This is a genomic window from Microlunatus spumicola (genome assembly GCF_039536445.1).
GTDB lineage: Bacteria > Actinomycetota > Actinomycetes > Propionibacteriales > Propionibacteriaceae > Microlunatus > Microlunatus spumicola.
The window spans coordinates 687,627-745,297 of record NZ_BAAAYR010000001.1; the positions used below are offsets into that span (position 1 = coordinate 687,627).

Genomic DNA, 57,671 nt, shown 5'->3' on the forward strand with positions numbered 1-57,671 from the left:
GCAGCCCCTGCCTGACCCGGCTCTGCCCCACCGGCTCTGCCCGACCAGCCCAGCCCTCGGAGGACGTCCATGACCAGCACCGCGCTCCGCCCCGGCACCGCCGACGCCACCACGGCCCGCTTCCGGGTCCCGTGGTGGACCCGCGGCGACCTCAACGCCTTCTTCGGCCTGGCGTTCAACATCCTCGTCAACGTCCTCACGCTGACCTCGCTGCTGATCTTCGTCGTGCACCTGCCCGCCGACCGGGTGCTCGGAACCGTGCTGCCCGCGCTGGGGATCGCGCTCATCGCGGGGAACGCCTACTACACGTTCCTCGCCCGGCGCCTCGGCCGACGGGAGCGGCGCACCGACGTGACCGCGCTCCCGTACGGGCCGAGCGTCCCGCACATGTTCATCGTCGTGTTCGTGATCATGCTGCCGATCTACCTGTCGACGAACGACCCGGTGCGGGCCTGGGAGGCCGGGCTGGCGTGGGCGTTCATCATCGGTGTGATCGTGCTGATCGGGGCCTTCGTCGGACCGTTCATCCGCCGGATCACGCCGCGCGCCGCCCTGCTGGGCACGCTGGCCGGCATCTCGCTGAGCTTCATCTCGATGCGGCCCGCCGGACAGATCTGGGAGGCGGCCTGGATCGGGCTGCCGGTGCTCGGGATCATCCTCGTGGGCTTCTTCACGGACCTGAAGCTCCCGGGCGGCGTGCCGATCGGGCTGGCCGCGCTGCTGGTCGGTACGGCGATCGGCTGGGTCGGTGGCTACCTGTCGGTGCCCGACGTGGTCGCGTCGGCGAAGGACGTGGCGTTCGCGGTGCCCAGCCTGAACCTCGGGATGCTCGCCGACGGCCTGCGGGGCATGGCCCCGCTGCTCGCCACCGCGGTGCCGCTCGGCGTCTACAACTTCCTCGAGGCGATGAGCAACGTGGAGAGCGCGGCGGCGGCCGGCGACAGCTACAACCTGCGGAGCGTGCTGCTCGCGGACGGCACCGGCGCGATCGTCGGCGCGGCCCTCGGCTCCCCCTTCCCGCCGGCGGTCTACATCGGCCACCCGGGCTGGAAGGAGGCCGGCGGCCGGTCGAGCTACTCGCTGGCCAGCGGGGCGTTCATCGCCCTGCTGTGCTTCCTCGGGCTCTTCGGGCTGCTCTCCACGGTGCTCCCGCTGCCCGCCATCGTGCCGATCCTGCTCTACATCGGGCTGCTCATCGGGGCGCAGGCCTTCCGGTCGACGCCACGGCTGCACGCCGCGGCGATCATCGCCGCGATCATCCCGAACCTCGCCTCCTGGGGCGCCGGGCTGATCGACAACGCCCTGGCCGCCGCCGGCACCACCGCCGCGCAGGTGGGCGACGAGGCTCTGGGCAACGCGGGGCTGGTCTACCACGGCCTGCACGTCCTGGGTCAGGGCGCGACGCTCGCCGGCATCGTCTTCGGCACGATCGTGGTCTTCGTCCTCGAGAAGCAGCTGCTCCGGGCGGCCGTCGCGGCCCTGGTCGGGTCGGCCCTCTCCTGGGTCGGGCTGCTGCACGCCGACCAGGTCGGCTGGGGCGCCGCCCCGGGCGTCGCCCTCGGCTACCTCCTGCTCGCCGTCACCCTGGCGGGCATCGGGCAGCTGCAGCGCCGGCTCCCGGAACCGGACGTGGCCCCGAACGACGTGCCGGCCACCGACGCGTTCGCCACGACGGAGGCCTGAGCCGGATGCCGCCGCCGCCCGAGCCCGGAGCCGCTCCGTACGCCGACCTCGTCGTCGTCGGTGCTCACCTCAGCGGCCAGCCGCTGAACGGCGAGCTGCTCGGGCGCGGAGCGACGCTCGTCGGGCCGGTGTCGACCGCGGCGGCCTACCGCCTGTGGGCCCTCGACACCGTGCCCCCCAAGCCCGGGCTGCTGCGCGTCAGGACCGGCGGTGCCCCGGTGCGGGGGGAGCACTGGCGGCTGCCGGTCGCGGCGCTCGGGACGCTCGTCGCCGGGCTCCCCGGACCGATGACCATCGGTGCGGTGGAGCTCGACGACGGGCGGACGCTGCCCGGCTTCCTGGTCGAGGCCAGCGCGGTCCACGAGGTCCGCGACATCACCGCGTACGGCGGCTGGGTCGCCTACCTCGACGACCGGGAGGTCCCCCGGCCGAGCCGCTCCTCGATGCGCGCCAGCCGGGCGGCGACCGCGGCCTCGTTGCCGTGGTCGGTCGGGACGTAGTAGGCGGCACCGACCAGCTCGTCGGGCAGGTACTGCTGCGCCGCGATGCCGTGCGGCTCGTCGTGCGCGTAGCGGTAGCCCTGGCCGTGCCCGTACGTCTTGGCCCCGGCGTAGTGGGCGTCGCGCAGGTGCGGCGGGACGAGCCCGACCCGGCCCGCGGCGACGTCGGCCGACGCCGCGCCGATCGCGGTGGTGACGGCGTTGGACTTGGGCGCGAGGGCCAGCGCGATGGTGGCGTGGGCGAGAGTCAGGCGCCCCTCGGGCATGCCGATCATGGCCACCGCCTCCGCGGCGGCCACGGCCGTCGTGAGGGCCGTGGGGTCGGCGAGCCCGATGTCCTCGCTGGCCAGGATGATCAGGCGCCGGGCGATGAACCGCGGGTCCTCCCCCGCGCCCATCATCCGGGCCAGGTAGTGCAGCGATGCCTGGACGTCCGAGCCGCGCACCGACTTGATGAAGGCGCTGATGACGTCGTAGTGCTGGTCGCCGTCGCGGTCGTAGCGGATGGCGGCCCGGTCCACGGCCCGCTCCACCACGTCGGTCGTCACCCGCGTCTGCCCGAGGGCGAGCGCACCCGCGGCCGACTCCTCGAGGTAGGTGAGCGCCCGGCGGGCGTCGCCGCCGGCGAGCCGCAGCAGGGTGTCGCGCGCGTCGTCGTCGAGCGTGCAGGCCCCGGCCAGCCCGCGCTCGTCGACGAGCGCCCGGTCGAGCAGGAGCGCCACGTCGGCGTCGGTGAGCGGCCGCAGCGTCAGCAGCAGGGAGCGGGACAGCAGCGGTGAGATCACCGAGAAGCTCGGGTTCTCGGTGGTCGCGGCCACGAGGGTGACGAGGCGGTTCTCGACGGCGGGGAGCAGCACGTCCTGCTGGGTCTTGCTGAAGCGGTGGACCTCGTCGACGAACAGGACGGTCCGCTGCCCGCGGGCCAGCTCGCGCCGGGCCTGGTCGAGGACGGCGCGCACCTCCTTGACGCCGGCCGTGACGGCCGAGACCTCGACGAACCGCGCCCCGCTCTGCCGGGAGACGACGGACGCGATGGTGGTCTTGCCGGTCCCCGGCGGGCCCCACAGGAACACCGACATCGGCTCGCCCGCGGCCAGGCGCCGCAGCGGGGAGCCCGGCGCGAGCAGGTGCGGCTGCCCGACGATCTCGTCGAGCGACCGGGGCCGCATCCGGACCGCGAGCGGCAGGCCGGGACGGTCGGCGTCGGAGAGGCTGCCGCCCGACGACAGGGCCACGCCGGGCCCGCCGTCACCCGCTGGTCCGGCCGGTCCGCCACCGAAGAGGTCCTCGCTCACGGGGGCCAGCGTACGGAGCGGCGGGCACCGTTCCGAACCGTGCGGACGGCTTTCGTACACCTTCCGGAACTGTTCGGTGCGGCTTTGGCGACTGTCGTTATCGTCCCGTGATCGTATGAGGTTGATCACGCGAAGATCACGTCCGTAACGCCCTCTCAGGCCTGAAATGGCGGTCTTAGTAATGCTGGGAGCGTTCCAACGGTATTTCTCCTAGTTGCGTCAGAAAGTTCTTTACGTTTCTCTCACTCGGGACCGATCGATGCTTCGACCTCCCGAGGTCGGGGCGCAACCCCCACAGGAGATCGCGATGTCTACCCCCCACACCGCCCCGAACCCCACCAGCACCACCCGACCACCGGCGTCCCGCACGCTGCGCTGGGTGAGCCGGACGACCCTCGGCCTGGCCACCCTGGCCGCCACCGCGCTGGTCCCGGTCGCCCCCGCGTCGGCCGCCGTCGCCACCCCCGGCGTGCACGAGAACGGCACGTCCGCGCTCACGCTCTCCGGCGGCTGGCGCACCACGAAGACGACCACCGCGAGCGGTGGCACCTTCTCGACCCTCGTCGGCAAGAACGGCTTCGCGTCGATGACCTTCAAGGCCACCGGCGTCTCGTGGGTCTCGCGGCCCGGCCCGTACAACGGCCTGGCCAAGGTCTACCTCGACGGCAGGCTCGTCAAGACGGTCGACCTCTACAAGAGCAAGACCCAGTTCAAGAAGACCGTCTGGTCCGTCAAGGGCCTGAGCGACTCGACGCACACCCTGAAGGTCGTGCGGACCGGCAAGAAGAACAGCGCCGCGGACGGGGCCAACCTCGTCGTCGACGCCTTCCGGGTCCTCGACGTCAGCGCGCCCTCCGCCCCGACGGGCGTCGCGGCCGCCAAGAACCGCACCGGCTACACCCTGTCGTGGAACCGCCCGAGCGCGTCCGACCTGCTCGGTTACCGCGTCTACCGCAAGAAGGGCACCGGCGCCACGACGCAGGTCGCCTGGCTGCCCGCCGGCACCACGAAGTTCGCCGACGTCGGCCTCGCGAACAGCACCCGGTACGTCTACTGGGTCCGGGCCATGGACAAGGCCGGGAACGTCTCCGGCAACTCCTCCACGGTCACGGCCACCACCGGTGCGGCGACGTCGTACAACGACGTGCGCATCGACGCCTGCCCGAGCGCGACCACCACGGTCTCCACCTGGAAGCAGCTGCAGTCGGCGATCACGAACGCCCCCGCGGGCCGCGTCGTGAAGATGAACCCCGGCACCTACTCGGTCCCGTGGGGCATGGCCGTCAAGGCCAACGGCACGGCGAGCAACCCGGTCTGGATCTGCGGACCGCGCAACGCGGTGCTGAGCGGGCCGGGCGTGACCGGGAACGGCGGGTTCCGCGTCGACGGCTCCAGCTACCTCCGCATCTCGGGCATGACCGTGCGCAACAGCCAGAAGGGCATCTCGGTCATGAACAGCAACCACGTCGCGGTGTCCGACGTGCTCGTCGAGCACATCGGCGAGGAGGCCGTCCACCTCAAGAACAACACCACCGACAGCGTCGTGGTCGGCAACACGATCCGCGACACGGGCCTGATGACCCCGACCTACGGCGAGGGCGTCTACGTCGGCACCGCCAAGGGCAACTGGTGCAAGTACAACGACTGCGCCCCGGACGCCAGCAACCGCAACGCGGTCATCGCGAACCACATCAGCCGGACCTCGTCCGAGCCGATCGACCTCAAGGAGGGCGCGGTCGACGGGACCGTGTGGGGCAACACGCTCGACGGCGGCTCGATGAAGATCGGCGAGACCCTCATCAGCGTCCAGACGAACAACTGGGTCGTGGCCCACAACACGGGCTCGAACGTCAAGCAGGACGGCGTCCAGGTCTGGCAGGCGTACGAGGTCTGGGGTCGTAACAACACGATCTTCGCCAACGACTTCACCAGCGGGGTCCCGGGCTACGGCGTCCGGCTCGCCTACGTGAACATCGGCAACGTCGTCGGCTGCGACACCTGGGTGTCCTCCAGCGCGGACGGCATCAGCAACAAGGCCTGCCAGAAGTAGGTCAGCCCCACCCGGCACGACAGCAGGGCCCGCGCCGGACGGCGCGGGCCCTGCTCGCGTCCACGTGCGGCCGGGTCCGTCAGCGGTGCCGGCTCGGACCCAGGACCCGGTCGGCGTACGGGACCGTCTCCCAGGCCTGCCGCTCGTCGCTCCAGCCGAGCGGCAGGCCGCAGGCGTCGGTCGGGATGGCCGGGACGAGGTAGCGCCCGGACGCGTCGAGGAGGAACAGCCACGGGCGGCCGATGCCGATCGCCGGGCACGGGTCGTCGGTGGGCTCCTCGCTCGGCCGCGCGAGGTAGGTCAGCAGCGGTCCGACCGCGGTCGACGTGCGCTCCAGCTCCGTCAGGACCTGACCGTCCTGGGCGTCCGGGCGCTCCTCCCGGGAGCACAGCACGGCGCTGCGGGCCACGAACCCCTCCGGCACGGAGCCGACGACGGCCCCCGGCGGGCCCGAGAAGTCGTCGCCGACGAACGCCCCGGCCGCGACGCACCCCGGCCACGCGTCGCGCACGGGGGCGGGAGGTGGCGGAGGGAGCGTCCCGGGGGCGCACGCCACCACCAGGGCGAGGACGAGCGGCGCGGCCGCAGCCGTGCACGCCCGCCCCGCCCGGGTCACCTCAGCCCGCGGGCTGCTCGGCGGGCCCGTCGCCCTTGTCCGACGTGCCGGTCTTCTCGGTCTTCTCGCTCTTGACGACCGGCTTGGCGTCGACCCCGGCCTCGCGGCGCTGCGCCGGGGTGATCGGCGCCGGCGCCTCGGTCAGCGGGTCGAACCCGCCGCCGCTCTTCGGGAAGGCGATGACCTCGCGGATCGACTCCTCGCCGCTGAGCAGCATGCAGATCCGGTCCCAGCCGAAGGCGATGCCGCCGTGCGGCGGGGGTCCGTAGTCGAAGGCGTCGAGCAGGAAGCCGAACTTGGTCCGGGCCTCCTCCTGGGTCAGCCCCATCACGGAGAAGACCCGCTCCTGGATGTCGCGGCGGTGGATACGGATCGACCCGCCGCCGATCTCGTTGCCGTTGCACACGACGTCGTAGGCGTACGCCAGGGCGGAGCCGGGGTCGGTGTCGAAGGTGTCGAAGAACTCGGGCTTCGGCGACGTGAACGCGTGGTGGACCGCGGTCCAGGCCCCCGTGCCGACGGCGACGTCCCCGGCGGCGACGGCCTTGTCCGCCGGCTCGAAGAGCGGCGCGTCGACGACCCAGCAGAACGCCCACTCGTCCTTGGCGGCCTCGAGCAGACCCGTGCGCCGGGCGATCTCGAGCCGGGTCGCGCCGAGCAGGGCCTGCGCCTGGGAGCGCGCGCCGGCCGCGAAGAAGACGCAGTCCCCCGGCGCCGCACCGACGGCGGCGACGAGGCCGTCGCGCTCGGTCTCGGACAGGTTCTTGGCCACGGGCCCGCCGAGCGTCCCGTCCTCGGCCACGGTCACGTACGCCAGCCCGCGGTGCCCGCGCTGCTTGGCGAACTCCTGCCAGGCGTCGAAGGTGCGCCGCGGCTGGCTGCCGCCGCCGGGCATGACGACCGCGCCGACGTAGTCGGCCTGGAACACGCGGAACGGGGTCTCCGCGAAGTAGGACGTGAGCTCGACCAGCTCGCCACCGAAGCGCAGGTCGGGCTTGTCGCTGCCGTAGCGGTCCATCGCCTCGGCGTAGGTGAGCCGGAGGAAGGGCGTCGGCACCTCGACGCCGATCAGGGCCCAGATGTTGCTGATCAGCGCCTCGGTCAGCGCGATGATGTCGTCCTGGTCGACGAAGCTCATCTCGACGTCGAGCTGGGTGAACTCCGGCTGCCGGTCGGCGCGGAAGTCCTCGTCGCGGTAGCAGCGGGCGATCTGGAAGTAGCGCTCCATGCCCGAGACCATGAGCAGCTGCTTGAAGAGCTGCGGGCTCTGCGGGAGGGCGTACCAGGAGCCGGGTCGCAGCCGCGCGGGCACGAGGAAGTCGCGCGCACCCTCCGGCGTGGACCGGGTGAGGGTCGGGGTCTCGATCTCGACGAAGTCGCGGTCGAGCAGGGTCTCGCGCGCCACGCGGTTGACCTGGCTGCGCAGCCGCAGGGCCGCGCCCGGGCCGGAGCGGCGCAGGTCCAGGTAGCGGTAGCGGAGGCGGGTCTCCTCGCCGACGTTCACCCGGTCGTCGATCGGGAAGGGCAGCGGCGCGGCGGTGCTCAGCACCTCCAGCCCGGTCGCGACGACCTCGATCTCCCCGCTCGGCAGGTCGGGGTTGGCGTTGCCCGCCGGACGCGGCGAGACCTCGCCGCGCACGGTCACGCAGTACTCGTTGCGCAGGTCGTGGGCGTCGGAGGAGGCGAGCAGCTCGTCGCGGACGACCACCTGGGCGATGCCGGTGGAGTCGCGCAGGTCGAGGAAGGCGACCCCGCCGTGGTCGCGGCGGCGGGCCACCCAGCCCGCCAGGGTCACGGTCGTGCCGGCGTCCGCTGCGCGGAGCGTGCCGGCACCGTGGGTGCGCATCACGGGAGGTCGAGCCTTTCGGTGGGGAGTCAGGGTCGCTCCGAGGAGCGACCACTCATCCTACGGTCGGCCCCGCGGGGCGCTCGCGCGCTTCCCGACGGGGCGGCGCCGGGCCGGGATCGAGCAGACGGACCTCGGACCTCGGTCGCGCCCGGCCCTACTCGACGGGTCGGCGCCGCTGCGCCTTGACCTGCGCCCGGACGGCCTTGGCCCCCAGCCGGCGTTCGACGGAGCCGCGGGTGCGCCGGGTCGGCCGGCGAGGTCGGGGCGGCGGGGCGAGCGCGGCGCGGAGCTGGGCGGCGAGCCGCGTCCGGGCCTCCTCCCGGTTCCGCAGCTGCGCCCGGTGCTCGGAGGCGACGACGACGACCGCGCCGTTCACGAGGACGGGTGCGAGGCGCTGGCGGAGGCGGTCGCGGAGGGGTTCGGGCAGGGCGGCGACGGCGGTCGAGGCGTCCGGGTCCCAGGTCAGCTCGACGCGGCTGTCCGCGGTGTTGACGCCCTGCCCGCCGGGCCCGGACGAGCGGGAGAAGCGCCACCCGAGCTCCTCCGGACCGATCACCAGCGCGTCGTCGACCCGCAGCGGGCCGTACGCGGAACGGTCGTCGGTCATGGCCCCAGTATCAGTTCGACGCCCGGGTCTCCGGGGCGTGTCCCCCGTGCGGACGACCTGAGAAGTTTTTGGGTCTGAACCCTTGCTGAACGTGGACTGAGACGCTTCACTATGCAACGCCCCGCCCCCGTCCGGCACCCTCGTGCCGCGGCGTGCAGGGCGGCAGACATGGGGGTCGGCATGAGCAGGGCTTGGGGGGCGACGGTCGCGGCCGTCGCGGCAGGACTGGTGTGGGCGGCGGTGCCGGGGGCGGCACACGCGGCGGAGCAGACGATCGTCCCGACGAGGGACTTCGTCCCGGCGTTGAGCGACACACGTGCGACGGGCCACTACGAGGTCGTGGGGAGCGGCCTGCACATCTACACGCAGGGAGCCACGAGCACGGACAAGGTGGCGGAGTACGTGGCGGCGGGGGTCCCGCTCGCCGGGGTGGACGAGCCTTCCCTGGACTACGCGAACAGCGGTGGCGGCGTGCCGGGCTTCCAGCTCGTCATGGACTGGGACGGCAACGGGTCCGCCGACGGCATCCTCGTCGGCGAGACCCTCTACGGGAACGACTGGTGGGCATCCGACAAGTCGGCGCAGTTCGTCAAGGACGGCGCTCCGTCCCACGACGCCGGCTCCGGCAGCCCGAACCACGGGACGCTCAACGGCTGGCGGACGAGCTTCCCGCAGGCCCAGGTGCAGGCCTTCGGCTTCTCGCTCGGCTCGGGGGTCAAGGGCGACGGCGTGCTGAACGCCATCACCTTCAACGGCGACCGCTACACGTTCAGCGCCACGGCGCCGGACACGACCGGTCCGAGCGTCACCTGCGACGTCGCGGCTCCCGGCCCGACGTTCGCGTACGGGGACGCCGCGCAGGTCTTCGCCGTGGTCGCCGACACGGGGTCCGGTCCGACCGCCGTGACGGTGTCCGCCGCCGCCGACACCACCTTGGTCGGAACGAAGACCGTAGCCGTCACGGGGAGCGACGTCGCCGGGAACACAACGACGACGGCCTGCCCGTACACCGTGGTCGCCGGGGCTCCCGCCTCGGTGACCGTCGTCTCCGGCAGCGGTCAGTCCGCCCCGGTCGGCACCGCCTTCGCGCAGCCCGTCCGGGTGAAGGTCACCGACGCCGGCGGCAACCCGGTCGCCTCGGTCCCGGTCGCCTTCACGGCCCCGGCGTCCGGCGCGACCGGCACGTTCGTGAGCGGCTCGGTCACCACCGACGACACCGGCGTCGCCGCCGTCACCGTCACCGCGACCGGCAGCACGGGCACCTGGAAGGGTTCCGCGACGGTCGCGGGCGCCCCCTCGGCCTCGTTCACGCTCACCAACACGGCGGCCCCGGCCAAGCGGGCCGACCTCAAGGTCACGCTCGCCGGGCCGGCCTCGCTCGCCAAGGGGCAGACGGGGACGTACGTCCTGACCGTGAAGAACCAGGGTCCGGACGCCGCGGTCGACGTGCTGTCGTCGGTGGCGCTCCCTTGCGGGGTCACCGTGACCTCGACGGGGGGCGGCAAGCAGGTGGGCGACCTCGTGGTCTGGCCGACCTTCGCGTCGCTGGCCTCGGGCAGCTCGACGACCTACACCGTGACCGTCAAGGCCACCGCCAAGGGCAGCTGGAAGGTCGCCGGTGCCTCCGCCTCGCTGCGGACCCCGGACCCGGTGCTGGCCAGCAACGTCGCCGTGACCGGGCTGACGGTGCGCTGACCGCACGCTGAGGGACAGGGGTGGGGCGGCCGACCGGCCGTCCCACCCCTGCTGCGTCTCAGGGCCGGAAGGCCGACCCGACCTTGTCGAGCGCCCCCTCGGAGGCCGGCATCCGACCGGACCGGACGGCCGCCACGAGCAGCGCGTGGTCGGCCTCGGTCTGGTCGGCGTACGCGCGGGCGAAGCGGCCGAAGGACTCGCCCAGCTTGTCGCCCTTGCCGGCGTAGCCCGCGATCATCGACGCGCCGCTCGTGCGCGCGTGGCCCTTGGCCAGCAGGTGCCCGACGATCCCGGCGTAGTCGGTGAGCGCCGCCGCGTCGATCGCGTCGAGGGGGATCGTCCCCTTGGAGTTCCGGAACTGCCGCACGTAGAAGTCCAGCGGCCCCTCGCCCGGCAGGTCCACGGTCGTCCAGCCCAGCAGCGGGTCGCTCACGGTCTGCAGGGCCTGCTGGTACTCCACGACCCGCTGGCCCTGGTGCGCGTGCCAGGCGGAGCCGCCGTGGACGAAGGGGGCGAGCACCGAACGCCGGGCCTGCTTGAGCTGCAGGAACAGGACGTCGTCGGGCGCGCTGCCCTCGAGCAGGGCGACGTACGCCCGCAGCCCGACGCTGCCGACCCCGACGACCTTGTGCGCGACGTCGACCAGCGTGTAGCCGCCCACCGCGCGTCGCCAGTGCGGCGCCAGCGTCTGCAGGTACGCGTCGAGGGCCACGGCGACCGCCTCGCGCTCGGCCGTGGGCAGGCGGGTGATGAGCGGCGGTTCCTGCACGATGCGGCGCTGGCCCGGACGGTCGAGGTCGCTCTTGTCCCCCTTGTCGCCCTTCTCCCCCTTCTCGACCGTGGTGAAGCGGGGCAGGGCGCGGTCGGAGGTGCGCTGGCGGGCGCGGCGCACGGACCGTTCGATCTCGTCGCGGAGCGACTTCTCCGTGGCGGTCTCGTGCAGGCGGCCGACGTCGAGGCGGTTGTAGCTGCGGGCCAGCAGCGGCATGTCGGCGAGCAGCCGCACCTCGTCGCGGTAGGCGCCCACGCAGGCCAGCACCGCGTCGTGGCACTGCTCCTCGGTGCGGCCGTTCTCGCGGCCGGCGACCCAGATGCTCGCCACCAGGCGCCGCAGGTCCCACTCCCAGCAGCCTGGGTGCGCCTCGTCGAAGTCGTTCAGGTCGATGACCAGCTCGCCCTCGGGCGAGGCGTAGAAGCCGAAGTTCCCGAGGTGCGAGTCGCCGCAGGCCACCGGCATGATCCCGGTCGCGGGCAGGGCGGCCACGTCGGCGGCCATCACCACGGCGCTCCCGCGCAGGAACCCGTACGGGGACGCCACCATCCGCGCGACCCGGACCGGCACGAGCTCGGGGACGCGGCCCCGGTGCGACTCCTCGAGCAGCGCCACCGGGTCGGCCCGGCCGGGCGACGGGTGCCAGTCGCCCAGGCTGCGACGCGGCACGTCGTGACGCAGCGCCTTGCCCATCGCGTAGCGCTCCTCGCGCGTGGTCGCGCGGCGGCGCACCGAGGTGAAGGCCTCGCTGTCCGCGGTGGCCAGGACGCGGTGGCCCTGGCCGGGGTCGTCCGTGGGCGTGCCCAGGTCGACGCGCTGCGCCTCGTCTCGACCCGTCATGGGCTCGACCGTAGGGGATCGGGCGGGGTCGCGTCAGCGAAGATCCAGGTCGCGGTCGAGGAACCGGGCCAGCCGGACCGCCTCGCCGTGGGCCAGGGCCCGTACGTCGTCGGGCACGCCGGGCGCGAGGGCGAGCGCGACCTCGACCGCCCGGCCCCTGACCTCGCGGCGCCAGGTCCCGACGTTGGCGTCGCCCGCGAAGACGCTGCCGGACCTCAGGTCCACGTCGGGCGGGTGCGGATGCCCGGGAGCGGGCGGGAAGGCCAGGTCCCGGTAGCCCAGCGGGAGCTCGTCGAACAGTGGCAGGAGCAGCACGGGCGGGAGGTCGCCGACGTCGGGTCCCGGCGGCAGGGAGTGGTACGTCTCCCCCGCCACCTCGACGGTGACCAGCTCGTCGCGCAGCTCGGCGATCGCCGTCCGCACGGTGGTCAGGGTCAGCGACGACCACCGGGCGACGTCGCGGACGCTCGCCGGGCCGTGGCCCGCGAGGTAGCGCCGCAGGAGCCGGACGGGGTCGGGGCCGTCCGCGGGACCGCGCGGGACGCGGTCGTCGAGGAGGGCGTACGTGTGGGTGGCCCCGCGCATCGGCCCGCTGACCACCACCTGCTCGAGCTCGGCGTGCATGACGAGCAGCACGACGTCGAGCTGCTCGCACGGCAGCCCGGCGTCGGCGAGGACGGTGACGACCTCCGGGCGGGCCAGCACGTCACCGCCCGCCAGCGCGTCCGCGAGGACCCGCGCGCCGCGGTCCAGCTCGGCTGTGCCGAGGCCCCGCTTGCGCAGCATCGAGCCGTTCGCCTGCTGCACGCGCGCGGCGGTGGTGGCGAGCAGCCAGCGCACGTCCTCGGCGGCGGCGAAGTGCCAGGTGGGCCGCAGCACGTGGGTGCGCAGGAACTCCCCCGCGTCGTACGCCGCCCGCACCTCCGCCTCCGTCGTCGCGTGGGAGCGGAGGGCGAGCGACCAGAACGCGTGGCCGGGTTCCTGCGACTGCACCGCCGCGAGGCGCCGGACCGCCTCGGTCGGCGTCCGGTCCGTCGGGAGCGCCAGCCCCTGGGCACGCAGGCGTCGCTCCCGCACCCGCGTGGCGTCGGCAGTCACGCCTCCCACCCTGGCGGACGGCGGTCCTCGCGTCGACCGCCAGTTTTCCGGCGCCCGTGACCTGCGAGGGTGGCGGCGTGCCTCCGCCGACGCCGCCGTACGACGCCGTCCTGCTCAGCGGGACGGTCGGGGCGGGCAAGACGACGACGGCGCACGCGCTGTCCCGGCTCGCCCAGGCGCAGGGGGTCCCGCACGCGCTGGTCGACCTCGACCAGGTGCGCCTGCTGCACCCGCCGCCGCCCGGCGACCCCTTCGCGCACGAGGTCGAGCTGGCGAACCTGCGCGACCTCGCCCGGAACTACCGCGCCGCCGGCGCCACCCGGCTCGTCCTGGCCGGTGTCGTCGAGGACGGGCGCGAGGTGCTCCGCTACGTCGAGGCGCTCGCCGGGGCGCGCCTGCTGCTCGCCCGGCTGACCGTCGACCCCGAGGTCGTGCGGGACCGGCTGCGGCGGCGCCACCACGACGACCCGGACACCCTGGCCTGGCACCTCGACCGCACGGTCGAGCTCACCGGGATCCTCGACGCCGAGCCCTTCGAGGACGTCCGGGTGGACACGAGCGGCCGGACGCCCGAGGACGTGGCCCTCGAGGTCGCCCGGGCCGCGGGCTGGGCGCCCTAGCCCTGCTCGCCCGGCACGACCCGCGGGTGCAGGTCCTCGGCCGGGGGCTCCCACGTCGCCGCGTCCGCGGGGACCTGGTCCCCGGACCGGATGTCCTTGACCTCGTCGGCCTCGCCCGCACCGAACCACACGAACGGGATCCCGCGGCGGTCGGCGTAACGGATCTGCCGCCCGAACTTGGCCGCCTCGGGCGCCACCTCGGTCGGGATGCCGCGCGCGCGGAGCCGGGCCGCGACGGCGGTCGCCGACGGGCGCCGGTCCTCGCTCGTCACGGCGACCACGACCGCGGTCGGCACCGAGCGCGTGGCCCGCAGGACGCCGGCGCCCAGCAGCGGCACCAGGAGGCGGGTCACGCCGATGGAGAGCCCGACGCCCGGGTAGGTCGTCTTGCCGTCGCTGGCCAGGGAGTCGTAGCGCCCGCCGGAGGAGACCGACCCGCTCTTCTCGTAGCCCACGAGCTCGGTCTCGTAGACCGTGCCCGTGTAGTAGTCGAGGCCGCGGGCGATCTTGAGGTCTGCGACGATCCGGCCCGGGACGTACGCGCCCGCGGTCTGCACGACGTCGGCCAGCAGGTCGAGGCCCTCGTCGAGCATCGGGTCGGTCACGCCGAGCGCGCGGACCTCGTCGACGAACGACGCGTCGGCGCTCGAGATCGACGCGAGCCGGACGCAGGCCTGGGCCTGGGCGGGGGTGACGCCGACGTCGGTGGTCAGCAGCTCCACCACCTTGTCGGGCCCGATCTTGTCGAGCTTGTCGACCTGTCGGAGCACCGCGACCGTGTCCTCGATGCCGAGCCCGCGGTAGAAGCCCTGGGCTAGGAGCCGGTTGTTCACGCGCATCAGCACGGGCGGCAGGCCGAGGTCGACGTGCAGCTTCTCGAGCGCGGCGAGGGTGACCAGGGGAAGCTCGACGTCGAAGTGCGCGGGCAGCGTCCCCGGGTTGACGATGTCGACGTCGGCCTGGGTGAACTCCCGGTAGCGGCCCTCCTGCGGGCGTTCGCCGCGCCAGACCTTCTGGATCTGGTAGCGCCGGAAGGGGAACGCCAGCTGGTGCGCGTGCTCGAGTACGTAGCGGGCGAACGGCACGGTGAGGTCGAAGTGCAGGCCCAGGTCGGCCGGCGTGCCCGGCTCGGCGGCCACGCGCTGGACCGCGTACACCTCCTTGTCGATCTCGCCCTGCTTGGCGAGCGTGTCGAGCGGCTCGACCGCCCGCGTCTCGACGGAGGCGAAGCCGTACAGCTCGAAGACCTCGCGTAGCCGGTCGAGGACCTGCTGCTCGACGATCCGCTGCTCGGGGCTCAGCTCGGGGAAGCCCGACAGGGCGCGGGGCCGGCTCACGCCGCGCTCCCCAGGAACGACGCCTGCAGGTACGGGTTGCCGGCGCGCTCCGCGGCCATGGTGGTCTGCGGGCCGTGGCCCGGCAGGACGACCACCTCGTCGGGCAGCGGCAGCACCTTCTCGCGCAGGCTGCGCACCATCGCCTCGGCGCTGCCGCCCGGCAGGTCGGTCCGCCCGACGGAACCGGCGAACAGCACGTCGCCGGAGAAGAGCAGCGAGTCCACGTCGTCGTCCGGCGCGTACGCGCTGCGGAACATGGTCGACCCGGCCGTGTGCCCGGGGGCGTGCAGGGCGTCGAGCTCCAGCCCGGCGAGCTCGACCCGGACGCCGTCGGCGAGCAGACGCACGTCGTCGGGTTCGGTGAACACGGTGCCCGAGCCGAGCTGCGCGAGCAGGGCCTCGGTGTCCGCGCTCATGCCGGCGAGCGGGTTCGCCAGCAGGGCACGGTCGTCGGGGTGCACCCAGCAGGTGGCGTCGTAGCCCGCGCAGAGCGGCGCGACCGAGAACATGTGGTCGAGGTGGCCGTGGGTCAGCACCGCGGCGACGGGCTTGAGGTGGTGCTCGGCGACGACGTCACGGACGCCGTCGAGGGCCCCCATGCCGGGGTCGATCACGATGCACTCGGAGCGCTGGGAGGTGGCGAGCACGTAACAGCTGGTCTGCCACGGCCCGGCCGGGAACGACGCGATGAACACTCGCTGGAGACTATCGGGCAGGATGGAAGCATGAGTGACGGCGAGGCCCCGCAGCCTTTCGGGCGGGTGGATCCGGACGGCACGGTCTACGTCCGGACCGCGACCGGTGAGCGCAAGGTGGGCCAGGTCCCCGACGTCCCCCCGGAGGAGGCGCTGGCCTTCTTCACGCGACGCTTCGAGGCGCTCGAGCTGGAGGTGTCCCTGCTCGAACGGCGGATCGCCTCCAAGGCGCTCCCGCCCGACGACGCCGCCGGCTCGATCAAGACGGTCCGCACCGCGGTGACCGACGCGAACGCGGTCGGCGACCTCGACGGCCTCCTCACCCGGCTCCAGGCGCTGAGCCCCGTCGTCGACGAGGCTCGGGCGGCCCAGCGGGCGGAGAAGGCGCGCCAGCTGGAGGAGGTACGGGTCAAGAAGGAGCACGCCGTCACCGAGGCCGAGGCCCTCGCCGCGGGCAACGACTGGCGCGGCGGGGTCAACCGCTTCCGCGCCCTGCTCGACGACTGGAAGGCGCTCCCCCGGCTCGACCGGGCGACGGACGACGCCCTCTGGCACCGCTTCTCGACCGCTCGTACGACCTACACGCGCCGCCGCAAGTCGCAGTTCGCCCAGCAGAACGGGCAGCGCGAGAGCGCCCGCGAGGTCAAGGAGCAGCTGGTCACCGAGGCCGAGCAGCTCGCGACCTCGACCGACTGGGGCCCCACGACCGGCGCGTACCGCGACCTGATGACCCGCTGGAAGGCCGCCGGCGCCGCACCCCGTGGCGTCGACGAGCAGCTGTGGCGGCGGTTCCGCGCGGCGCAGGACACGTTCTTCGGCGCGAAGCAGACGGTGAACGCGGCGCAGGACGTCGAGTTCCGGGGCAACGCCGAGGCGAAGACCGCGCTGCTGGACGAGGCCGAGGCCCGGATGCTGCCGGTCACCGACCTCGGCGCCGCCCGCGTGGCCTACCGCGAGCTGCTCGAGCGCTGGTCCGCGATCGGCAAGGTCCCGCGCGACTCGATGCGGCCCCTGGACGCGCGCCTGCACGCCATCGAGCAGGCCGTGAACGAGGCCGAGGAGCACAAGTGGCGCCGGACCAACCCGGAGGCCCGCGCCCGCGCCGAGGACACGGCGGCCAAGCTCGAGGCCCAGATCGCCTCGCTCGAGGAGCAGGCGACCAAGGCCTCGGCCAAGGGCGACGAGAAGAAGGCCCAGCAGGCCCGCGACTCCGCCGCGACGTACCGCGAGTGGCTCGCGCAGGCGCAGAAGGCGGTCAGCGACTTCTCGGGCTGAGCTCGCGGCGCTTGTCGTTCTCGCTGTGGGTCGTTCGCCGGGGTGCGGGGCCCCCGTCCTGCCCTCGCCGCTCTGCTCCGCCAGCGCTCCGCAGGGCGGCAAACGCCCGCCCACCGGGACGGGGGCCCCGCACCCCGGCTCTCTCCGGCTGGCCCCGGCTTGCTCTCCAACGAAGCGGTGTGTGACGCGCCCCTGAAGGTCGCGGAGCGCGAGCCCTGCGAACGCCGTCACGCCCCCTGAGCTTGTCGAAGGGCCAGCGCAACGCCCCCTGAGCTTGTCGAAGGGCCCGGAACGGGTTGGCTTCAACTGACCCCCCAGCACGCAGAAGCCGACCTCTTCGAGGCCCTTCGACAGGCTCAGGGGGCGGACGAGAGGGGGAGTGGCGCCAGCGGACACGCGACACGCTGCCAGGCCGTTCCCGCTGGCGCCACTCGCGCGCCGCAGGGGACGCACTCCCGTGAACGCCCCCTGAGCTTGTCGAAGGGCCCGGAACGGGTCGGCATCGCTGAGCGCCGACAGCGCCGTGCAGCCGACCTCTTCGAGGCCATTCGACAGGCTCAGGGGGCGTACGGGCCTACTGGGAGACGCGGTAGACGTCGAAGACCGACGGAACCTGGCGTACGGCGCCGAGGACGTGGTCGAGGTGGGTCGGGTCGCCGGTCTGGAAGGTGAACTTCGCCTTGCAGATCCGGTCCTTGGTCGTGCTCAGGGCGGCCGAGAGGATGTTCACGTGCTGGTCCGACAGGCACCGGGTGATGTCGGACAGCAGGCGGTTCCGGTCCAGGGCCTCGACCTGGATGGCGACCAGGAAGGAGCTCAGGGTCGTCGGCGCCCACTCGACCTCGACGATGCGCTCGGGGTGCTTGAGCAGCTCGGCGGTGTTCGAGCAGTCCGTCCGGTGCACCGAGACCCCGGAACCACGCGTCACGAAGCCGAGGATCGGGTCGCCGGGGACCGGGGTACAGCACTTGGCGAGCTTGACCAGCAGGTCGTCGGCACCCTTGACCATGACGCCGGTGGTCGTGCCGCTGCTGGCGCGGCGGCTGCGCCGGCCGGTGACGACGCGGTCCTCGCCGAGCTCGTCGGCGACGGCGTCCTCGCCGCCCGAGGCGACGGTGAGCTGGTTGACCACGGCCTGGGCGCCGACGGTCCCCTCGCCGATGCCGGCGTACAGGGCGTTGACGTCGGCCAGCTTGAAGTGGGTCGAGATCGCCGTCAGGTTCTCGAGCGTGAGCAGGCGCTGGAGCGGCAGGCCGGCCTTGCGGAGCTGGCGGGCCAGCGCCTCCTTGCCGTTCTCGATCGACTCCTCGCGGCGCTCGCGGGTGAAGTGGTGGCGGATCTTGCTGCGCGCCCGCGGGCTGCGGACGAACTGCAGCCAGTCGCGGCTCGGCCCGGCGTTCTCCGCCTTGGAGGTGAAGATCTCCACGACGTCGCCGTTGTGCAGCTCCGACTCCAGCGGCACGAGCTTGCCGTTGACGCGGGCGCCGATCGTACGGTTGCCGACCTCGGTGTGCACCGAGTAGGCGAAGTCGACGGGCGTCGACCCCTGCGGGAGGGCCTTGACCTCGCCGCGGGGCGTGAAGGCGTAGACCTCGGTCGAGTTGATCTCGAACCGCAGCGAGTCGAGGAACTCCCCCGGGTCGGCCGTCTCGCGCTGCCAGTCGAGCAGCTGGCGGACCCAGACCAGCTCGTCGTCGGCGCCGTCGGCGGCCACGACCGGCCCGCCGTTCTTGGCGCCCTCCTTGTACTTCCAGTGCGCGGCGACGCCGAACTCGGCGCGCCGGTGCATCTCCTCGGTCCGGATCTGGAGCTCGACGGGCTTGCCGCCCGGCCCGATCACCGAGGTGTGCAGCGACTGGTAGAGGTTGAACTTCGGCATCGCGATGTAGTCCTTGAACCGCCCCGGCAGGGGGGTCCAGCGGACGTGCATGACGCCCATCGCGGCGTAGCAGTCGGACTGGTTCTCGACGAGGATGCGCAGCCCGACCAGGTCGTAGATGTCGGAGAACTCGCGGCCGCGGACGACCATCTTCTGGTAGATCGAGTAGTAGTGCTTCGGCCGCCCGGTCACCGACGCCTTGATCTTGGCGTTCTTGAGGTCGGTCTGCGCCTGCGACACGACCGTGGCGAGGAACTCGTCCCGGCTCGGGGCCGCCTCGGCGACCAGGCGCACGATCTCGTCGTAGACCTTGGGATGCATCGTGGCGAACGAGAGGTCCTCGAGCTCCCACTTGATCGTGTTCATCCCGAGCCGGTGGGCCAGCGGCGCGTAGATCTCGAGGGTCTCGAGCGCGATCCGGGACTGCTTGTCGGGGCGCAGGTAGTGCAGCGTCCGCATGTTGTGCAGCCGGTCGGCCAGCTTGATGACCAGGACCCGGATGTCGCGGCTCATCGCCACGACCATCTTGCGGATCGTGTCGGACTTCGCCGACTCGCCGTACTTGATCTTGTCGACCTTGGTGCAGCCGTCGACGAGGAGGGCGATCTCCTCGCCGAAGTCCTTCGTCAGCTCCTTGAGCGTGTACGCGGTGTCCTCGACCGTGTCGTGCAGCAGGGCGGCGCAGAGCGTCGCCTCGGTCATGCCGAGCTCGGCGAGGATCGTCGTCACGGCCAGCGGGTGCGTGATGTACGCGTCGCCGCTCTTGCGGCGCTGCTCGCGGTGGTAGCGCTCCGCGGTGTGGAAGGCCCGCTCGACGAGCGAGAGGTCGGCCTTGGGGTGGTTGGCCCGGATGACCTGGAACAGCGGGTCGAGCGCGGCGGTCTGCGGGCGCGTGGCGCCGAGCCGGGCCAGCCGCTGGCGCATCCGGACGCGCGGCGGCTCGCCCGAGGCTGCCGGGCTCTCGACGACCGTCTGGTCCACCACGCTCGAATCCACCACACCCGTCATGTCGACTGTGGGTGAAGTCTAGTCAGGCGGTGGGCACGTGCCGGTCAGGCACCCGGGGCCTTGCGGACCACGACGACCTGGTCGCCGGTCTGCAGCGTCGCCACCGCGGGGTCGTAGAAGCGCCGCAGCGTCTTGTTGCGGACGACGGCGATGACCCGCTCGCCCTCGACCTCGCTCGGCGCGTGCCCGGCCTCGGCGGAGGTGACCTGCCGCTCCCCCACCTCGAGGCCCTCGCGCGAGGACAGCAGGTCCTCGATGACGGTGCCGATGTTCGGGCTCGTGGCCGACAGGCCTAGCAGCCGGCCGACGGCCTCCGAGGACGTCACGACGACGTTGGCCCCGCACTGACGCAGCAGCGAGGCGTTGTCGTCCTCGCGGACCGCGACCACGACGTGCGCGCTCGGGTTCAGCTGGCGCACGGTCAGCATGGCCAGGATGGCGGAGTCGTCGCGGTCGAGGGTGATGACGATCTCGCGCGCTCGGGCGATCTCCGCGCGGCGCAGGATGTCGCGCCGGGTGGCGTCGCCCTCGATCGCCGCGTAGCCGCGCACGTTGGCGTCGGCCACCGCCGTGGGCCGGTCGTCGATGATGACGATCTGCGTGGGGCTCGTGCCGTTCGTCTCCAGGGTCTCGACGGCGCTGCGGCCCTTGGTGCCGTAGCCCACGACGACGACGTGGTTGCGCATGCCACTCCTCCAGCGTCGGTCCCGGTAGATCTGCCGGCCCTGGTTGGCCAGCACCTCCAGGGTGGTCCCGACCAGCAGGACCAGGAAGCCGATCCGCAACGGCGTCACGATGATCGCGTTCAGCACCCGGGCGTGCGCGGCGACGGGGGTGATGTCGCCGTACCCGGTGGTCGTGATGGTGACGGTCGCGTAGTAGATCGCGTCGATCAGGCCGACCGTGCCGTCGCTCGTGTCGTTGTACGAGTCACGGTCGAGGTAGACGAGCACCACGACGATGGTCAGCAGCAGCATGGCCAGACCGCCGCGGCGGGCGAGCTCCACGCCGGGCGACGCACTGCGCGCCGGCAGCGAGACGAGCGCCTCGGAGGTCCAGCGCCGGTCCTGGTCGAGCCGCCGCATGCGGACGACGCCCACGTCAGGCCCCGCCGGTGCTGACCAGCGCGCGGACGTCGGTGAGGCCGGCCTCGTGCAGCCGCGCCCGGCCGCCCAGGAACCCCAGCTCGAGGACCACGGCGACCGCCGTCACCTCGGCGCCGAGCCGGTGCACGAGCTCGGCGGTCGCGGCGAGCGTCCCGCCGGTGGCCAGCACGTCGTCGACGACGAGCACCCGCGCGCCCGGCGCCAGCGCGTCGGTGTGCATCGCGAGGGTCTCGGTGCCGTACTCGAGGTCGTACGTGATGCTGACGTGCTCGCGCGGCAGCTTGTTCGGCTTGCGGACGGGCACGAAGCCGACGCCGAGCTCCAGCGCCACCGGCCCGCCGAAGATGAAGCCGCGCGCCTCGAGGGCGACGACCGCGTCGACGTCGGTGGGCGCGGAGGCGGCGAGCCCGGCCACCGCCGCGGCCAGCCCGGCGGGCGAGGCGAGCAGCGGGGTGATGTCGGAGAAGGTGACCCCGGGCTTCGGGAAGTCCGGGACCTCGACGATCAGGCCGGCGACCAGCTCGGCGGCAGACCCGGTGCCGTCCGGGGCCACCTCACCGCTTCCGTTGGCTGCGCGGCGCGTTCTGCGGCTGGGGGCGCTTGGCCGCACCCTCGACCACCGGCCGGACGACCGGGCGGGCCGACGCGGGGACCGCGGTCACCCGGGTCCCGCCCTTGGCGCCCAGCGGGACGGCCGACGAGGAGTCCGTGCCCACCCCGACCAGGCCGTCGGGACCGACGCCCTCGGGCTCGAGGCCGCGGTCGTCCGTCCCGTCGTGGTCGGCGTCCAGCGCCTCGGTCGCGCCGGTCCCGCGCGCCTCCGACTTGCTGCGCCGCGTCTCGACCCGGGCGCGGTGGCGACGCATGTCGGGCTCGCGCTCCTTGAGCTGGGCCAGCAGCGGCGTCGCGATGAAGATCGACGAGTACGCCCCGGAGATCATGCCGACGAACAGCGCCAGCGACAGGTCCTTGAGCGGACCCTCGCCGAGGATGAACGTGCCGGCGAACAGCAGCGCGGCGACGGGCAGCACGCCGATGATCGTGGTGTTGATCGACCGGACGAGCACCTGGTTGACGGCGAGGTTCGCCGCCTCCGAGTACGTCTTCGTCGTGCTGGTCTTCACGCCCTTGACGTTCTCGCGCACCTTGTCGAAGACGACGACGGTGTCGTAGAGCGAGTAGCCGAGGATCGTCAGCACGCCGATCAGCGTCGCCGGGGTGACCGTGAAGCCGACCAGGGCGTAGATGCCCACGGTCAGCAGCAGGTCGTGCAGCAGCGCGACGAGCGCCGCCCCCGACATCTTGGCGTCGCGGAAGTAGATCCAGATCACCAGCGTGACCAGGACGAGGAACACGATGAGCGCGATCAGGGCGCGCTCGGTGATCTGGCCGCCCCACGAGGCGCCGATCAGGCTGTAGTTCACCTGGTCGCCGGGGACCCCGACCGCCTCGCCGATCGCTCCGCGGACCGCGGGCACCTCGGTCGTGGTGTCCAGCGTCCGCGTCTGCACGCGGACCTGGTTGTTGCCGATCGTGTTGACCGTGGCCTCGTTGAGGTCGGGCACGCCCGAGCGCTGCAGCGCGTCACGGACGGGCTGGACCATCTGGGAGGCGCTGACCTTGGTCGGCGCCTGGAAGTCGGCCCCGCCCTCGAACTCGATGCCCAGCGTCAGGCCCCTGACGAGGAGCGCGAGGATCGAGATCGTCAGCAGGGCGCCCGAGATGATGTACCAGAGGCGCCGACGGCCGATGAAGTTGTAGGAGACCTCACCGGTGTAGAGCCGGTGGCCCAGGTCGGAGAACTTCGACATCAGAGCCTCGATCCGGCCGCGGCGGGCCGTCTGGTGCGGGTGCCCGGGAGGGCCTTGACCCCGAGGTGCGCCGGGTCGAGCCCGGAGAGCTTGTGCCCGCCCCCGAAGAACCGGGTGCGCGCGAGCAGCGACATCAGCGGCTTCGTGAAGAAGAAGACGATGAAGACGTCGATGAGCGTCGTCAGCCCGAGGGTGAACGCGAAGCCGCGGACCGACCCGATGGCGAGGATGAACAGCACGACGGCCGACAGCATCGACACCCCGTCGGCGATCAGGATGGTGTGCCGCGCGCGGCGCCAGCCCGTCTCGACGGAGGTCCGCAGGCTCCGGCCGTCGCGGACCTCGTCACGGATGCGTTCGAAGTAGATGACGAAGCTGTCCGCCGTCACCCCGATGGCCACGATCGCGCCGGCGATGCCGGGCAGGTTCAGCGCGAACCCGACCGAGCTGCCGAGCAGCACCATGCAGGCGTACGTGATCACCGCGGCGATGGCCAGCGAGGCCACGACGACGATGCCGAGCCCGCGGTAGTAGAGGAAGCAGAACAGGACCACGAGGACCAGGCCGATGATGCCGGCCACGATCCCGGCGTGCAGCTGGTCGCCACCGAGCGTCGCGGACACGTTGCTGACCTCGGAGATGTCGAAGGCCAGCGGCAGGGCGCCGTACTTCAGCACGTTCGAGAGGTCGGTCGCGGTCTGCTGCGTGAAGCCGCCGGAGATCTGCGCGGCGCCGCCCGGGATCGCTGTGCTGACCGACGGGGCGGAGATCGACGCGCCGTCGAGCACGATCGAGAACCGGTTCATCGGGTCGCTCTTGGCCGCCAGCGCGCGGGTCGCGTTCTCGAACTGCGTCGAGCCCTCGCCGTTGAACTGCAGGTTGACGACCCACTCGATCCCGTTCTGCGGGATGCCGGCGTTCGCGCTGGTGAGCTCGTTGCCCTCGATCAGCGTCGGGCCGAGCAGGTACTTCTCGGTGCCGGTGCGGTCGCAGGAGAAGAGCGGCTGGTCGGAGACGTCGACCTGCGGGTCGCCGCAGGTGAAGCTCGCGAAGTCCGTGGTGTCCGCCTGCGTGGGCTGCCAGTCGAGCGCCTTATCGGGCGGGGTCCCCTGACCCACGACGGTCGGCCGCGGGGCGGTCGGCGTCGGCGGGGCGGTGGGCAGCTGCACGTGCGGGAGCATCGGGCGGTTGTTGCCGGCCGGGACCTGGCCCGAGCCGCCGCTGGGGGCGGGCGACGGGGCCGGGTTGGCGCTCTCCGAGGAGGCGGGCACGTTCGGCTCGCCGCTGGGGGCGGGCGTCGGCGTCGGTGCGCCGGTCGCGCCGGACGACGGCTGGGTGGCCGGCGGCTGGACCTGCTCGGCCGCGTACACGGCGCGGAACCGCAGGTTCGCGGTCTGGCCGACCTGCTGGACCAGCTGGTCCTGCTGGACGTTCGGGACGCTGACGATGATCTGCCGGTCGCCCGAGACGGTCACCTCGCTCTCGCCGACCCCGAGCGCGTTGACGCGCTGCTCGATGATCGTGCGCGCCTGCTGGAGGCTGTTCGGGTCGACGGAACCCCCGCCGCTCGTGTTGCGGGCCGTCAGCGTGACGGTCGTGCCGCCACGGAGGTCCAGCCCCAGCTTGGGGGTCCACGTGCTGCCCACGGCCATCAGGGTGATGAGACCCGCGGTGATGACCGCCAGGGCCACCAGCATCCGCAACGGTCGCCCGGTCATCGCTGCCACTTCAGTGCTCTACCTCGTTCGTGAATGTCGCGCCGGGAGGCCGTACGCGTGTCGCGCACGGCCGCCCTGACGCGCTCAGCGCAGGTTGCTGCGGTCGTTGTCGGGGGTGCTCGACGGGTACGTCGGGCTGGTGGAGGGGGCGTCGGGGTCGGCGCGGACCACGGGCTCCGGGTCACCGGAGTCGTACGTGGCGGTCGCCTCGGCCTCGAGCTCGTCGCCGATCTCGTCCTCGGACACCGCGTCGACGTCGGCCTCGGTGGCGCGCCGCACGATCGCCTGCTTGAGGACGGTCAGCTCGACGCCGGGGGCGATCTCGAGCACGGCCTGCTTGGTGCCGAGGGAGACCAGCGTGCCGAACAGGCCGCTCCCGAGCAGCACCTGGTCGCCGGGCTGGAGCTCGCGCGTCATCTTCGCGAGGGCCTGCTGGCGCTTCTTCTGCGGCCGCAGGATCAGGAAGTAGAACGCGACCACCATCAGGAGGACGAGGATCAGCGTGCTGTATTGGTTGGAAGCCACGGTGTGCCGTTCCGGGTCGGGGTCGGAGGGTGCCGGCGGGGGTGGGGACCACCGTCCGACCGGTGAACTCTACCTAGCGAAACGCCGAAACCCCGCAGTCACGCGAACAGACCGGGGTCGGGCGCGCCGCCCGGGGAGCCCGCCGGCGGGTTCCGGGGCGGGGTGAGGCCGAGGTGGGCCCACGCGGCGGGCGTGGCGACGCGGCCGCGCGGGGTGCGCATCAGGAACCCCTCCCGCACCAGGAAGGGCTCCGCCACCTCCTCGACGGTCTCGCGCTCCTCGCCGACCGAGATGGCCAGCGTCGACAGCCCCACCGGCCCGCCGGCGAAGCGCTTGCAGACGGCGACGAGCACGGCGCGGTCGAGCCGGTCGAGGCCGATGCTGTCGACCTCGTAGAGCTCGAGCGCCGCGGACGCGACGTCACGGGTCACCCGCCCCGACCCGCGGACCTCGGCGAAGTCGCGGACCCGGCGCAGGAGGCGGTTCACGATCCGGGGCGTGCCGCGGGACCGGCGGGCGATCTCGCGGGCGGCGTCGGGGTCGAGGTCGACGCCCAGCAGCACGGCGGAGCGCCGCACGATGTGCTCGAGGTCGGCCGGGTCGTAGAAGTCGAGCTGGCCGGTGAAGCCGAAGCGGTCCCGCAGCGGCCCCGGCAGCAGCCCGGCGCGGGTCGTCGCCCCGACGAGGGTGAACCGCGGGATCTCGATCGGGATGCCCGTGGCGCCGGGGCCCTTGCCCACGACCACGTCGACCCGGAAGTCCTCCATGGCGAGGTAGAGCATCTCCTCGGCCGGTCGGGACAGCCGGTGGATCTCGTCGAGGAAGAGCACCTCGCCCTCGGTGAGCCCGGACAGGATGGCGGCGAGGTCGCCGGCGTGCTGGATCGCCGGGCCGCTGGAGATGCGCAGCGGGGCGGTCATCTCCGCGGCGATGATCATCGCCAGGGTCGTCTTGCCGAGCCCGGGCGGGCCGGACAGCAGAACGTGGTCCGGGACCCCGCCGCGCCCGCGGGCGGCGGCGAGGACCAGGCCGAGCTGCTCGGCGACGCGCGGCTGCCCCTCGAACTCGGCCAGCGACGTCGGCCGCAGCGCCGACTCGGCCGCCCGTTCGTCGGGGTCGGCAAGGGCCCGCATGTCCACGGGGTCGAGGCTCACCGGGACGTCCTGACGGGCGTAAGCGCGTGGCTCGTCACGGGCGGGCCAGGCTCAGCAGCGCGGCGCGCATCAGGGCGGGGACCCCGAGGTCCGGCTGCTCGACGAGCAGCGGCTCCACCTCGTCGCAGGCGGCCTCGGCGTCGCGCTGGGCCCAGCCAAGGCCGACCAGGCCCTGGGTGACCTGGCTGCGCCAGACGGCCTGCCCGGGCAGGGTCGGCGCGGCGAGCCCGGCAACGAGGCCGACGGCGTTGATCTTGTCCTTGAGCTCGATGACGATCCGCTGGGCGCCCTTGCGCCCGATGCCGGGGACCCGGCACAGCGCCGCGAGGTCCTCGCCCGCGATGGCGATCCGCAGGTCGTCGGGGCTGAGCACGGCGAGCGCCGCCTGCGCCAGCTTGGGCCCGACCCCGGTGGCGGTGATGAGCAGCTCGAAGAACTCGCGCTCGTCGGCGCTCGCGAAGCCGAACAGCGTCAGCGCGTCCTCGCGGACGACGAGCGAGGTGTAGAGGGTAGTCCGCTGCCCGACGCGCAGGCCGGCGAGCGTGCCCGGGCTGCAGAGCGCGAGCAGGCCGACCCCGCCGGTCTCGACGACGGCGGAGGTGGGGCCGAGGGCGGCCACGTTCCCGCTGACCTGGGCGATCATGCTCGTGCTCCTCTGGTCCGGGCCTGGGTCGCGCGTGCCTGGGTCGCACGGGCGGCCGCGTAGGCCTGCTGCTGGCGGGCGGCGACCCCGGAAGCCGCCTGCTGGGCCTGGTCGAGCCGGTCGGTGCTGCTCCCCCGCCACACGTGGCAGATGGCCAGCGCGAGCGCGTCGGCCGCGTCCGCGGGCTTGGGCACCTCGGGGATCTGCAGGATGCGGGCGACCATCGCGCCGACCTGGTCCTTGCCCGCGCGGCCGGAACCGGTGATGGCCGCCTTGACCTCGCTGGGGGTGTGCAGGGCGGTCGGGATGCCGTGGCGCGCCGCGACGAGCATCGCGATCCCGGCAGCCTGCGCCGTCCCCATCACCGTGCCGACGTTGTGCTGGGCGAACACCCGCTCGACGGCGACGGCCTCGGGACGGTAGCGCCGGACCCACTCCTCGAACGTCCGCTCGAGCGTGGCGAGCCGGACGCCCGTCTCCTCCTGCGGCGAGGTGCGCTGCACGTCGACCGCGAGCACGAACGGCTTCCGGCCGGGCACGCCGTCCACCATGCCCAGCCCGCAGCGGGTCAGGCCGGGGTCGATGCCGAGCACGCGCACGCGCGGTCTCCCTCGTCGTTCGGAGCGCGCACGGAACCGAACACGCGTTCGTACGCTAACCGAGCGGCTGCCGACCTCGGGCGCCCGACACGCGGCTACCCCGCGCTGACGAGCGCGTCGTTCTGGACGTCCGCGTTGGTGAAGACGTTCTGCACGTCGTCGGAGTCCTCGAGGGCGTCGACGAGCCGCTCGAGCTTCTCCAGCGTCTCCGCGTCGGCCGGCTGCGTGAACTCGGGCACGAAGGAGACCTCGGCCGAGTCGTAGTCGAGCCCGGCCTCCTGCACGGCCGTGCGGACCGCCACCGTCGCGGCCGGGTCGCTGATGATCTCGAAGGCGTCGTCGAGGTCGTTGACCTCGTCCGGCCCGGCGTCCAGGGTCGCCTCGAGGACGTCGTCCTCGGTGAGCGTGCGGCCCTCCTGCTGCTTGGCGAGCAGGACGACGCCCTTGCGGCTGAACACGCGGGCGGTGGACCCCACGTCGGCCATGGTGCCGCCGTTGCGGGTGACCGCGACGCGGACGTCGGAGGCCGACCGGTTCCGGTTGTCGGTCAGGCACTCGATGAGCATCGCGATGCCGGCCGGGCCGTACGCCTCGTAGAACAGCGTCTCGTACGCCGCCCCGCCGCCCTCGGCACCGGAGCCGCGCTTGATCGCGCGCTCGATGTTGTCCTTGGGGACCGAGGTCTTGCGGGCCTTCTGGACGGCGTCGTACAGCGTGGGGTTGCCGTCGAGGTCACCCCCGCCCAGCCGCGCCGCGACCTCGATGTTCTTGATGAGCTTGGCGAACGACTTCGCGCGACGCGCGTCGACGACGGCCTTCTGGTGCTTGGTGGTGGCCCACTTGGAATGACCCGACATGCGCAGCAGCCTAGCGCCGCCGGTATCCTTACTCCACGTAAGGAGAGCCGAGGAGACGACGTGCCGACTGCCACGATGACCACCAAGGGCCAGCTGACCGTGCCCGCCGAGGTCCGCGAGCGCCTCGGGCTGCGCGCCGGGTCGCGCGTCAGCTTCGTCCCGACCGAGGACGGCACCTACGAGCTCCGGGTCGAGCGGGGCTCGGTCCGCGACCTCGCGGGACTCTTCCCGTGGGACGGCCCCCCGAAGACCCTCGAGGAGATGGACGACGCCGTCGCGGCCGGCGCGGCGGAGACCGTGCACCGTCTCGCGGACTGACGGTCGCGATGATCGGCCTGGACACGAACGTCCTCGTCCGGTACGTCGTCGTGGACGACCCCGTGCAGGTCCCGTTGGCACGCGAGCTGATGGAGAGCCTCACCCCCGCCGACCCCGCTTTCGTCAGCCTCGTCACGCTCGTCGAGCTGACCTGGGTGCTCCGGCAGGGCTACCGGCTGTCGGCGGCAGACGTGCGGAGGGTGGTGGGCTCGCTCCTGTCCGCGAAGGAGCTCGTGGTGGAGCGCGCGGACCTGGTCGCTCGCGCCCTGACCGAGTCCGCCGCCGCCGGGACCGACGTCGCCGACGCGCTCGTCGCCGGCCTGGGCCGGACCGCCGGATGTGCCGAGACGGTGACCTTCGACCGCCGAGCGGCTCGCCTCCCGGGGATGCGGCTGCTCGACTGAACCTCGCCGGAGGGCGATCAGGCGGGCAGGCGCCACCGGGGGGTCGGGGGCTTGGTCTTCCACTCCACGATCGACCAGTTCTTGCGCTGGGCGGCACGCATCAGGGAGATGTCCGGGCTGACGGCGACCGGGTTGCCGACCGTGGAGAGCATCGGCAGGTCGGAGTGGCTGTCGGCGTAGGCGAAGCTCCTGGTCAGGTCGACCCCGTGCAGCGACGCGTAGTGGCTCAGCCAGGCGGCGCGCGACTCCCCCACCAGCGGCGAGGTGGCCAGGTAGCCCGTCGCCCTCCCGTCCGCGTCGACGCCGAGCTCGGCGGCCAGGATCACGTCGAAGAGGTCGCGCAGCGGGCGCGTCAGGACGGACACCGCGCCGGTGATCAGGATCGTCGTGTGCCCCGCGGCCCGGTGCTCCTGGATCCGTCGGAGGGCGTCCGGCGACACGCGGTCGAGGATGAAGTCGGTCATCGTCGAGTCCACGCGGCGCTCGAGCTCGGCGAGGTCCATGCCGCGGTAGCGGCGGTAGACGGCCCGCAGGAAGCTGCCGCGGTCGCGCTGCTCGGTGAGCAGGTAGCCGGGCAGGCGGCCGAGCACCTCGCCCAGCTCGACGACCTGGTCGAGCGGGGACAGGTCGGGCAGCCGGGCCCAGAGGTACTGCTCGATCACGTTCGTCGACATGATCGTGCCGTCGAGGTCGAAGACGGCGACCGCCGAGGCTCCGGCCGTGTTGTTGGTCAGGTCCTTGAACGTGGTCGGCCGGTTCGCCCGCTTCTTGCGCAGCGCGTCCATCCGGCGCACCGAGGCCGTGATGGCCGGGCAGTGCACGTCCTCGAGGTAGGTCGTCCAGTCGTAGCCCGCGGTGTCGAAGGCGAAGGTGCCCTGGTCGGCCGGGTCGAGCGACCGGGTCAGCGCGAGCGTGTTGTCGTCGACGAAGTGCAGCTCCGACTGCGCGTACTCGTTGTAGAGCGTGTGGTAGCGCCGCCAGAAGTCGAGCCGCCCCCGCATCAGGTCGAGGTCGCGGGCCAGCTTGCGCGTCTGGTGGGAGCGGGGCGCCCGGGAGATCACGCGCTCGGCCAGCCCGTGGGCCCGCTCGGACGTGGACAGCAGCCGCTCGACGGAGACGGCGCCCGGGAACTTCCACTCGGGCAGCGGGGCGCCCGGCTTGGAGACGTTCTCCAGCGGGTGCGCCGTGAAGTAGGAGCGGATGTGGCCGTAGATGTCGTGGAACGTCAGCGGGTTCCGGGCGCCGGAGCTGACGTGGTAGTACTCCGGCTCGCCGGGCGTGGGGTCGGTCGCACACACAGCGAGGATCGCGTTGACGACGTGGTCGCACGGCACGATGTCGATCACCGCGTCGGCCGACGCCGGGAACTCGGGCAGCTCGCCGCGCCCGTACGCGAGGATCAGCGGCTCGGCCATCTTGAAGCCCTCGATCCAGCCCGGGTAGGGGTGGAGCCAGCTGGACTCGACGATGGCCGGGCGGACGATGGAGATCTCGATGTCGGCGCCGAGGTCGGTCACGACGCGCTCGCCGAGCGCCTTGGTGAACGTGTAGACGTCGGTCCAGCCCAGCGAACGCGCGCGCTCGGTCCCGGCGGCGACGAGCTCCGCCGTCACCCACTCCTGGCGCCGGCGCTCCGTGTCCGCGGCGGTGGTGAGGTAGCCGGCCTGACGGTGCACGCGCTCGGCCTGGTGCCGCAGCTCGGTCAGCCGCTCCGGCATCCGCGACGCCGCCTCGACCTGCTCGCGCATGGCCAGCCCGGCGCGGGTCTCGGCCTCGTAGTCGATCCCGTGCACGTGTCCCGCCTCGGGGATCGCGCCCCGGCGACGGCCCGCCGTGTACGCGGTGGAGATGTGGACGTAGTGCGGGACCTTCGTGCGCACGCCGTCCGGGCCGGTGACGGCCTCGAGCATCCGCTCCATGAGGACCCGGGTGCCGACGACGTTGGTCGTGAACGCCTGGTCGATGGGCGGGTCGAACGAGACGTCGCCCGCGCAGTGCACGACGACGTCGAGGTCGGCCGGCAGCGCGGGCACGTTCGGCAGGTCGCCCTCGATGACCTCGACGCGGGCGAGCAGGCCGTCGAGCCCGCCGTGCCGCTCGGCCAGGTCGGCGAAGATCTTCTTCTTGAGCAGGTTGCGGACCCGCGAGACGGCGTCCGCGGAACCCTTGCGGCGCACGAGCACCGACGGCTTCGTGTCCGGGAGGTCGGTCAGCATCTTCCAGAGCAGCTGCTCGCCGATGAAGCCGGTGACCCCGGTCATGACGATCTTCTTGCCGCCCAGCAGGTCGCGCAGGCGACCGTCGAGCAGCGGGCCGTGCGGCGGTTCGCGGAGCTCGCTCAGCGCCGGGCCGCGGTGGAACGTGTCGGCGGGGACGCTCATGCGCGCGCCTCCGCGTCCGCCGCGGAGCCCGAGCCCGTCCCCGTGCCCGGGCGGCGGGTGACGGCGAGGGCCTCGGGCAGCGTGAAGCTGCCGACGTAGAGGGCGGTGCCGATGATCGCGCCCTCGACGCCGCGGCCGACGAGGCCGGACAGCGCCTCGATGTCGGCCAGGGTGCTGATGCCGCCGCTGGCGACGACCGGCGCGTCCGTCCGCGCGCAGACGTGGGCGAGCAGGTCGAGGTTCGGCCCGGAGAGCATCCCGTCGCTGGCCACGTCGGTCACGACGAACCGCGCGCAGCCGGCCGCGTCGAGACGGGCGAGCGTCTCGTCCAGCTCGCCGCCCTCCTTGGTCCAGCCGCGGGCCGCGAGGCGGGTGCCGCGGACGTCGAGGCCGATGGCCACCTGCTCGCCGTGCTCCGCGATGACCCGCTCGCACCAGGCCGGCGACTCCAGGGCCGCGGTCCCGATGTTGACACGGGCGCAGCCCGTGCCGAGGGCCCGCTCGAGGCTGGCGTCGTCGCGGATGCCGCCGGACAGCTCGACGGACACCCCGGCGGCCGCCACCGCGGCGACGATCGGGGCGAGGACGTCGGCGTTGCTGCCGCGGCCGAAGGCGGCGTCGAGGTCGACGAGGTGGATCCACTCGGCACCGTCGTCGACCCACCGCTGGGCGGCGGCCATGGGGTCGCCGAACACCTTCTCGGAGCCGGCGACACCCTGCACGAGCTGGACGGCCTGGCCCGCCGCCACGTCGACGGCGGGCAGCAGGACCAGGCGGTCAGGGTCGGCACGATCGACACGCGGGAGCACCGGACGACCTTACCGGCTGCCCGCACCCGGCCCGTCCCGGCGACCGGCCCCCACGGGCCCTACCGCGTCGTCACCACCAGCCGTGCGGTGCCCTTCGTGCCCTTGGCCTTCACCGTGACCTCGAGCCCGCGGCTGGTGGTCGTCAGCACGGCCTTCGCCTTCTTGCCGTTCAGCCGGACAGAGGCGACCTCGCTCCCGGTCGGCAGCACGGCGCCCACGACCAGGCTCGCCTTCCCGTGCCGCGTCACCTTCGTGACGTAGCGCGTGGTGCCGTCGTCGGTGCTCCGCCACGCGCTCACGTCGATCCGGCCCGCGCCGACCCGGATCGAGTCCCCCGACGCGCTCGGCTGGTCCGGCGGCAGCTGCGGGACCACCGCGACCCGGCCGCGACCCATGTCGGGCGACACGCCGAGCCACTGGTGCACGACCGGCCACAGGACCCCGTACGCGCCCCACGCCTGCATCACCATCGAGCGCTCGTTGAAGGGCTTGTCGATGTTGGCGCCGAACGACCCGCCCGGGACGATCTCCGGCATCGCGCCGGGCATCTCCCACAGGTCGGGGTCCATCTGCGAGCGCGCGTTGCCCCGGGTGTAGACGCCCTGCTGGTCCTCGCCGAGGCGCCCGTAGTTGCCCTCGCTGACGCCGGCGATGGCGCTGTTCAGGGTGAAGATGCTCGTCTCGTTCGTGACCGAGGAGACGACGTCGTCGCAGCCCGTCCCGTCCTTGTCGCCCGCGACGCTGTTGGCGCCGGTGCCGGTGTGGTAGAGCCCGAGGTCGCCGGTGTAGCAGCTCCGCTCGTGCTGGGCGAGCGTGGTCCGCGCGTGCTCGTCCGACGCCAGCGGCCCGGCCGGGCGACCCGGCAGCGCCGGCAGGACGGCGTCGGTCGGGGTGAGCCCGATCCAGTGCCGCTGGAAGATCCGGGTGTTGGTCCCGCCGACCGGGTCCGGGTCGAGGGAGTCGGCGTACGAGCGCGCCCCGTCCTTCGGGTACCACCACGCCCGCTCGAAGGCCTCAGCGAGCTTCTGCGCGCGCTGCGTCGCCCACCGCTGCGTCCTGCCGTCACCGCGCGCCTTCGCCAGGTCGGCCAGGTCGGCGTAGCCGCGGATCGTGTAGACGGTGTTGTCGAGCTTCTCCGAGCCCATGCCGTTGCGCTCGACGTTGCCGAGCCCCTCGGGCCAGCCGTCGCCGTCGGTGTCGAGGGAGTCGACGTGCCTCATCGCGCGGACGCTGGCCGGGTAGAGGTCGCGGAGGAACGTCTTGTCGCCGGTCCAGCGCCAGACCAGGGCGACGGCCGAGGGGTACTTCGCCGACTCGTCGGTGTTGCCCTCGTCCGCGTTGGCGCCGAAGTAGACGGCACCGTCGGGCGTGACCTCGTGGACGATCTTGCCGCTGCCGCCGTTGACCGCCTCGGACACGTCGCGGAGCGTCCGGAGGTGGGCCTTGATCGGGGCGAACTGCCCGGCGGCGACCGACGCGAACGCGGTGAACTCGCCGTCGGTGCCGAAGAGCCAGGTGTAGTCGGGCCAGCCGGCGCCGATCCAGCGCATCGAGTCGAGCGTCTTCACCGGGGCCGGGTAGGCCGTGCCGGCGTCCGCCACGCGCAGGGCGACGTCGTCGGTGCGCTGCACCGACGCGGCGAGCATCTGCTTGGACCAGGCGACGCTCTGCTCGACCAGCGGGTCGCCGGGCAGCGAGACGTCGGTGCGACCGTCGATCTTCTCGCGTCCGCGGACCTTGTCGGCGAGGGCGCCGACCGGGTCGGCCAGGAGCTCGGCCAGCGCGGCCTGGGCGGCGGCGGGCCCGGAGCGGGAGCCGCCCACGCCGAACCAGACCGTCGTCGGCTCACCCGCCCGCAGCTGCAGCCTGTAGGCGAGCTGCCCGCCGGTGCCCTGCCCGTACGCGGTGTCGTCGCAGCGGGCCGGGGCGGGCTTCGCGTCGGGGCCCGAGGCCGGGCAGACGACGGCCGGGTCCTGCGGGCCACGGAAGTTCTGGCCCAGCTGCGTCGTGGTCGGGGCCACGGCCGAGCCGAAGGCGGCGGCCCAGTCGTGGGCGGACTGGTTCGCGCCGGGCGGGGTGCCCTGGTCCCGGAACACCAGCGCCCTGCCGTCCACGGCCCCGGTGTCGGGCAGGTTGACCGTGGTCTGGCTCGGTGTGGTCTCGCCCCAGGGGTAGGACCCCATGAGCTCGGAGTGCGCGTCGGCGCGGAGCACGACGGTCTTCGTCGTCGACGACCGCAGGGTCAGCCCGACCAGGGCGCCCGGGACGCCGTCGGGGACGAGGTCGGTGCGGCTCGCCGCGACGCCGTCCGTCGCGGGGAAGTCGGTGCGGACGTAGCCCCAGCCGGACGTGGTCTGCGTGCCCTCGCCGATCCACTCGTCGCCGATGCCGAACCAGACGCCGTCGAGCAGCTTGAGGCTCGGCGTCCAGAAGCCGCCCATCTCCCCGCGGGTGTGGAAGCCGGCGGCCGGGAACCGGCCGTCCGCGCTCCCCAGGACCCAGGCCCGGTCGCCGGTGACGACCGTGCGGCGCTCACCCAGGCGGCTCGTCTCGGACAGCTCCGGCGAGCGCGCGAGCGCGGGGTCGGACGCCGCGGCGGGCGCGGCCTGGGCGGGCCCGCTGACCAGGCCACCCCCGATCAACGCGGCCGCCGCCAGGAGCGCGACCGACCTTCCGTGTGCACGCCTCATGGCTGCGGCCCTCCTCGTCGAGTGCTGAGGGGGGTGACGCTAGCGCCGGGGTCCGACGGTTCCGCCGGCCGGGTGGCCGGTGCGCCGCTAGAGCGTCGCGACCCAGTTCGCGACGAGCCGTGCGCCGGCGTCCCCGCTCTTCTCCGGGTGGAACTGGGTCGACCACAGCGACCCCTCCTCGACCCCGGCCACGAAACGGTCGCCGCCGTGCTCGGCCCAGGTGACGAGCCGCCCGGGCCGCTCCTCCAGCGCGCGCACGCCGTAGCTGTGCACGAAGTAGAAGCGGTCGTCGGCCACCCCGTCGAACAGCCGGCTGCCCTCCGCGACCTCGACCGTGTTCCAGCCCATGTGCGGGAGCCGCTCGGCGTGCAGCTGCTCGACGACGCCGGGCCAGACCCCGCAGCCGTCGGCCTCCACGCCGTGCTCGATGCCGGCCTCGAAGAGGATCTGGTGGCCCACGCAGATGGCCAGCGTCGGACGTCCGGCCTCCTGCCGCGCCGCGATCACGTCGGGGCCGCCGACGGCGCGGAGCCCGGCCATGCACGCCGCGTACGCGCCCACGCCCGGGACGACCAGGCCGGGAGCGGCGACCGCGACCTCGGGGTCGGACGTGACCAGCACGTCCACGCCCGTACGGGCGATCGCGCGCTCGGCGGAGCGCAGGTTCCCGGAACCGTAGTCCAGGACGACGACGTCCGGCCCCCCGCTCACAGCGCGCCCTTGGTGCTCGGGACGCCGGTCACCCGGTCGTCGAACGTCACGGCGTCGCGGAACGCCCGGGCCACGGCCTTGAACTGCGCCTCGACCACGTGGTGCGGGTCGCGCCCGGCCAGCACGCGCACGTGCAGGCAGAGGTGGGCGTGGAAGGCCAGCGACTCGAAGAGGTGGCGGGTCAGCGAACCCGTGTAGGGCACGCTCGTCCGCCCGTCGGGCGTGAGGTCGCCGCCCCCGATGCGGACGTACGCCTGCGCCTCGGGCTCGCCGGTGTGCACGCAGTAGGGCCGCCCGGACACGTCGACCACGGCCTGCGCGAGCGCCTCGTCGAGCGGCACGACCGCGTCGCCGAACCGCCGGATGCCGGTCTTGTCGCCGAGGGCCTGGCGGATGGCCTGGCCCAGGACGATGGCGGTGTCCTCGACGGTGTGGTGCGCGTCGATGTAGGTGTCCCCCGTCGCGGTGACCTCGAGGTCGAGCAGCGCGTGCCGGGCGAGCGCGGTGAGCATGTGGTCGTAGAAGCCGACACCGGTGGAGATCGTCGACGCGCCGGTGCCGTCGAGGTCGACCGCGACCCGGACGCTGGACTCGCTGGTGGCGCGCTCGATCGTGGCCCGGCGGGCGGGTCGCGAGCGCTGGGTGTCGGGCTGTGTCTCGGTCATCGCATCCTCGCGCTCACGGCGTCGTCGCTGGTCAGGACCTCGTCGAGGGCCGTCTTGAAGGCCGCCATCTCCTCCGGCGTGCCGGCGGAGACCCGCAGCCAGCCGGGCGGGCCGACCTCGCGGATCAGCACGCCGCGGTCCAGCAGCGCCTGCCAGAGGGCGTGCCGGTCGGCGAACCGGCCGAACAGGACGAAGTTGGCGTCGGAGTCCGCGACCTCGAGCCCGCGGCCGACGAGCCAGGCGGCGAGGTCGTCGCGGGCCTCGCGGAGCCGGTCCACGGCGGCGAGCATCTCGCCGGCGTTGGCCAGCGCGACCCGCGCGACCGTCTGGGTGACGGCGGACAGGTGGTAGGGCAGCCGGACGATCCGCAGCGCGTCGACGAAGGCGGGGTCGGCGGCGAGGTAGCCGAGCCGTCCGCCCGCGAAGGCGAACGCCTTGGACATCGTGCGGCTGACCGCCAGCCGGGGCCGACCGGGCAGCAGCTCGAGCGCGCTCGGCGTGCCCGTGCGGGCGAACTCGTGGTACGCCTCGTCGACCACGACGACCCCGGGGCTGGCGTCGACCAGCGCGACGACGACCTCGGGCGAGAGGGCGGTGCCGGTCGGGTTGTTCGGGCTGGTGACGAGGACGACGTCGGGCCGGGTCTCCTCGATCGCCGCGACGGCCGCGTCCACGTCGATCGTGAAGTCCTCGGCGCGCGGGAAGGTGACGAACGCGGAGTGGGTGTCGCGGGCGTACTCCGGGTACATCGAGTAGGTCGGCGCAAAGCTCAGCACCGTCCGTCCCGGCCCCGCGAACGCCTGCAGCACGTGCAGCATGACCTCGTTGCTGCCGTTCGCCGCCCAGACGTGGTCGGCCGTGAGCCCGTGGCCCAGGTAGGCGGCGAGGTCAGCCCGCAGCGCGACGGCGTCGCGCTCCGGGTAGCGGTTGAGCTCGCGGGCCGACGCGGCGACGGCGGCGGCGATCTGCGCGACGACCGCCTCGCTCGGGCCGTACGGGTTCTCGTTGACGTTGAGCCGTACGGGCACGTCGAGCTGGGGGGCGCCGTACGGCACCTCCCCCACGAGCTCGGGGCGCAGCGGCAGGCCCGACGTGGCGAGCGTGCTCACGAGGGGTCGGCGAAGCGGATCGACACGGCGCGCCCGTGGGAGGGCAGGTCCTCGGCCTCGGCGAAGACCTCGACGTGGCGGGCGACCTCGGCCAGCGCGTCGCGGCTGTACTCCACGACGTGCACGGCCTTGAGGAACGACTTCACGTTGAGCCCCGAGGAGTGGCAGGCGCAGGCGCCCGTGGGCAGGACGTGGGTGCTGCCGGCCGAGTAGTCGCCGAGCGAGACCGGCGACCAGGACCCGACGAAGATCGCGCCGGCGTTGGTCACGCGGGCGGCGAGCGCCCCGGCGTCGCGCGTCTGGATCTCGAGGTGCTCGGTGGCGTACGCGTTGACGACCGCGAGCCCCTGCTCGAGGTCGTCGACCAGCACGACCGCGGACTGGCGCCCGCTCATCGAGGTGGTGATGCGCTCGCTGTGCCTGGCCGCGGCGACCTGGTCGGGCAGCGCGGCCTGGACCCGGTCGGCCAGGGCCGGGGAGTCCGTGACGAGGACGGCGGCGGCGAGCGGGTCGTGCTCGGACTGCGACACGAGGTCCGCGGCCACGAGCGTCGGGTCGGCCGTCTCGTCGGCGAGCACCATGATCTCGGTCGGGCCGGCCTCGGAGTCGATGCTGACGATCCCGCGCAGCAGCCGCTTGGCCGCCACCACGTAGATGTTGCCGGGCCCGGTGACCATCTTCACCGGCCGGCAGAGGCCGGGCACCCCGTACGCGAACATCGCCACGGCCTGCGCGCCGCCGACGGCGTACACCTCCTCGACGCCGAGCAGCCCGCAGACGGCCAGGATCGAGGGGTGCGGCAGCCCGCCGAACTCGCGCTGCGGCGGCGAGGACACGGCGATCGAGGCGCAGCCGGCGACCTGCGCCGGGACGACGTTCATGATCACGCTGGAGGCGAGCGGCGCGAGCCCGCCGGGCACGTAGAGCCCGACGCGCTCGATCGGCACCATCCGCTGGGTGACCCGGGCGCCGGGCGCGAGCTCCACGTCGACGCCCGCCGGGCCGAGCTCAGCCGCGCACACCGTGCGGCGGCGCGCGATCGAGACCTCGAACGCGGCCCGCAGCTCGGGGTCGAGCCGTTCGACGGCCTCGTCGATCGCGGCCTGCGGCACGCGGAAGGACGCCGGCACGACCCGGTCGAAGCGCTCGGAGTACTCCCGCAGCGCCTCCTCGCCCCGGGCGGCGACGTCGTCGCAGACCGGGCGGACGACCCCGAGGGCCGCCTCGACGTCGACGGCGGCACGGGGGACGACGCGGGCGTAGTCCAGACCGGCGCCGTCGGCCCCGTCGGCCGTCCGGCCCCGCAGGTCGATGGTGGCAAGCACGGGGGCGAGTCTAGTGAGTGGGCCCCGCCCGGCCGGGAGTTCTCAGCGCGGGCACCGCCGCCCGACGACGGCCGGCTTGGGTAGCGTCCCGCGCGTGCCCCCGTCCCCGCAGCGCCCCGCGATCATCCGCTCGGCGGTCGGGATCGGGGTCTACGCCGCCGCGTTCGGCGCGACCTTCGGGGCGGTCGCCGTGGCCGCCGGCCTCAGCCGCGGGCAGGCGCAGGCCCTCAGCCTCGTGATGTTCTCGGGCGCCTCGCAGCTGGCCCTCGCCGGGGTCGTCGGGGCGGGCGGGTCGGCCTGGACGGCGCTCGGGCCGACGCTGCTCCTGGCCCTGCGCAACGGCTTCTACGGCGTCACCCTCGCGCCGGTCCTGCAGACCCGTGGCGTGCGCCGCCTGCTGACCGCGCAGTTCGTCATCGACGAGACGACGGCGATGGCCACGGCCCAGGAGGACCGGCGGGACCAGCGGCTGGCCTTCTGGTGGACGGCGCTCGTGCTCTTCGCCTGCTGGAACGTCGGCACCTTCGTCGGGGCGCTCGTGGGCTCGGCCGTCGACACCGACGCGCTGGGCCTCGACGCCGCCGGCCCGGCCGTGTTCCTCGCGCTGGTGTGGCCGGCGCTGCGCCGGGTGCGCGCCCGCTGGGTCGGTCTCGCCGGCGCCGTCATCGCGGTCGTCCTCGTGCCGCTGGTGCCGAGCGGGGTGCCGGTCATCGCCGCGGCCGCCGCGGCGGTCGTCGGCGGCCTGCTGCCCGTCCGCGGCGCGGGTTCGCCGTCGGGCACGCCGGCCGCGACCGAGGGCGGAGCCGCGTGAACCTCTGGATCCCCGTCCTCGTGGCGTGCGCGGGCTCGTACCTGATCAAGCTCGCCGGGCTCTCGCTGCCGTCGTCGGTCCTGGCGGACCCGCGGGTGCAGCGGGTGACGACGCTGCTGCCGGTGGCCATGCTGTCGGCGCTCGTGTGCGTGCAGCTGGTCGACGGCGGCGGGCGCTACGCGCTCGACTGGCGCGTGGTGGCCGGTGTCGCCGCCGGCGCCGTGGCGCTGCTGCTGCGGCGCGGCTTCCTCGTCGTCTTCGTGGTCGCGGTGGTCGTGACGGCCCTGCTACGCCTGCTGGTCCCCGCCTGAGGGACGTCGCGACAGCCGGTCGACGGACTCGTGCATGACCGGCGCGAGGGTGTGCAGCAGGCCCGTGTAGTCGTCGTAGGTCTGGCGGTAGACGGCGTGCCGGGCGGGGTCGGGCTCGAGGACGCGCGTCCGCGGGGCGAACAGCGCGGCGCCCTCGTCGAGGCTGCCCACGTGACCCGCCCCGGTCGCGGCGATCACGGCGCAGGCGCGCAGGGTGAGGTTGTCCCCCTCGACGATCTCCGCCTCGCGCCCCAGCACGTCGACCGTGACCTGCTGCCAGAGCCGGTTGTGCTCGATGCCGCCCGAGAGCACCAGGCGGTCGCAGACCACGCCGGCGCGGACGAAGGAGTCCAGCACCGCCCGCGTCCCGCAGGCCACGGCCTCCACCGTCGCGCGGTAGAGCTCCTCGCGGGTCGTGCCGAGGGTGAGCCCGACGACGGCGCCGCGCAGCCGCGGGTCGCGGTGCGGCGTCCGGTTGCCCATGAACGTGTCGAGCGCGCGCAGGCCGTGGGCGCCCGGCTCCACCGCCGACGCCGCCCGGACGAGCGCCGGCAGGTCCTCGCGGGCGACGCCCATGATCGTCTCGCCGGCCCAGGTCAGCACGGAGCCGCTGCTCACCTGGCCGCCCTCGACCAGCCACCGGTCCGGGCGCAGCGCGTGCGGGTACGGGCCCCAGACCTCGGTCGTGACGGCCGCGGAGGCGGGGTCGGCGGGTTCGCCGATCTCGGCGACCAGGGCGGAGGAGGTTCCGGAGACGAGCGACACCAGGCCGTCGGACGCCCCGCAGGCCAGCAGCGAGACGTGGGCGTCGATCCCGCCGACCGCGACCGGGGCTCCCGGGGCGACCCCCAGCGCCGCGGCGGCTGCCGGCGTGAGAGGCCCGGCCACCGTCCCGACCGGGACGATCGCGTCCGGCAGCCGGTCGGCCAGGTCGGGCACGCCGAGGGCCGCGTACAGCTCGACCGGGTAGCGGCCGGCCACGGCGTCGTAGTTGTACTTGCAGACCGCGTTCATCTGCGACCCGGTCCAGGTGCCGGTGAGCCGGAACGTCAGGTAGTCGATCGCCTCGACGACCCGCGCAGCCCGCGCGAAGACCTCCGGCTCGTGCTCGTGCACCCACACCGCCTTGGGCAGCAGCCACTCGGCGGCGTCGGAGCCGCCGGACCAGGCCAGCACCGGGTGCTCGGCGAGCAGCGTCGCCGTCGCGGCGGCCTGGACCCAGGCCCGGGAGTCCATCCAGAGGATCGCCGGGCGCAGCGGCCGGCCGGCCTCGTCCAGCACCGCGACGGTCGAGGCCGTGGTGGCGCAGGCCAGCGCCACGACGGGACCCGCGTCGGCGCACCGCGGGGCCGCGAGCAGGGTCCGGGTGGCGTCGCAGACCGCCGCCCACCAGTCGTCCGGGTCCTGCTCCGCCCAGCCCGGGTGCGGGTAGGAGGTCCGGTAGCCCCGGTGCACCGACCCCAGGGGTTCCCCGTCGACCGCGAACGCCCCGACCCGCGCGCCCTCGGTGCCGAGGTCGATGGCCAGGACGACGCCGCTGCCCGTAGCCACGCCGGCGCCCGTCAGCCGGCCGAGGGGACGAACAGCACCTTGGAGGTGAAGGTCGAGCGGTCGCCGAGGGTGCGCATCATGTCGGGCAGGTCGGCGAGCGGGAGCTCGTGCGTGATCATGAACTCCCACCGCAGCTCGCCCGTCGCCATCTTGGCGGCCGCCGTACGCCACTCGTCGCCCGGGAACGGGGCGGAGAACGAGTTCCAGGCGCCGTGCAGCGTCACCTCGAGGCGCATGAAGCGGTTCCAGGTGTCCTTGGCCAGCTCGACCGGGGCGTGCGGGATGCCCACGAACACGGCGTGCCCCTTCGGCCCGACCAGCGCGGCGGCGAGGTCGGCGGCGGCCGCGTTGCCGGCCGACTCCAGCACGACGTCGAAGCCGGCGCCGGCCAGCTCCCGGGCGGCGTCGGCGCTCTGCACGGCGGCGGTGGCGCCGGCCTCGCGGGCCATCGCCGCCTTCTCCTCGCTCAGGTCGAGGCTGACGATGTCGGAGGCGCCCGCGAGCCGGGCCCACTGGATGGCGAACAGCCCGATGGGGCCGGCGCCGACCACGAGCACGCGCTGGCCCGTCCGCAGGCCGGTCTTCCAGAGGGCGTGCAGCGCGATCGCGGCGGGGTCGAGCATCGCCGCTGCGCGCGGGTCGAGGCCCTCGGGCATGGTCAGGAGGTTGCCGACCGGGACCACCACGTACTCGGCGTACGCGCCGTCGCTGCGGCTGCCGAAGTAGTCGTAGCTCTCGCACAGCCCGAAGTCGCCCTGCACGCAGTGGGCGCAGACCCGGCACGGGATCAGCGGCGGCACGGACACGAGCGTGCCGAGCTCGACGCCCTCGACGCCCGGCCCGAGCTCGGCCACGTGGCCGGAGAACTCGTGCCCGCAGACGATCGGCATGACGTAGCCGCCGTTGCGCAGCATCCGCGGCACGTCCGACCCGCACACGCCGCAGGCCGCCACCTTGAGCAGCACCTGGCCGGGACCCGGCGGGGTCACGGCCACCTCCTCCACGCGGATGTCGCCGGGGGCGTGGAGCACCGCGGCCCGCATCTGCGCGGGGACGGCTTCGGTGCTCGAGGTGGACGAGACGGTCATGGGTGGGACGTCCTTCCGGATGGACCAGACTGGCGGGGAGCGGGCGACCCGCACACTACGCAGACGCCGTCGGAGAGGTGCAGGGGTGGCCAAGCAGAGCAGGTCCGGCGGGACGCCCGCCACCGCGGCGCTGACCCGGGACGGGGTCGCGTACACGGCCCACCCGTACGCGCACGCCGACGGCGAGCGGCACTTCGGCGACGAGGCGACGGCGGCCCTGGGGCTCGACCCGGAGCGGGTGTTCAAGACGTTGGTCGTGGAGCTGACCGGTGGCCGCGGCGGCCTGGCCGTGGGCGTCGTCCCGGTCGCCCGCCAGCTCGACCTCAAGGCGGTCGCGCTGGCGCTCGGGGCGAAGAAGGCGGCCATGGCCGACCCCGCGGCCGCGCAGCGCTCCAGCGGCTACGTGCTCGGTGGCATCTCCCCGCTCGGCCAGCGCACCGCGCTCCCGACTGTCGTCGACGCGTCCGCCCTCGCCTTCCCGACCGTGTACGTCTCGGGCGGGCGCCGCGGTCTGCAGGTCGAGCTCGCGCCGACCGACCTCGTCGCCGTCACCGGCGCCCAGGTCGCGGCGATCGGGCACTGAGCGCACGCCCCTGGGCCTGTCGAAGCGCCCTGCCGAGGTTGGCGTCCGCTGCACCCGGGTGCTGGTGAGCCGACCTCTTCGAGGCCCTTCGACAGGCTCAGGGGGCGTTGCCGCCCGTAGAGACGCTCCCTGAGCTTGTTGAAGGGCCCCGCAGGGGTTGGCGTCCGCTACACCGGGTGCTGGTGAGCCGACCTCTTCGAGGCCCTTCAACAGGCTCAGGGGGCGTTCGCGCGAGCTCGGTGGGCCCCCGGACAAGCGACCCGGCCGCGGAGACGCGCCCTGAGCTCGTCGAAGGGCCCCGCAGGGGTTGGCGTTCGCTGCACCGGCCTCTTCGAGGCCGATCGACAGGCTCAGGGGGCGTTCGACGGCTCTGTGCCGTCGTCGACGACCGTCGAGCCGAGCATCAGACGGTACGGGCCGGGCCCTCGTCCGTCGGTGCCGGGAGGGTGAGCTCGTCGGGGACCTCGTCGCGGTCGTCGAACTCGGGGTCGCGGCCGAGCGACGTACCGAGCAGCACGGGGATCACCGCGAACAGGGGCCAGGTCAGCAGCGCGACCCGGGACCGCACGGTGAGGTCGACGGCGACGACGTCGCCCGCCTGCGCGGCCGCCAGCCGGACCGGGAACGAGCCCGGGCCGAGGCGGTAGCCGACGGCCCAGCAGATCAGCCCGGCCGCCGCACCGACGACGACGGTCAGGACGACGACGGGCCAGCCGGAGCGGCCGAACCAGCGCCAGGCGAGCACGCCCACGACCAGACCCACCACGGCCCCGCACACCACGAACCAGGCGTCGGCGGCGATGTAGCCCGCCAGGCCCCGTTCGGTGGTCGCGGCCGAGCCGCGCTCGCCGACGCGGTAGGTCGGCAGGTCGGTCACGGCCCACCAGACGACGCCGGCCACCGCGCCGAGACCGAGCCCGAGCGCCGCGTAGAGCACGACCCGGCGGACGTCGGGCCAGCGTCGGTAGGCCCACCGCTCGCTCGGTCCCTCGAACGGCGCCGCGGGGGTCGTCGGGTCGGACGTGCTCACCGGGCCGTCACCCCCGCGTGGGTCAGGAGGCGAGGCACGACGGACCGAGCAGCGCCTTGAGGTCGGCCATCAGCGGCGGTGACGGGCTGACTGACAGGCCCGAGTCGAGGCGCATGAGTGTCGATCGACCCGAGCTCTGCAGCCTCAGCCGCACCTCCGTGGTCCCCGGGTACTGCGCGAGCACGTCGCGGAGCTGCGCCACGACGGGCGGGGTGCAGCGGACCGCGGGCAGCGAGATGACGACCGGCCCGGTCGGACCCTCGCTGACGTCGGGCAGCGTGAGCTCGGTCGCGTTCAGCGAGACGGCGTCGTCGTCGGACTTGATCCGGCCCTTGACCCGCACGACGACGTCGCTGGCCAGCACGGTCGAGACCAGGTCGTACGCCTTGGGGAACAGCAGCACCTCGATCGAGGCCTCGAGGTCCTCCACGGTCAGGACCGCCCAGAGGTCGCCACGCTTGGTCGTCTTGCGGTTGACGTTGGTGATCATCCCGGCGATCGTCACCTGGCCCTCGCGCGGGCCGTCGTCGCCGAGCAGCTCGCCGATGCTGATGTCGCGCTCGGTCGAGAGGATGTGCTCGAGGCCGAGCAGCGGGTGGTCGCTGACGTAGAGCCCGAGCATCTCCCGCTCGAAGGCGAGCTTGGTCCGCTTGTCCCACTCGGGCAGGTCGGGCACCGTGCCGGAGAGGTGCGAGGACCCGGCGTCGGAGTCGTCGAACCCGAAGTCGAAGGCGTCCTGCCCGCGGGCCGAGTTGCGCTTGAGGTCGAGCACGCCGTCGACCGCGGACTCGTAGATGCTCATCAGCGCCCGGCGGGTGTGGCCCATCGAGTCGAACGCGCCGGCCTTGACCAGCGACTCGATGAGGCGCTTGTTGCACACGACGAGGTCGGCCTGGTCGAGGAACGAGTAGAAGTCGGCGGCCTTGCCGTTCGCGCTCCGCGCGGCCACGACCTTGTCCACGGCGTTCGCCCCGACGTTGCGGACGGCGGTGAGGCCGAACCGGATGTCGCTCCCGACCGGGGTGAAGTTCGCCTCGGACTCGTTGACGTCGGGCGGCAGCACCTGGATGCCCATCCGGCGGCACTCGTTGAGGTAGATGGCCATCTTGTCCTTGTCGTCGCCGACCGAGGTCAGCAACGCGGCCATGAACTCGGCCCGGAAGTTCGCCTTGAGGTAGGCGGTCCAGTAGGAGACGAGCCCGTACGCGGCGGTGTGCGCCTTGTTGAACGCGTAGTCGGAGAAGGGGACCAGGACGTCCCAGAGCGCCTTGGTCGCCGCCTCGGAGTAGCCGTTCGTCCGCATGCCCGCGGAGAACGGCTTGTACTCCGCGTCGAGGATCTCCTTCTTCTTCTTGCCCATCGCGCGGCGCAGCAGGTCGGCCTGGCCGAGCGTGTAGCCGGCGACCTTCTGCGCGGTCGCCATCACCTGCTCCTGGTAGACGATCAGCCCGTGCGTCGTCCCGAGGATCTCCTTGAGAGGCTCCTCGAGCTCCGGGTGGATCGGCGTGACCTCCTGGCGGCCGTTCTTGCGCAGGGCGTAGTTCGTGTGGCTGTCGACGCCCATCGGCCCGGGGCGGTAGAGCGCGAGGACGGCGGAGATGTCCTCGAAGTTGTCCGGGCGCATCAGCCGCAGCAGCGAGCGCATCGGCCCGCCGTCGAGCTGGAACACCCCGAGCGTGTCGCCGTGGCCGAGCAGCGCGTACGTCGCCGGGTCGTCGAGCGTGAGGTCCTCGAGGACGAGCTCGACGCCGCGGTTGAGCTTGATGTTCTTGACGGCGTCGTCGAGCACCGTCAGGTTGCGGAGCCCGAGGAAGTCCATCTTGATCAGGCCCAGCGACTCGCAGGTCGGGTAATCGAACTGGGTGATGATCGCGCCGTCCTGCTCGCGGCGCATGATCGGGATGATGTCGATGAGCGGTTCGCTGCTCATGATCACGCCGGCGGCGTGCACGCCCCACTGGCGCTTCAGGCCCTCGAGGTCGCGGGCGGTGTCGACGACCTTCTGCACGTCGGCGTCCGACTCGTAGAGCGACCGGAACTCGCCGCCCTCGCCGTAGCGCGGGTGGTCCTTGTCGAACAGCTTGCCCAGCGGCACGTCCTTGCCCATGACGGGCGGCGGCATCGCCTTGGTGAGGCGCTCCCCCATCCCGAACGGGTAGCCGAGCACCCGGGAGGCGTCCTTGACGGCCTGCTTGGCCTTGATCGTGCCGTAGGTGACGATCTGGCTGACGCGGTCCTCGCCGTACTTCTGCGTGACGTAGCGGATGACCTCGCCGCGGCGACGCTCGTCGAAGTCGATGTCGAAGTCGGGCATCGAGACGCGGTCGGGGTTCAGGAACCGCTCGAAGATCAGACCGTGCTTGAGCGGGTCGAGGTCGGTGATCCGCATCGCGTACGCGGCCATCGACCCGGCGCCCGACCCGCGGCCCGGGCCGACCCGGATGCCGTTCTCCTTCGCCCAGTTGATGAAGTCGGCGACGACGAGGAAGTAGCCGGCGAAGCCCATCTGGGTGATGACGCCGGTCTCGAACTCGGCCTGCTTGCGGACCTCGTCGGGGATGCCGCCCGGGAAGCGGCGCCGCAGGCCGGTCTCGACCTCCTTGACGAACCAGGAGGTCTCGTCCTCCCCCGGCGGGCAGGGGAAGCGCGGCATGTAGGTGCCGGTGCCCTCGGTGAAGTTGATCTGGCAGCGCTCGGCGATCGCCAGGGTGTTGTCGCAGGCGTCGGGCAGCTCGGAGAACAGCGCCCGCATCTCGGCGGGCGACTTGAGGTAGTAGCCGTCGCCGTCGAACTTGAACCGGTTCGCGTCGGCCATCGTCGAGCCGGACTGCACGCAGAGCAGGACCTCGTGGGCCGACGCCTCCGCGCGGGTGGCGTAGTGGAGGTCGTTCGTCGCGACGAGCGGGAGGTGGAGGTCCTTGGCCAGGCGCAGCAGGTCCTGCCGGACCCGGTTCTCGATGGACAGGCCGTGGTCCATCAGCTCGACGAAGTAGCTGTCGGCGCCGAAGATGTCGCGGAACTCGGCGGCGCTCTTGACCGCCTCGTCGTACTTGCCGAGGCGGAGGTAGGTCTGCACCTCGCCCGACGGGCACCCGGTCGTGGCGATGAGGCCCTTGCCGTACGTGTTCAGCAGCTCGCGGTCCACGCGCGGCTTGAAGTAGTAGCCCTCCAGCGAGGCGAGCGAACCCATCCGGAAGAGGTTGTGCAGGCCCGTGGTGTTCTCGGCCCACATCGTCATGTGGGTGAAGGCACCACCGCCGGAGACGTCGTCGCCGTTGGCCGCGGCCTTCGCGTCGCCCCAGCGGACCCGCTTGCGCTCGCTGCGGTGGGTCTTGGGCGTCACGTACGCCTCGAGGCCCACGATCGGCTTGACGCTCGTGCCCTTGGACGCCTTGTGGAACTCGTAGGCCCCGAACAGGTTGCCGTGGTCGGTCACCGCGATGGCCGGCATGCCCTGCTCCTCGCACCCGGCGAAGAGGTCCTTGATGCGCGCGGCGCCGTCGAGCATGGAGTACTCGGAGTGCACGTGCAGGTGCACGAAGCTGTCGTTCGACGTGCCCGCGGAGCGGGTCGGTGTGGTGCTGGTGCTCATCGGAGGGCCACTCTAAGCGCGTCCTCCGACAGGCCCCAGCACGACGCGCCCGGCCCACCGCGAGGGTGGGCCGGACGCGCTGGTCAGGGCCGGGTTCAGCGCGGGAGAGCCGCCCGACGAAGGGTGGACAGCTCCTTCGTCGACGACCGCTCCGCCTGCTTCTTGGCCGCCGCCGACCGCGCCGCGGGCTCCGGCCGGGGCAGCGGGTCGCAGGTCACGTCGGCCTTCTTGCCCGACTTCCGCTTCGGCAGCTCGCCGGTCGCGAGGTAGGCCGCGATCCGGTCGTCGACGCAGGCGTTGCCGTAGAGCGAGCCCGCGTGGGTGGTGCCGCCGGGCTCGGCGATCAGCCGGGCCTTCGGGAACCGCTTGCGCACCTCGAGGCTGCCCGCGTACGGGGTCGCGGCGTCGAGCGTCTCGTTCACCATGAGGAGGCTCTTGACCTTGCGGCCGTCGATCTTGAGCTCCTTCTGCTGCTGGGCGGGCCAGTGCCGGCAGGGCTCGTTGTACCAGGTGTTCGCCCAGGTCTCGTACGGCGCCTTCCGGAAGATGCGCCAGCTGTCCTTCTCCCAGGTGCTCCACTTCTGGGGCCAGTCCCTGGTGTCCGTGCACTGCACGCCCAGGTAGACCGCGTAGCCGTTGTCGGCCTTCGGGTCGTCGGCGTCGTAGCCGCTGGAGTCGAGGTAGGCCGCCTCGAGCGCCTTGACGTCGTCGTCCCGGACGAAGCGCGAGAAGGTCTCGGCGAGGCCGGTCCAGGAGGACTGGTAGTAGCCGGCGTAGAGGAACGCGTCGATCCACTCGCTGCCGCCGAGCTGGCCGCCCTTGCCCTTGACCGGGTCGGCGTAGAGCTTCTCCTCGGTGCGGTAGAAGAGCGACCGCACGGCCTTCTGGGTCGTGCCCAGGTGGTAGACGCTGTCGTGGTCGGCGACCCAGCCGAACCAGATGTCGATGTTCACGTCGAACGCCTCGTCCTGGTCGAGGTTGGCGTCGTACCAGATCTTGCGGGGGTCGACCGTGCCGTCGAAGACGACGCGGCGCAGGCGCTTGGGGTAGAGGGTTCCGTAGACCTGGCCGAGGTAGGTGCCGTACGAGAAGCCGTAGTAGTTGATCTTCTTCTCGCCGAGCGCCTTGCGGATGCTCTCCATGTCCTTCGCCGAGTCGACCGTGGTCAGGTGGTCGAGGATCGGGCCGTTCTTCTTTGCGCAGGCGTCGGTGTAGGCGTTCGTCTTCGCGAACCACGCCTCGCTCAGCGCGGGGCTGGCCGGCACGTAGCGGGGCCGGTCGTAGCCGGCGAAGGTCGGGTCGCACGAGACCGCCGGCTCGGAGTCGCCGACGCCGCGGGGGTCGAAGCCGATCCAGTCGTAGCTGTCGCCCGCGCCGTCCGGGACGTACTGCCCCAGCGTCGCCAGGCCCAGCCCCGAACCGCCCGGGCCGCCCGGGTTGACGAGCATCACGCCCTGGTCCTGCTTGGTCGTGTGGGCGACGCGCGAGATCGCGATCTTGATCTTCGTGCCGTCGGGGTGGTCGTAGTCCAGCGGGACCGTGACCTTGGCGCACTCCGCCTTGGCGTCCTTCAGGCTCGACGACGAGCAGGACCCCCAGACGGGCGCGGGCGGGGTGTACGACCGGGCCGACGTGGCGGCGGACGTGCGGGAGGACGCCGGGGCGGTGCCGGCCGCGGGTGCCGCCGTGGCCGACGGGGCCAGGAGGGCCCCCGACGCCAGCAGGGTGGCGACAGCGGCACCGGTGGCGAGGGCGCGTGAGCGCAGGGTCATTCGTTCTCGCTCTCAGAGGGGGAAGACGGAGCGAGCACACGCTCGCACGGACAGTTGCCAGACCTATGGATCTCCTGTCAGGTCCGGCGTGGCGTAGGTGGCTCACGTGGCCTAAGTGGCAGACGTGACGACTGCGCGCGACGGGCGAGGACCGCCGGCCGCTTCACGACAGGCAGGCACTATCCAGGCACCATCGCGGGTGGAGCCGACCCCTCCGGGGCCCTTCGACAGGCTCAGGGGGCGTAGGACGGCAGGCGCAGCTCTGAGGCTGCCCCTGCTGTTCCGAGCGGCGCGACGCGGACGTCATCGGCGCAGCACCTCGCCTCGTTGTCGGGCGAGCACCCGTACGTTGCGCAGCGGTCGCTGATCGGGGTCGACCCACCTCGGCGGCACCCAGGCGGGGAGGCCGTCGACCATCAGGCAGGTCCAGCCCCGACCCGCGAAGTTGTGGTGGTGCCACGCGCACAACAGCGTCAGGTTCTCGAGATCCGTCGCGCCGCCGTCGACCCACGCGGTGACGTGGTGGCGTTCGCACCACTCCGGCGGACGGTCACAACCCGGGAAGCTGCACCCGCCGTCACGGGCGACCAGCGCCACCGTCTGACCCGGCGTCGCGAGGCGGCGGGTCCGGCCCAGCTGCAGGACCACGCCGGTCGGGCTCACCACGGTCGGGTAGACCTCCGCCTCGCCGGCCAGGTCCACCACCGTCTCGGCCGACATCACCGTGCCGTCGCTGCTCACACCCCAACGCCGGCGCGCGACCAGGTCACCCTCAGGGATCGTCACGATCACGGTCGCCGGGGTGCCGCCCGCGTCGGGCAGGGTGCCCGAGCGGAGGAGCCGGTCGCAGACCTCTTCCAGCGCGTCGTGGGTGCGTTGCCCGTGGTGGCGCGGGTCGTCCTGCTGGACCTCACGCCCGTCGTCGAGCACCACCGTCGCCAGTCGGGGTTTCGCCAGTGGACCCAGGACCGCACGGAGCTTCGCGCCGACGGGCCCGGTGAGGCGTCCCTCGACCGACCACATCCCGTCGCGCAGCCGCGTGAACGCCAGGTGCCGCCGATCCTGGTTGAGGTCCTCCTGCGGTCGGGTGCCGTCCGGGTCGATCCGCTCCACGACCTGCTCGGCCAAGGTCCGCAGCTCGCGCGGCGGGAACACGACCGCGAACTGGGCCAGGAGCCCGTCCGCCGCCTCCAGGTCCGCCGGGTCGAACCCCCGATGCTCCACCTTCGCCAACGCCCGGACGCACACGTCCAGCTGCTCCGGCGACGCCATCCCCGCCCGCTGCACCCCCGCCAACGCCGGACGCAACGGCTCCGACGCCTCCCCGGTCATCGCCACCCGCACGCCCAGCGCCTCCGCCGCCCGGACCCGACGGGCCGCCTCCCCACGCGACAGGCGCAGGGCCCACGACAGCACCGCGGTCACGTTCGGCTGGGTCAGCTTGGCCGGGAGGTTCCGCGCCTCGACGTCGCGGACGGCGCGATGGTCCACCAGCGCCAGGCCGTTGCGGACACGTTCGAGCTCCTGCAGGAACCGCACGAACCCCCCGTCGTCGAGGGCGTCACACCCGCCCGCCTCCACTACCTCGACCAGCCCGTCCGCAGCGGAACGGAACGCCTCGAAGGCGCGACCGACCGACGTCGCTTCGCGCTCCTCGACCCCCGCGATCCCCATGAGACGAACCTACGGAGACCCTCTGACACTTTCCGAATGCCTGTTCGATTACATCGGTCGAGCTTTGCGCCCCTTGACCACCCGGGGCGGCTCCACCCCGAGAACCTCAGACCGACACGTCCGCCCGGCGGCGTCCGCGCTGGCCGTCCTCGGGGTCGCAGAACGTGCGGCCGTCGGTGAACAGGACGCCGTCGGCGAACCTGGCCTCGACCTGACCGCCGCCGAACTGCTCGGTGTAGAGGCGGGCGTAGAGGCCGCCCTGGGCGAGGAGCTCGGCGTGGGTGCCCTGCTCGACCAGCTCGCCGTCCTCGAGGCCGAAGATGACGTCGGCGTTCTGGATGGTCGAGAGCCGGTGGGCGATGGCGATGGTCGTGCGCCCGTGGGTGGCGCGCTCGAGCGCGTCCTGGACGAGCCGTTCGGTCTCGGTGTCCAGCGCCGAGGTCGCCTCGTCGAGGATCAGCACCCGCGGGTCCTTGAGGAACACCCGCGCGATGGCGAGGCGCTGCTTCTCCCCGCCGGAGAGCCGGTAGCCGCGCTCCCCCGTGACGGTCGCGTAGCCGTCGTCGAAGCTCATGATCCGGTCGTGGATGTTGGCGTTGCGTGCCGCCTCGTGGACCTCCTCCTCGGTCGCGGCGGGGCGGGCGTACGCGATGTTGTCGTAGACCGTGCCGTGGAAGAGGTACGGCTCCTGGGTGACCATCCCGACCGTCTCGGCGAGCGAGTCCATGGTCAGGTCGCGGACGTCGACGCCGTCGACGAGCACCGCCCCCTCGGTCACGTCGTAGAAGCGCGGGACGAGGTAGGTCATCGTCGTCTTGCCCGAGCCGGACGGGCCGACGATCGCGGCGAGCTGGCCGGGCTCGACCCGGAGCGAGAGGTGCTTGAGCGTCCAGCCGTCGCCGGGCGGGCGCGGCGAGGTGTCGTCCTCGCTCACCTGCGGAACCGTCGCCTCCCGCTCCCCGGCGAAGCGCGGTCCCCGGCCGGCCGGGGCGGTCAGCTCCCGCGGCGCCGGGTAGCGGAACCACACGTCCGCGAACTCGACCGAGCCGCCGGTCGGGCCCGCGGGCAGGGCCTGCGCGTCGGGCCGCTCGACGACGGCGGGCTCGAGGTCGAGGTACTCGAAGATCCTCCGGAACAGCGCCAGCGACGTCTGCACGTCGAGGGTCACGCGCATCAGCTGGATCAGCGGCATCTGCAGGCGGGCCTGCAGCGTCGTGAACGCGACGAGCGTGCCCGCGGTGAGCGTCGCCGCCCCGACGCTGATGCGCCCCGTGATGATGAAGCCCGCCGCGAGGTAGATGAGGGCCGGCGTGATCGCGAAGAACGTCTGGACCACGGCGAAGAAGGCCCGCCCGGTCATGGCCTGCTCGACCTGCAGCCGGGTCTGGCGCGCGTTCTCCTCGCGGTAGCGCTGCACCTCGGAGTCCGCGCGGTTGAAGACCTTGGCCAGCAGGATGCCGGAGACCGAGAGCGCCTCCTCGGTGATCGCGGTCATCTCCGACAGCGACTCCTGCGTACGCCGCGCCAGCCGTTGCCGACGCTGCCCCACCCGCAGCTGCAGCCAGACGAAGAGCGGCATCAGGACGAGCGTGATGATCGTCAGCTGCCAGCTGAGCACCACCATGGCGATGAAGGCGGAGACCACGGTCACCGAGTTCTGCACGATGGTCGTCGCGGTGTCCGTGAGGACCGTCCGTACGCCGCTGACGTCGTTGGCCAGCCGGGACTGGATGGCGCCGGTCTTGGTGGCCGTGAAGAAGGCCAGCTCCATCTTCTGCAGGTGCGCGAAGAGGTCGCCGCGCAGGTCGGCCATCGCCGAGTTGCCGATGGTGCTGGTCAGCAGGTTCTGCCCGATGCCGATCAGCGCCGTGGCGATGGGCACCACGCAGAGCCCGGCCACGAGCCACCCGAGCAGGTGGAAGTCCGGCGGTCCCCCGTTCGTCGGGAACAGCGCGGAGTCGAAGACGGCCTTGGTCAGGAACGGCGACAGGATGCCGAGCAGCGCGGAGACCACCACGGCGAGGCCGACGAGGAGCATCTTGTTCCGGTACGGGGCGAGCATCCGCGCGATCCGCCGCAGCGTCGTCGGTGAGCCCTCCCCCACGGCCGGGTCCACGACCACGCTCGCCTGCGTCATGGCGCGAGCCTAGGCCGCGGCCCGCCCGGCCCGGCCCGGAGCCGCGCCGCTACCGGTAGTCCTTGGGCAGCGGCGGCGCGTACTCGCTCCGGGTGCTGGTGCGCAGGCCGAGCTTGACCAGCGACTCGACCAGCACCACCGCCGCGCTCACGCCGTCGATCACCGGGACGCCGACCTGCTCCGACACGTCCTGGCAGAAGTCGGCCATGCCCGCGCAGCCGAGCACCACCGAGTCGGCCTCGTCGTGCTCCACCGCCCGTCGGCAGAGATCGACGACGAGCTTGCGGGCGTCCGACGCGGGGTCGTCCAGCTCGAGGACCGGGACCTCGCAGGCGTAGATGCTGCGGCAGTGCGCGGCGAACCCGTACCGCTGCACGAGGTGCTCGGCCTGGCCCATCGTGCGGGCGAGCGTCGTGACCACGCTGAACGAGCGGCCGAGCAGGGTCGCGGCGTGGAAACCCGCCTCGGCGATCCCGACGACCGGGCCGGACGCGAGCTCGCGCGCGGCGTCCAGGCCGGGGTCGCCGAAGCAGGCGATGACGAACCCGTCCACCCCGTCGGCCTCGGCGGCCGCGATCTCGGCCAGCAGGCCGGGCACGGCCAGCGCCTCGTCGTAGTGGCTCTCGATCGACGCCGGCCCGTGCGCGTTGGTGATCGCGACGACCTCGGTCGAGGGGTCGACGACCCCGCGGGCTGCCGCGGCGATCGTCGCCGTCATCGCCTCCGTGGTGTTCGGGTTGACCACGGCGATCCGGCGGCGGACCGCGGCGGGGCTCACTGGCCGACCCCGGACGTCGCCACCTCCGCGTCGCGGTCGAGGTGGGCGATGCGCGGGTTCACGCGCTCCAGGAGGGTGAAGGCGAGGAACCCGAGCCCGCAGCCCACGAACCAGCTGAAGTCACCGGCGTGCGACAGGATCGCGCTGGCCGAGTCGGCCCAGACCACCCCGCCGACCAGCACCAGCACGATCGCCGGGACGCCGCCGATCAGGACCGAGGCGACGGCGTTCGGGTTGTAGCCGTTGCGGAACCAGTAGCGCTTCGACGGGTCCATCGAGTACATGTCGTCGACCCAGACGCGCTGCCTGCTGACCACGTAGTAGCCCGAGATCAGGATGCCGAACAGCGGACCGATCAGCGCGCCGAGGATGCCGAGCGTGAAGAGGATGCCCTCGTCGCTGTTGTACCAGTTCCACGGCGTCAGGAGCACGGAGCCGACGGCGGCGATCATGCCGCCCATCCGCCAGCTGATGCGCCTGGGGTTGACGTTGGAGAAGTCGAAGGCCGGGGAGATGAAGTTCGCGACGATGTTGATCCCGACCGTCGCGATGACGAAGGTCAGGCCGCCGAGCAGGATCGCGAACCCCGAGTCGATGCGCTGGACGGTCTCGATCGGGTCGGTGATCATCTCCCCGAACACCGGCACCGTGGCCGAGGCGGTGACGACGGTGAGGATCGAGAAGAAGAGGAAGTTCAGCGGCAGCCCGAGCCAGTTGCCCTTGCGCACCGCCTTGAACGACCGCGCGTAGCGCGAGAAGTCGCCGAAGTTGAGCATCGGTCCGGAGAAGTAGGACACCACGGCGGCGACCGCGGCGATCATGACCGGGATCGAGGCGCCGAGGCTGAGCTGCTCGGACGAGAGGTTGAGGCTGATGTTGCCGAGACCGGCCTTGGCGACGAGGTAGACGCACAGGATGATCATGACCACGTACACGGCGGGGCCGGCCCAGTCGATGAACCGCTTGATCGCCTCCATGCCGCGCCAGAACACGGCCGCCTGCGCCACCCAGAGGATGGCGTAGCAGAGGTAGCCCAGGGGCGAGAGCCCCAGGAAGGTCGTGCCGTCGAGCGCGGCGGAGAAGCCCGGCGCGAACTTCAGGAAGATGATCATCAGCGACGTGGCCGCCAGGTAGGTCTGCACGCCGTACCAGGCGATGGCGATGCAGCCCCGGATGATCGCGGGGATGTTCGCGCCGCGGACGCCGAAGACCGCCCGGTTGATCACCGGGTAGGGCACGCCGGTGATCTGGCTGGGCTTCGCGACGAGGTTGCAGAACACCATCACGATGCCGATGCCGACGACCAGCGCCACGAGCACCTGCCAGGCGGCGATGCCCAGGCTGAAGAGCGCGCCCGCGGTCACGTAGCCGCCGACGCTGTGCACGTCGGACATCCAGAAGGCGAAGATGTTGTACGACGACCAGGTCTGCTTCTTGAGCGGCGCGAGGTCGGTGTTCGCGAGCCGGTCGTCGTACTCCGGCTTGACCAGGCCGTCACCCCCCGGGTGGCCCGCGGGCTCGAGGACGTCGTGGTGAGCAGGCGCGGTTCCGGTCATGGCGGCTCCCGAGGGGGTGGTGGTGCCGATCACGCTAGGGACGGCCCGCGACACCGGGGTTGCGCGCGTGTAACGGGTTCGCGCTTTCTCCGGGCCGCCGCTAGGAAGCCGTCGCCCGGCTGACGATCGCCGCCACGGTGCCGACCGTGCGGGTGGTCAGGCCCACGCCGACGACGCGGGCGAGACCGGCGGCCAGGACGCTGCGGGCCTGCCCGTCGCCCCAGCGGACCCACACCTCGCTCCCGGCGACCGCGTACGGCTCGGCCGCCGTCGCGACCGCGCCTATCCGGGCCTCCGCACCCTCCGGCGCGGGACCGGCGAGGAAGCTGATCGTGACCTGGCCGGGTCCCTCCGGGAGGGGGTCCGCCGTCAGGAGCCCGGCGAGCCGCGCCACCGACCGGACGGTCACCCCGACCGTGGTCCCGTGCTCGGCGAGCAGGGCGTCGGCGAGCTCGCGCCCGACGACCTCCGCGGGCCTGCCGGTGGAGAGGACGAGGTTGCCGCTGCTCGCCCAGGTCCACACGTCGTCGTGGCCCAGCTCCCGCGCGAGCGCGGCCAGCCGGGGCATCGCCACCCGCCGCGATCGGCCGAGGTTCACCCCGTGCAGGAAGGCGACGTACGTGGTCACGCGCCCTCCCGGTTCCCTCGGCACCGCACGGTCCCGCTCGCTGCGTCACGGTTCGGGCGGGCACCCCTACGGGTCTGTTAGGACCACCCGCTTACGCGTTAAGTTGGAGAACGGACCGAATCTCGAACGCTGGGGGGCCCATCATCTCCGACACGAACCGACCTCCGCGAGGGCGGTGCTGCCGCTCCCGCGGGTCGTCGACATGACCGTCGACGCCGCGGAGCTCGAGCAGCTCCTGACCGACCTGGGTCGGCGCCGCACCCGGATCACCTCGCTCGCGAGCGCCCACGTCCAGGACGAGGCGCTGCTGCAGGAGCTGGCGGAGCTGGGCGAACGGCTGCAGGTCGCGGACGAGGAGCTCCGCGTGCAGCAGGAAGAGCTCGAGGCGGCCCGGCTGCGGCTGCGCGAGGAGTCGGCGGACCGCGAGCTGTTGTCCACCACCGTCCCGTCGGTCCGCACCGACGCGCGCGGCCACGTCCTGACCCTCAACCTCGCCGCGGCGCGGCTCACCCAGCGTTCCAGCGCGCGCGGTCCGCTGCGCCCGCTGGCGGGCTGGTTCGTGGTCCAGGACCGTCCCGCGGTACGCGACCTGGTCACCCGGGCCGTGCGGCACGCCTCGCCCGCCACCGCCCCCGGCCTGCGGCTGGCGCTGCCCGACGGCAGCGAGGTCGTCACGGCCGTGGAGGTCGAGCCCGAGGCCCGCGACGACGGGTCGGTGTCGCTGCTGTGGCGCTTCCCGGGCGAGGCGCAGGCCACGCCCCTCGACCTCCGTCCGCTCCGGGACCTGGTGGCGGAGGACCTCGCCTCGCTGGCGCTCGAACTGGCACGCCACCGTGGCGCCGAGGACGTGCTGAAGGCGGTGGCCGACGCGCTCGTCCGCCTGGTCCCGGGAGCCGCGCAGGTCGCGGTGAGCGTGCTCCGCCGGGACCTCGTCGAGCTGACCGCGGCCTCCGCCCCGGCGGCGGCCGACGTCGAGGCCTGGCAGCTCGCCCTGGGCGAGGGTCCGGCCGTGGCCGCCACGAGGAGCAGGGGGACGGTCGTCGTCGTCGACGACCTCGCCGTCGAGCCGCGCTGGCCCCACCTGGGGGTGGTCGAGGAACGGCACGGCCTCGTCAGCGTGGTGTCGGTCGCGGCGTCGCTGCCCGGGGTGACCCGGACGCTCGTGCTGAGCTGGTACGGCACCTCGCGCGCGGCCTTCGCGGACGAGGACGGCCGTCGCCGCGCCCTGCTCGCGGCCGCGCACGCCGCCGCCGCGGTCGACCGCGCCGTGCACGAGGACCACCTGCAGGCCGCCATCGCCCACCGCCAGCTCATCGGCGAGGCGGTCGGGATGGTCGCGGTCCGCGAGTCCCTGACCCGGGAGGCCGCGTTCGCGCTGCTCGCGCAGCAGTCCCAGCGCAGCAACCGCAAGCTCGTCGACCTGGCCCGCGACGTCGCGGAGTCCCACGACTGACCGGTCCGTCGGTCGTTCGGCCCGTGGGCGCACGGGTACTAGAGTCGGCGCCGGGCGCCGAGG

47 protein-coding genes and 1 pseudogene (1 of these 48 only partly in view) are annotated in these 57,671 nt (G+C 73.0%); 13 read left to right on the forward strand and 35 right to left on the reverse strand.

Annotation, left to right across the window (positions count from 1 at the left end; translation table 11 throughout):
* The 3 genes in view from ABD665_RS03110 to ABD665_RS03120 are tightly spaced (at most 54 nt apart) and all read left to right on the forward strand, a layout consistent with a single transcriptional unit that may run on beyond the window.
* Nucleotides 1-15, forward strand: partial view of an isochorismatase family protein gene (locus tag ABD665_RS03110; protein ID WP_204912274.1) — the 3' end only. It extends 729 nt beyond the left edge of the window; the window shows 15 of its 744 coding nt (coding positions 730-744); the start codon falls outside the window, past its left edge; the stop codon is at nucleotides 13-15.
* A gap of 54 nt (nucleotides 16-69) precedes the next feature.
* A complete protein-coding gene (locus ABD665_RS03115; protein ID WP_204912273.1) occupies nucleotides 70-1,683 on the forward strand; it encodes a regulator in 1,614 nt (537 codons plus the stop codon).
* Nucleotides 1,684-1,688: 5 nt separating this feature from the next.
* Nucleotides 1,689-2,183, forward strand: coding sequence for an allophanate hydrolase-related protein (locus ABD665_RS03120; RefSeq protein WP_204912272.1), 495 nt, complete (start codon nucleotides 1,689-1,691; stop codon nucleotides 2,181-2,183).
* Here the strand turns inward: ABD665_RS03120 and ABD665_RS03125 are convergent.
* On the reverse strand, nucleotides 2,084-3,478 hold the full coding sequence (locus ABD665_RS03125) for a replication-associated recombination protein A (protein WP_425562101.1): 1,395 nt from the start codon (nucleotides 3,476-3,478) through the stop codon (nucleotides 2,084-2,086). The two genes, ABD665_RS03120 and ABD665_RS03125, sit on opposite strands and share 100 nt — an antisense overlap.
* Before the next feature lie 307 nt (nucleotides 3,479-3,785).
* Between ABD665_RS03125 and ABD665_RS03130 the strand changes: the two genes are divergently transcribed.
* Entirely contained in the window at nucleotides 3,786-5,528 is a 1,743-nt protein-coding gene (locus ABD665_RS03130; RefSeq protein ID WP_204912271.1) for a NosD domain-containing protein, read from the forward strand.
* A 79-nt stretch (nucleotides 5,529-5,607) separates the two neighbouring features.
* On the opposite strand, the gene ABD665_RS03135 is transcribed toward ABD665_RS03130, so the two are convergent.
* The 3 genes from ABD665_RS03135 to arfB all read right to left on the reverse strand — a co-directional run bounded on the left by ABD665_RS03135 (nucleotide 5,608) and on the right by arfB (nucleotide 8,600).
* Nucleotides 5,608-6,039: a hypothetical protein gene (locus tag ABD665_RS03135; protein ID WP_204912270.1), complete on the reverse strand. Its 432-nt coding sequence runs from the start codon at nucleotides 6,037-6,039 to the stop codon at nucleotides 5,608-5,610.
* Nucleotides 6,040-6,145: 106 nt separating this feature from the next.
* Nucleotides 6,146-7,993, reverse strand: a complete 1,848-nt coding sequence (gene aspS / locus ABD665_RS03140) for an aspartate--tRNA ligase (RefSeq protein ID WP_204912269.1) — start codon at nucleotides 7,991-7,993, stop codon at nucleotides 6,146-6,148.
* A gap of 154 nt (nucleotides 7,994-8,147) precedes the next feature.
* A complete protein-coding gene (gene arfB / locus ABD665_RS03145; RefSeq protein ID WP_204912268.1) occupies nucleotides 8,148-8,600 on the reverse strand; it encodes an alternative ribosome rescue aminoacyl-tRNA hydrolase ArfB in 453 nt (150 codons plus the stop codon).
* A gap of 180 nt (nucleotides 8,601-8,780) precedes the next feature.
* On the opposite strand from arfB, the gene ABD665_RS03150 reads away from it, so the two are divergent.
* Entirely contained in the window at nucleotides 8,781-10,295 is a 1,515-nt protein-coding gene (locus ABD665_RS03150) for a DUF11 domain-containing protein (protein ID WP_204912267.1), read from the forward strand.
* Between the two features lie 58 nt (nucleotides 10,296-10,353).
* Here the strand turns inward: ABD665_RS03150 and ABD665_RS03155 are convergent, their stop codons facing one another.
* A complete protein-coding gene (locus ABD665_RS03155; protein ID WP_204912266.1) occupies nucleotides 10,354-11,907 on the reverse strand; it encodes a DUF2252 family protein in 1,554 nt (517 codons plus the stop codon).
* Between the two features lie 33 nt (nucleotides 11,908-11,940).
* Nucleotides 11,941-13,005: a DNA glycosylase AlkZ-like family protein gene (locus tag ABD665_RS03160; protein WP_204912265.1), complete on the reverse strand. Its 1,065-nt coding sequence runs from the start codon at nucleotides 13,003-13,005 to the stop codon at nucleotides 11,941-11,943.
* A 77-nt stretch (nucleotides 13,006-13,082) separates the two neighbouring features.
* Here ABD665_RS03160 and ABD665_RS03165 point away from each other — a divergent pair, with 77 nt between their 5' ends.
* The gene (locus ABD665_RS03165) at nucleotides 13,083-13,625 is read left to right on the forward strand and encodes an AAA family ATPase (RefSeq protein ID WP_204912264.1); all 543 of its coding nucleotides are present in this window, start codon (nucleotides 13,083-13,085) and stop codon (nucleotides 13,623-13,625) included.
* Here ABD665_RS03165 and hisS read toward each other — a convergent pair.
* Nucleotides 13,622-14,962, reverse strand: coding sequence for a histidine--tRNA ligase (hisS, locus tag ABD665_RS03170; RefSeq protein WP_204912263.1), 1,341 nt, complete (start codon nucleotides 14,960-14,962; stop codon nucleotides 13,622-13,624). The two genes, ABD665_RS03165 and hisS, sit on opposite strands and share 4 nt — an antisense overlap.
* Nucleotides 14,959-15,657, reverse strand: a complete 699-nt coding sequence (locus ABD665_RS03175) for an MBL fold metallo-hydrolase (protein ID WP_204912262.1) — start codon at nucleotides 15,655-15,657, stop codon at nucleotides 14,959-14,961. The genes hisS and ABD665_RS03175 overlap by 4 nt, the downstream gene beginning before the upstream one ends.
* Between ABD665_RS03175 and ABD665_RS03180 the strand changes: the two are divergent.
* A pseudogene (locus tag ABD665_RS03180) lies at nucleotides 15,650-16,932 on the forward strand (DUF349 domain-containing protein). The gene ABD665_RS03175 and the pseudogene ABD665_RS03180 sit on opposite strands and share 8 nt — an antisense overlap.
* 574 nt (nucleotides 16,933-17,506) lie before the next feature.
* Here ABD665_RS03180 and ABD665_RS03185 read toward each other — a convergent pair.
* The 10 genes from ABD665_RS03185 to ABD665_RS03230 form a co-directional block, all read right to left on the reverse strand.
* Nucleotides 17,507-19,819 carry a RelA/SpoT family protein gene (locus ABD665_RS03185; RefSeq protein ID WP_425562102.1) on the reverse strand — a complete coding sequence of 771 codons (2,313 nt, stop codon included), beginning with the start codon at nucleotides 19,817-19,819 and terminating at the stop codon, nucleotides 17,507-17,509.
* 44 nt (nucleotides 19,820-19,863) lie between these two features.
* Entirely contained in the window at nucleotides 19,864-20,904 is a 1,041-nt protein-coding gene (locus tag ABD665_RS03190) for an NAD-binding protein (RefSeq protein ID WP_204914420.1), read from the reverse strand.
* A 16-nt stretch (nucleotides 20,905-20,920) separates the two neighbouring features.
* The gene (locus ABD665_RS03195; protein ID WP_204912260.1) at nucleotides 20,921-21,478 is read right to left on the reverse strand and encodes an adenine phosphoribosyltransferase; all 558 of its coding nucleotides are present in this window, start codon (nucleotides 21,476-21,478) and stop codon (nucleotides 20,921-20,923) included.
* A gap of 1 nt (nucleotide 21,479) precedes the next feature.
* Complete coding sequence (gene secF / locus ABD665_RS03200; RefSeq protein WP_204912259.1) at nucleotides 21,480-22,736, reverse strand: protein translocase subunit SecF; 1,257 nt, start codon at nucleotides 22,734-22,736, stop codon at nucleotides 21,480-21,482.
* Nucleotides 22,736-24,427 (reverse strand): protein translocase subunit SecD, encoded by a 1,692-nt coding sequence (gene secD / locus ABD665_RS03205; protein ID WP_425562126.1) that lies wholly within the window; start codon nucleotides 24,425-24,427, stop codon nucleotides 22,736-22,738. The genes secF and secD overlap by 1 nt, the downstream gene beginning before the upstream one ends.
* 111 nt (nucleotides 24,428-24,538) lie before the next feature.
* On the reverse strand, nucleotides 24,539-24,979 hold the full coding sequence (gene yajC, locus ABD665_RS03210; protein WP_204912258.1) for a preprotein translocase subunit YajC: 441 nt from the start codon (nucleotides 24,977-24,979) through the stop codon (nucleotides 24,539-24,541).
* 98 nt (nucleotides 24,980-25,077) lie between these two features.
* Nucleotides 25,078-26,112 carry a Holliday junction branch migration DNA helicase RuvB gene (gene ruvB / locus ABD665_RS03215; RefSeq protein ID WP_204914406.1) on the reverse strand — a complete coding sequence of 345 codons (1,035 nt, stop codon included), beginning with the start codon at nucleotides 26,110-26,112 and terminating at the stop codon, nucleotides 25,078-25,080.
* A 55-nt stretch (nucleotides 26,113-26,167) separates the two neighbouring features.
* Nucleotides 26,168-26,776 (reverse strand): Holliday junction branch migration protein RuvA, encoded by a 609-nt coding sequence (gene ruvA / locus ABD665_RS03220; RefSeq protein WP_204912257.1) that lies wholly within the window; start codon nucleotides 26,774-26,776, stop codon nucleotides 26,168-26,170.
* Entirely contained in the window at nucleotides 26,773-27,327 is a 555-nt protein-coding gene (locus tag ABD665_RS03225; protein WP_425562127.1) for a crossover junction endodeoxyribonuclease RuvC, read from the reverse strand. The genes ruvA and ABD665_RS03225 overlap by 4 nt, the downstream gene beginning before the upstream one ends.
* A gap of 143 nt (nucleotides 27,328-27,470) precedes the next feature.
* Nucleotides 27,471-28,232, reverse strand: coding sequence for a YebC/PmpR family DNA-binding transcriptional regulator (locus tag ABD665_RS03230; protein ID WP_204912255.1), 762 nt, complete (start codon nucleotides 28,230-28,232; stop codon nucleotides 27,471-27,473).
* Nucleotides 28,233-28,292: 60 nt separating this feature from the next.
* Between ABD665_RS03230 and ABD665_RS03235 the strand changes: the two genes are divergently transcribed.
* The gene (locus ABD665_RS03235; RefSeq protein WP_204912254.1) at nucleotides 28,293-28,550 is read left to right on the forward strand and encodes an AbrB/MazE/SpoVT family DNA-binding domain-containing protein; all 258 of its coding nucleotides are present in this window, start codon (nucleotides 28,293-28,295) and stop codon (nucleotides 28,548-28,550) included.
* 8 nt (nucleotides 28,551-28,558) lie between these two features.
* A complete protein-coding gene (locus ABD665_RS03240; protein WP_204912253.1) occupies nucleotides 28,559-28,954 on the forward strand; it encodes a PIN domain-containing protein in 396 nt (131 codons plus the stop codon).
* 17 nt (nucleotides 28,955-28,971) lie between these two features.
* Here ABD665_RS03240 and ABD665_RS03245 read toward each other — a convergent pair whose 3' ends face one another.
* From ABD665_RS03245 to hisD, 7 genes are all read right to left on the reverse strand, one after another.
* Nucleotides 28,972-31,335 (reverse strand): HAD-IB family hydrolase, encoded by a 2,364-nt coding sequence (locus ABD665_RS03245; RefSeq protein ID WP_204912252.1) that lies wholly within the window; start codon nucleotides 31,333-31,335, stop codon nucleotides 28,972-28,974.
* Nucleotides 31,332-32,144: a bifunctional 1-(5-phosphoribosyl)-5-((5-phosphoribosylamino)methylideneamino)imidazole-4-carboxamide isomerase/phosphoribosylanthranilate isomerase PriA gene (gene priA / locus ABD665_RS03250; protein ID WP_204912251.1), complete on the reverse strand. Its 813-nt coding sequence runs from the start codon at nucleotides 32,142-32,144 to the stop codon at nucleotides 31,332-31,334. Before priA ends, ABD665_RS03245 begins: the two co-directional genes overlap by 4 nt.
* A gap of 59 nt (nucleotides 32,145-32,203) precedes the next feature.
* Complete coding sequence (locus ABD665_RS03255; RefSeq protein WP_344741030.1) at nucleotides 32,204-34,834, reverse strand: glucosidase family protein; 2,631 nt, start codon at nucleotides 34,832-34,834, stop codon at nucleotides 32,204-32,206.
* Nucleotides 34,835-34,921: 87 nt separating this feature from the next.
* The gene (gene hisH, locus ABD665_RS03260) at nucleotides 34,922-35,545 is read right to left on the reverse strand and encodes an imidazole glycerol phosphate synthase subunit HisH (RefSeq protein ID WP_204912250.1); all 624 of its coding nucleotides are present in this window, start codon (nucleotides 35,543-35,545) and stop codon (nucleotides 34,922-34,924) included.
* The gene (gene hisB, locus ABD665_RS03265) at nucleotides 35,542-36,210 is read right to left on the reverse strand and encodes an imidazoleglycerol-phosphate dehydratase HisB (protein WP_204912249.1); all 669 of its coding nucleotides are present in this window, start codon (nucleotides 36,208-36,210) and stop codon (nucleotides 35,542-35,544) included. Before hisB ends, hisH begins: the two co-directional genes overlap by 4 nt.
* Complete coding sequence (locus tag ABD665_RS03270; protein WP_344741033.1) at nucleotides 36,207-37,319, reverse strand: histidinol-phosphate transaminase; 1,113 nt, start codon at nucleotides 37,317-37,319, stop codon at nucleotides 36,207-36,209. Before ABD665_RS03270 ends, hisB begins: the two co-directional genes overlap by 4 nt.
* Entirely contained in the window at nucleotides 37,316-38,644 is a 1,329-nt protein-coding gene (gene hisD / locus ABD665_RS03275; protein WP_204912248.1) for a histidinol dehydrogenase, read from the reverse strand. The genes ABD665_RS03270 and hisD overlap by 4 nt, the downstream gene beginning before the upstream one ends.
* Before the next feature lie 94 nt (nucleotides 38,645-38,738).
* Here hisD and ABD665_RS03280 point away from each other — a divergent pair, with 94 nt between their 5' ends.
* Together ABD665_RS03280 and ABD665_RS03285 are read left to right on the forward strand one after the other, a co-directional pair.
* The gene (locus ABD665_RS03280; protein ID WP_344741035.1) at nucleotides 38,739-39,455 is read left to right on the forward strand and encodes an AzlC family ABC transporter permease; all 717 of its coding nucleotides are present in this window, start codon (nucleotides 38,739-38,741) and stop codon (nucleotides 39,453-39,455) included.
* Nucleotides 39,452-39,766, forward strand: coding sequence for an AzlD domain-containing protein (locus ABD665_RS03285; RefSeq protein ID WP_204912246.1), 315 nt, complete (start codon nucleotides 39,452-39,454; stop codon nucleotides 39,764-39,766). The genes ABD665_RS03280 and ABD665_RS03285 overlap by 4 nt, the downstream gene beginning before the upstream one ends.
* On the opposite strand, the gene ABD665_RS03290 is transcribed toward ABD665_RS03285, so the two are convergent.
* Complete coding sequence (locus tag ABD665_RS03290) at nucleotides 39,743-41,317, reverse strand: FGGY family carbohydrate kinase (protein ID WP_204912245.1); 1,575 nt, start codon at nucleotides 41,315-41,317, stop codon at nucleotides 39,743-39,745. The genes ABD665_RS03285 and ABD665_RS03290 overlap by 24 nt on opposite strands.
* A gap of 11 nt (nucleotides 41,318-41,328) precedes the next feature.
* Complete coding sequence (locus ABD665_RS03295; protein WP_204912244.1) at nucleotides 41,329-42,405, reverse strand: alcohol dehydrogenase catalytic domain-containing protein; 1,077 nt, start codon at nucleotides 42,403-42,405, stop codon at nucleotides 41,329-41,331.
* Nucleotides 42,406-42,490: 85 nt separating this feature from the next.
* Between ABD665_RS03295 and ybaK the strand changes: the two genes are divergently transcribed.
* The gene (ybaK, locus tag ABD665_RS03300) at nucleotides 42,491-42,988 is read left to right on the forward strand and encodes a Cys-tRNA(Pro) deacylase (RefSeq protein ID WP_344741039.1); all 498 of its coding nucleotides are present in this window, start codon (nucleotides 42,491-42,493) and stop codon (nucleotides 42,986-42,988) included.
* Between the two features lie 403 nt (nucleotides 42,989-43,391).
* Here the strand turns inward: ybaK and ABD665_RS03305 are convergent, their stop codons facing one another.
* The 8 genes from ABD665_RS03305 to ABD665_RS03340 form a co-directional block, all read right to left on the reverse strand.
* Entirely contained in the window at nucleotides 43,392-44,018 is a 627-nt protein-coding gene (locus ABD665_RS03305; RefSeq protein ID WP_204912243.1) for a hypothetical protein, read from the reverse strand.
* 22 nt (nucleotides 44,019-44,040) lie between these two features.
* Complete coding sequence (gene dnaE, locus ABD665_RS03310) at nucleotides 44,041-47,610, reverse strand: DNA polymerase III subunit alpha (RefSeq protein WP_204912242.1); 3,570 nt, start codon at nucleotides 47,608-47,610, stop codon at nucleotides 44,041-44,043.
* 95 nt (nucleotides 47,611-47,705) lie between these two features.
* Nucleotides 47,706-49,382, reverse strand: coding sequence for an alpha/beta fold hydrolase (locus ABD665_RS03315; RefSeq protein WP_204912241.1), 1,677 nt, complete (start codon nucleotides 49,380-49,382; stop codon nucleotides 47,706-47,708).
* Between the two features lie 303 nt (nucleotides 49,383-49,685).
* Nucleotides 49,686-51,056 (reverse strand): DUF222 domain-containing protein, encoded by a 1,371-nt coding sequence (locus ABD665_RS03320; protein ID WP_204912240.1) that lies wholly within the window; start codon nucleotides 51,054-51,056, stop codon nucleotides 49,686-49,688.
* Between the two features lie 106 nt (nucleotides 51,057-51,162).
* Nucleotides 51,163-53,193 (reverse strand): ABC transporter ATP-binding protein, encoded by a 2,031-nt coding sequence (locus tag ABD665_RS03325; protein ID WP_344741044.1) that lies wholly within the window; start codon nucleotides 53,191-53,193, stop codon nucleotides 51,163-51,165.
* Nucleotides 53,194-53,242: 49 nt separating this feature from the next.
* A complete protein-coding gene (locus ABD665_RS03330) occupies nucleotides 53,243-53,971 on the reverse strand; it encodes an aspartate/glutamate racemase family protein (protein ID WP_344741046.1) in 729 nt (242 codons plus the stop codon).
* A complete protein-coding gene (locus tag ABD665_RS03335; RefSeq protein ID WP_204912239.1) occupies nucleotides 53,968-55,527 on the reverse strand; it encodes a cytosine permease in 1,560 nt (519 codons plus the stop codon). The genes ABD665_RS03330 and ABD665_RS03335 overlap by 4 nt, the downstream gene beginning before the upstream one ends.
* A gap of 100 nt (nucleotides 55,528-55,627) precedes the next feature.
* Nucleotides 55,628-56,155 (reverse strand): DUF1697 domain-containing protein, encoded by a 528-nt coding sequence (locus tag ABD665_RS03340; protein ID WP_204912238.1) that lies wholly within the window; start codon nucleotides 56,153-56,155, stop codon nucleotides 55,628-55,630.
* A 175-nt stretch (nucleotides 56,156-56,330) separates the two neighbouring features.
* Between ABD665_RS03340 and ABD665_RS03345 the strand changes: the two genes are divergently transcribed.
* Nucleotides 56,331-57,608 carry an ANTAR domain-containing protein gene (locus ABD665_RS03345; protein WP_204912237.1) on the forward strand — a complete coding sequence of 426 codons (1,278 nt, stop codon included), beginning with the start codon at nucleotides 56,331-56,333 and terminating at the stop codon, nucleotides 57,606-57,608.
* Nucleotides 57,609-57,671 lie beyond the last annotated feature (63 nt).

Bases quoted from the DNA above. Each gene is read 5' to 3' on its own strand.
- ABD665_RS03115 (WP_204912273.1), top strand. From the start codon at position 70: ATGACCAGCACCGCGCTCCGCCCCGGCACCGCCGACGCCACCACGGCC.
- ABD665_RS03120 (WP_204912272.1), top strand. From the start codon at position 1,689: ATGCCGCCGCCGCCCGAGCCCGGAGCCGCTCCGTACGCCGACCTCGTC.
- ABD665_RS03130 (WP_204912271.1), top strand. From the start codon at position 3,786: ATGTCTACCCCCCACACCGCCCCGAACCCCACCAGCACCACCCGACCA.
- arfB (WP_204912268.1), bottom strand. From the start codon at position 8,600: ATGACCGACGACCGTTCCGCGTACGGCCCGCTGCGGGTCGACGACGCG.
- ABD665_RS03150 (WP_204912267.1), top strand. From the start codon at position 8,781: ATGAGCAGGGCTTGGGGGGCGACGGTCGCGGCCGTCGCGGCAGGACTG.
- ABD665_RS03155 (WP_204912266.1), bottom strand. From the start codon at position 11,907: ATGACGGGTCGAGACGAGGCGCAGCGCGTCGACCTGGGCACGCCCACG.
- ABD665_RS03185 (WP_425562102.1), bottom strand. From the start codon at position 19,819: ATGACGGGTGTGGTGGATTCGAGCGTGGTGGACCAGACGGTCGTCGAG.
- ABD665_RS03190 (WP_204914420.1), bottom strand. From the start codon at position 20,904: ATGCGGCGGCTCGACCAGGACCGGCGCTGGACCTCCGAGGCGCTCGTC.
- secF (WP_204912259.1), bottom strand. From the start codon at position 22,736: ATGTCGAAGTTCTCCGACCTGGGCCACCGGCTCTACACCGGTGAGGTC.
- ruvB (WP_204914406.1), bottom strand. From the start codon at position 26,112: ATGCGGGCCCTTGCCGACCCCGACGAACGGGCGGCCGAGTCGGCGCTG.
- ruvA (WP_204912257.1), bottom strand. From the start codon at position 26,776: ATGATCGCCCAGGTCAGCGGGAACGTGGCCGCCCTCGGCCCCACCTCC.
- ABD665_RS03225 (WP_425562127.1), bottom strand. From the start codon at position 27,327: ATGGTGGACGGCGTGCCCGGCCGGAAGCCGTTCGTGCTCGCGGTCGAC.
- ABD665_RS03230 (WP_204912255.1), bottom strand. From the start codon at position 28,232: ATGTCGGGTCATTCCAAGTGGGCCACCACCAAGCACCAGAAGGCCGTC.
- ABD665_RS03240 (WP_204912253.1), top strand. From the start codon at position 28,559: ATGATCGGCCTGGACACGAACGTCCTCGTCCGGTACGTCGTCGTGGAC.
- ABD665_RS03245 (WP_204912252.1), bottom strand. From the start codon at position 31,335: ATGAGCGTCCCCGCCGACACGTTCCACCGCGGCCCGGCGCTGAGCGAG.
- ABD665_RS03255 (WP_344741030.1), bottom strand. From the start codon at position 34,834: ATGAGGCGTGCACACGGAAGGTCGGTCGCGCTCCTGGCGGCGGCCGCG.
- hisB (WP_204912249.1), bottom strand. From the start codon at position 36,210: ATGACCGAGACACAGCCCGACACCCAGCGCTCGCGACCCGCCCGCCGG.
- ABD665_RS03295 (WP_204912244.1), bottom strand. From the start codon at position 42,405: ATGACCGTCTCGTCCACCTCGAGCACCGAAGCCGTCCCCGCGCAGATG.
- dnaE (WP_204912242.1), bottom strand. From the start codon at position 47,610: ATGAGCACCAGCACCACACCGACCCGCTCCGCGGGCACGTCGAACGAC.
- ABD665_RS03315 (WP_204912241.1), bottom strand. From the start codon at position 49,382: ATGACCCTGCGCTCACGCGCCCTCGCCACCGGTGCCGCTGTCGCCACC.
- ABD665_RS03320 (WP_204912240.1), bottom strand. From the start codon at position 51,056: ATGGGGATCGCGGGGGTCGAGGAGCGCGAAGCGACGTCGGTCGGTCGC.
- ABD665_RS03325 (WP_344741044.1), bottom strand. From the start codon at position 53,193: ATGACGCAGGCGAGCGTGGTCGTGGACCCGGCCGTGGGGGAGGGCTCA.
- ABD665_RS03335 (WP_204912239.1), bottom strand. From the start codon at position 55,527: ATGACCGGAACCGCGCCTGCTCACCACGACGTCCTCGAGCCCGCGGGC.